The organism is Streptomyces anulatus, from assembly GCF_000721175.1.
GTDB lineage: Bacteria > Actinomycetota > Actinomycetes > Streptomycetales > Streptomycetaceae > Streptomyces > Streptomyces anulatus_C.
In genome coordinates this window covers 1-54142 of record NZ_JOEZ01000009.1, presented here as the reverse complement: position 1 = coordinate 54142, position 54142 = coordinate 1, and the positions used below count along the sequence as shown (strand labels likewise).

General features: G+C 71.0%; 60 protein-coding genes, 2 pseudogenes and 1 riboswitch (1 of these 63 cut by a window edge). Of the genes and pseudogenes, 20 read left to right on the top strand and 42 right to left on the bottom strand.

The genetic code is table 11. The features are described 5' to 3' along the window. Positions 1–486 carry the 5' portion of a Gfo/Idh/MocA family protein gene (locus IG90_RS0112320; protein ID WP_030582048.1) on the bottom strand. Its footprint begins 420 nt before the window's first position, so 486 of the gene's 906 nt are visible here — the first part of the coding sequence; the start codon lies at positions 484–486; its stop codon lies beyond the left edge, outside the window. A gap of 144 nt (positions 487–630) precedes the next feature. Here IG90_RS0112320 and IG90_RS0112315 point away from each other — a divergent pair, with 144 nt between their 5' ends. Further along, positions 631–1152, top strand: coding sequence for a DinB family protein (locus IG90_RS0112315; RefSeq protein WP_030582045.1), 522 nt, complete (start codon positions 631–633; stop codon positions 1150–1152). A 147-nt stretch (positions 1153–1299) separates the two neighbouring features. Then, positions 1300–1773, top strand: a complete 474-nt coding sequence (locus IG90_RS0112310; protein WP_030582042.1) for a hypothetical protein — start codon at positions 1300–1302, stop codon at positions 1771–1773. 23 nt (positions 1774–1796) lie between these two features. Here the strand turns inward: IG90_RS0112310 and IG90_RS0112305 are convergent, their stop codons facing one another. From IG90_RS0112305 to IG90_RS0112275, 7 genes are all read right to left on the bottom strand, one after another. Continuing rightward, positions 1797–2378: a hypothetical protein gene (locus IG90_RS0112305; protein ID WP_063739481.1), complete on the bottom strand. Its 582-nt coding sequence runs from the start codon at positions 2376–2378 to the stop codon at positions 1797–1799. A 114-nt stretch (positions 2379–2492) separates the two neighbouring features. After that, positions 2493–3176 (bottom strand): uracil-DNA glycosylase, encoded by a 684-nt coding sequence (locus tag IG90_RS0112300; protein ID WP_030582037.1) that lies wholly within the window; start codon positions 3174–3176, stop codon positions 2493–2495. 91 nt (positions 3177–3267) lie between these two features. After that, complete coding sequence (locus IG90_RS0112295) at positions 3268–4848, bottom strand: ABC transporter substrate-binding protein (protein ID WP_030582035.1); 1581 nt, start codon at positions 4846–4848, stop codon at positions 3268–3270. Between the two features lie 118 nt (positions 4849–4966). Beyond that, a complete protein-coding gene (locus IG90_RS0112290; protein ID WP_030582033.1) occupies positions 4967–5722 on the bottom strand; it encodes an SDR family oxidoreductase in 756 nt (251 codons plus the stop codon). 20 nt (positions 5723–5742) lie between these two features. Continuing rightward, positions 5743–6504, bottom strand: coding sequence for a 3-oxoacyl-ACP reductase FabG (fabG, locus tag IG90_RS0112285; RefSeq protein ID WP_030582031.1), 762 nt, complete (start codon positions 6502–6504; stop codon positions 5743–5745). A gap of 219 nt (positions 6505–6723) precedes the next feature. Further along, positions 6724–7107: a DUF3037 domain-containing protein gene (locus IG90_RS0112280; protein WP_030582029.1), complete on the bottom strand. Its 384-nt coding sequence runs from the start codon at positions 7105–7107 to the stop codon at positions 6724–6726. Then, on the bottom strand, positions 7104–7982 hold the full coding sequence (locus tag IG90_RS0112275) for a HipA family kinase (protein ID WP_030582027.1): 879 nt from the start codon (positions 7980–7982) through the stop codon (positions 7104–7106). Before IG90_RS0112275 ends, IG90_RS0112280 begins: the two co-directional genes overlap by 4 nt. 213 nt (positions 7983–8195) lie before the next feature. Here IG90_RS0112275 and IG90_RS41810 point away from each other — a divergent pair. Next, positions 8196–8508: pseudogene (locus IG90_RS41810) on the top strand (TSUP family transporter); the annotation flags it as partial. A gap of 25 nt (positions 8509–8533) precedes the next feature. Here IG90_RS41810 and IG90_RS0112270 read toward each other — a convergent pair. Both IG90_RS0112270 and IG90_RS0112260 read right to left on the bottom strand, forming a co-directional pair. Continuing rightward, positions 8534–8821 (bottom strand): metal-sensitive transcriptional regulator, encoded by a 288-nt coding sequence (locus IG90_RS0112270; RefSeq protein ID WP_030582025.1) that lies wholly within the window; start codon positions 8819–8821, stop codon positions 8534–8536. Between the two features lie 334 nt (positions 8822–9155). Next, complete coding sequence (locus IG90_RS0112260; RefSeq protein WP_030582022.1) at positions 9156–9767, bottom strand: TetR/AcrR family transcriptional regulator; 612 nt, start codon at positions 9765–9767, stop codon at positions 9156–9158. Positions 9768–9833: 66 nt separating this feature from the next. Between IG90_RS0112260 and IG90_RS0112255 the strand changes: the two genes are divergently transcribed. Together IG90_RS0112255 and IG90_RS0112250 are read left to right on the top strand one after the other, a co-directional pair. Next, positions 9834–11270 (top strand): DHA2 family efflux MFS transporter permease subunit, encoded by a 1437-nt coding sequence (locus IG90_RS0112255; RefSeq protein WP_078585268.1) that lies wholly within the window; start codon positions 9834–9836, stop codon positions 11268–11270. Next, a complete protein-coding gene (locus tag IG90_RS0112250; protein WP_051860095.1) occupies positions 11267–12007 on the top strand; it encodes an SGNH/GDSL hydrolase family protein in 741 nt (246 codons plus the stop codon). Before IG90_RS0112255 ends, IG90_RS0112250 begins: the two co-directional genes overlap by 4 nt. 400 nt (positions 12008–12407) lie before the next feature. On the opposite strand, the gene IG90_RS0112245 is transcribed toward IG90_RS0112250, so the two are convergent. The 11 genes from IG90_RS0112245 to IG90_RS39345 form a co-directional block, all read right to left on the bottom strand. Next, positions 12408–12866, bottom strand: coding sequence for a hypothetical protein (locus tag IG90_RS0112245; protein ID WP_030582013.1), 459 nt, complete (start codon positions 12864–12866; stop codon positions 12408–12410). Between the two features lie 48 nt (positions 12867–12914). Then, on the bottom strand, positions 12915–13325 hold the full coding sequence (locus IG90_RS0112240) for a gas vesicle protein K (RefSeq protein WP_033894106.1): 411 nt from the start codon (positions 13323–13325) through the stop codon (positions 12915–12917). 58 nt (positions 13326–13383) lie between these two features. After that, positions 13384–13596: a gas vesicle protein gene (locus IG90_RS0112235; protein ID WP_030582007.1), complete on the bottom strand. Its 213-nt coding sequence runs from the start codon at positions 13594–13596 to the stop codon at positions 13384–13386. Continuing rightward, a complete protein-coding gene (locus tag IG90_RS0112230) occupies positions 13593–14444 on the bottom strand; it encodes a GvpL/GvpF family gas vesicle protein (protein WP_051860094.1) in 852 nt (283 codons plus the stop codon). Before IG90_RS0112230 ends, IG90_RS0112235 begins: the two co-directional genes overlap by 4 nt. Then, positions 14441–14923: a gas vesicle protein gene (locus tag IG90_RS0112225; RefSeq protein ID WP_030582001.1), complete on the bottom strand. Its 483-nt coding sequence runs from the start codon at positions 14921–14923 to the stop codon at positions 14441–14443. Before IG90_RS0112225 ends, IG90_RS0112230 begins: the two co-directional genes overlap by 4 nt. 83 nt (positions 14924–15006) lie before the next feature. Beyond that, a complete protein-coding gene (locus IG90_RS0112220; RefSeq protein WP_030581998.1) occupies positions 15007–16182 on the bottom strand; it encodes an SRPBCC family protein in 1176 nt (391 codons plus the stop codon). Beyond that, a complete protein-coding gene (locus tag IG90_RS0112215) occupies positions 16175–16708 on the bottom strand; it encodes a hypothetical protein (protein ID WP_030581995.1) in 534 nt (177 codons plus the stop codon). The genes IG90_RS0112220 and IG90_RS0112215 overlap by 8 nt, the downstream gene beginning before the upstream one ends. A gap of 45 nt (positions 16709–16753) precedes the next feature. After that, on the bottom strand, positions 16754–17011 hold the full coding sequence (locus IG90_RS0112210; protein WP_030581992.1) for a gas vesicle protein GvpG: 258 nt from the start codon (positions 17009–17011) through the stop codon (positions 16754–16756). 55 nt (positions 17012–17066) lie between these two features. Continuing rightward, entirely contained in the window at positions 17067–17777 is a 711-nt protein-coding gene (locus tag IG90_RS0112205; RefSeq protein ID WP_030581989.1) for a GvpL/GvpF family gas vesicle protein, read from the bottom strand. 2 nt (positions 17778–17779) lie between these two features. Continuing rightward, entirely contained in the window at positions 17780–18217 is a 438-nt protein-coding gene (locus IG90_RS0112200) for a gas vesicle structural protein GvpA (RefSeq protein WP_030581986.1), read from the bottom strand. 45 nt (positions 18218–18262) lie between these two features. After that, positions 18263–18562, bottom strand: a complete 300-nt coding sequence (locus IG90_RS39345) for a gas vesicle protein GvpO (RefSeq protein WP_030581982.1) — start codon at positions 18560–18562, stop codon at positions 18263–18265. Positions 18563–18729: 167 nt separating this feature from the next. On the opposite strand from IG90_RS39345, the gene IG90_RS0112190 reads away from it, so the two are divergent. Further along, positions 18730–19017: a GlsB/YeaQ/YmgE family stress response membrane protein gene (locus tag IG90_RS0112190; protein WP_030581979.1), complete on the top strand. Its 288-nt coding sequence runs from the start codon at positions 18730–18732 to the stop codon at positions 19015–19017. Between the two features lie 38 nt (positions 19018–19055). Here IG90_RS0112190 and IG90_RS0112185 read toward each other — a convergent pair whose 3' ends face one another. Further along, positions 19056–20093, bottom strand: a complete 1038-nt coding sequence (locus IG90_RS0112185; protein WP_051860093.1) for a YihY/virulence factor BrkB family protein — start codon at positions 20091–20093, stop codon at positions 19056–19058. A gap of 259 nt (positions 20094–20352) precedes the next feature. Here IG90_RS0112185 and IG90_RS0112180 point away from each other — a divergent pair, with 259 nt between their 5' ends. Beyond that, complete coding sequence (locus IG90_RS0112180) at positions 20353–20814, top strand: Rieske (2Fe-2S) protein (RefSeq protein WP_030581971.1); 462 nt, start codon at positions 20353–20355, stop codon at positions 20812–20814. Here IG90_RS0112180 and IG90_RS0112175 read toward each other — a convergent pair. Next, entirely contained in the window at positions 20801–21493 is a 693-nt protein-coding gene (locus tag IG90_RS0112175; protein ID WP_030581968.1) for a cysteine hydrolase family protein, read from the bottom strand. The genes IG90_RS0112180 and IG90_RS0112175 overlap by 14 nt on opposite strands. 184 nt (positions 21494–21677) lie before the next feature. Here IG90_RS0112175 and IG90_RS0112170 point away from each other — a divergent pair, with 184 nt between their 5' ends. Continuing rightward, positions 21678–22148, top strand: coding sequence for a pyridoxamine 5'-phosphate oxidase family protein (locus tag IG90_RS0112170; protein ID WP_030581966.1), 471 nt, complete (start codon positions 21678–21680; stop codon positions 22146–22148). Positions 22149–22184: 36 nt separating this feature from the next. On the opposite strand, the gene IG90_RS0112165 is transcribed toward IG90_RS0112170, so the two are convergent. Further along, positions 22185–23099 (bottom strand): LysR family transcriptional regulator, encoded by a 915-nt coding sequence (locus IG90_RS0112165; protein WP_030581954.1) that lies wholly within the window; start codon positions 23097–23099, stop codon positions 22185–22187. A 74-nt stretch (positions 23100–23173) separates the two neighbouring features. Between IG90_RS0112165 and IG90_RS0112160 the strand changes: the two genes are divergently transcribed. Next, positions 23174–24202 (top strand): DMT family transporter, encoded by a 1029-nt coding sequence (locus IG90_RS0112160; RefSeq protein WP_030581951.1) that lies wholly within the window; start codon positions 23174–23176, stop codon positions 24200–24202. Here IG90_RS0112160 and IG90_RS0112155 read toward each other — a convergent pair. Next, positions 24189–25520, bottom strand: a complete 1332-nt coding sequence (locus IG90_RS0112155; RefSeq protein ID WP_078585267.1) for an aminotransferase class I/II-fold pyridoxal phosphate-dependent enzyme — start codon at positions 25518–25520, stop codon at positions 24189–24191. The genes IG90_RS0112160 and IG90_RS0112155 overlap by 14 nt on opposite strands. Positions 25521–25555: 35 nt before the next feature. Here IG90_RS0112155 and IG90_RS0112150 point away from each other — a divergent pair, with 35 nt between their 5' ends. Then, positions 25556–26251, top strand: a complete 696-nt coding sequence (locus tag IG90_RS0112150; RefSeq protein ID WP_030581932.1) for a pyridoxamine 5'-phosphate oxidase family protein — start codon at positions 25556–25558, stop codon at positions 26249–26251. A 64-nt stretch (positions 26252–26315) separates the two neighbouring features. Here IG90_RS0112150 and IG90_RS0112145 read toward each other — a convergent pair whose 3' ends face one another. The 3 genes from IG90_RS0112145 to IG90_RS0112135 form a co-directional block, all read right to left on the bottom strand. Further along, a complete protein-coding gene (locus tag IG90_RS0112145) occupies positions 26316–27275 on the bottom strand; it encodes a DMT family transporter (RefSeq protein ID WP_030581928.1) in 960 nt (319 codons plus the stop codon). 159 nt (positions 27276–27434) lie between these two features. Beyond that, a complete protein-coding gene (locus IG90_RS0112140) occupies positions 27435–28478 on the bottom strand; it encodes an EamA family transporter (RefSeq protein ID WP_030581925.1) in 1044 nt (347 codons plus the stop codon). A gap of 72 nt (positions 28479–28550) precedes the next feature. After that, positions 28551–29093 (bottom strand): Clp protease N-terminal domain-containing protein, encoded by a 543-nt coding sequence (locus IG90_RS0112135; protein WP_030581922.1) that lies wholly within the window; start codon positions 29091–29093, stop codon positions 28551–28553. Between the two features lie 244 nt (positions 29094–29337). Here IG90_RS0112135 and IG90_RS0112130 point away from each other — a divergent pair, with 244 nt between their 5' ends. Then, positions 29338–29532 (top strand): hypothetical protein, encoded by a 195-nt coding sequence (locus IG90_RS0112130; RefSeq protein WP_030581919.1) that lies wholly within the window; start codon positions 29338–29340, stop codon positions 29530–29532. Between the two features lie 79 nt (positions 29533–29611). Further along, on the top strand, positions 29612–30043 hold the full coding sequence (locus IG90_RS0112125) for a type II toxin-antitoxin system Rv0910 family toxin (RefSeq protein WP_030581915.1): 432 nt from the start codon (positions 29612–29614) through the stop codon (positions 30041–30043). Positions 30044–30137: 94 nt separating this feature from the next. Here the strand turns inward: IG90_RS0112125 and IG90_RS39340 are convergent, their stop codons facing one another. Then, positions 30138–30431 (bottom strand): Rossmann-fold NAD(P)-binding domain-containing protein, encoded by a 294-nt coding sequence (locus tag IG90_RS39340; RefSeq protein ID WP_209443555.1) that lies wholly within the window; start codon positions 30429–30431, stop codon positions 30138–30140. A gap of 612 nt (positions 30432–31043) precedes the next feature. Between IG90_RS39340 and IG90_RS0112115 the strand changes: the two genes are divergently transcribed. The 4 genes and pseudogenes from IG90_RS0112115 to IG90_RS0112100 all read left to right on the top strand — a co-directional run bounded on the left by IG90_RS0112115 (position 31044) and on the right by IG90_RS0112100 (position 34200). Continuing rightward, positions 31044–31259 (top strand): DUF6243 family protein, encoded by a 216-nt coding sequence (locus IG90_RS0112115; protein ID WP_030581911.1) that lies wholly within the window; start codon positions 31044–31046, stop codon positions 31257–31259. Between the two features lie 49 nt (positions 31260–31308). Next, positions 31309–31425, top strand: a pseudogene (locus IG90_RS45740) (RidA family protein); the annotation flags it as partial. 360 nt (positions 31426–31785) lie between these two features. After that, complete coding sequence (locus tag IG90_RS0112105; RefSeq protein ID WP_324604276.1) at positions 31786–33120, top strand: MFS transporter; 1335 nt, start codon at positions 31786–31788, stop codon at positions 33118–33120. 258 nt (positions 33121–33378) lie between these two features. Then, positions 33379–34200: a PhzF family phenazine biosynthesis protein gene (locus tag IG90_RS0112100; protein ID WP_030581904.1), complete on the top strand. Its 822-nt coding sequence runs from the start codon at positions 33379–33381 to the stop codon at positions 34198–34200. Between the two features lie 35 nt (positions 34201–34235). Here IG90_RS0112100 and IG90_RS0112095 read toward each other — a convergent pair whose 3' ends face one another. After that, positions 34236–35015: a CPBP family intramembrane glutamic endopeptidase gene (locus tag IG90_RS0112095; protein ID WP_030581902.1), complete on the bottom strand. Its 780-nt coding sequence runs from the start codon at positions 35013–35015 to the stop codon at positions 34236–34238. Between the two features lie 184 nt (positions 35016–35199). Between IG90_RS0112095 and IG90_RS0112090 the strand changes: the two genes are divergently transcribed. Next, a complete protein-coding gene (locus IG90_RS0112090; RefSeq protein ID WP_233435980.1) occupies positions 35200–36993 on the top strand; it encodes a substrate-binding and VWA domain-containing protein in 1794 nt (597 codons plus the stop codon). A 105-nt stretch (positions 36994–37098) separates the two neighbouring features. Here IG90_RS0112090 and IG90_RS0112085 read toward each other — a convergent pair whose 3' ends face one another. Further along, positions 37099–38604, bottom strand: coding sequence for a glutamate-cysteine ligase family protein (locus IG90_RS0112085; protein WP_030581896.1), 1506 nt, complete (start codon positions 38602–38604; stop codon positions 37099–37101). A 484-nt stretch (positions 38605–39088) separates the two neighbouring features. Between IG90_RS0112085 and IG90_RS0112080 the strand changes: the two genes are divergently transcribed. Beyond that, positions 39089–39673: a hypothetical protein gene (locus IG90_RS0112080; protein WP_030581894.1), complete on the top strand. Its 585-nt coding sequence runs from the start codon at positions 39089–39091 to the stop codon at positions 39671–39673. A 326-nt stretch (positions 39674–39999) separates the two neighbouring features. After that, positions 40000–40206, top strand: a complete 207-nt coding sequence (locus IG90_RS0112075; protein WP_007452228.1) for a DUF5999 family protein — start codon at positions 40000–40002, stop codon at positions 40204–40206. 103 nt (positions 40207–40309) lie between these two features. Here the strand turns inward: IG90_RS0112075 and gcvP are convergent, their stop codons facing one another. Then, a complete protein-coding gene (gene gcvP, locus IG90_RS0112070; protein ID WP_030581890.1) occupies positions 40310–43195 on the bottom strand; it encodes an aminomethyl-transferring glycine dehydrogenase in 2886 nt (961 codons plus the stop codon). 193 nt (positions 43196–43388) lie between these two features. Then, a riboswitch (glycine riboswitch) is annotated at positions 43389–43486 on the bottom strand. Positions 43487–43618: 132 nt separating this feature from the next. Between gcvP and IG90_RS0112065 the strand changes: the two genes are divergently transcribed. Beyond that, positions 43619–43990 carry a PRC-barrel domain-containing protein gene (locus IG90_RS0112065; protein ID WP_030581887.1) on the top strand — a complete coding sequence of 124 codons (372 nt, stop codon included), beginning with the start codon at positions 43619–43621 and terminating at the stop codon, positions 43988–43990. Here the strand turns inward: IG90_RS0112065 and IG90_RS0112060 are convergent. The 10 genes from IG90_RS0112060 to clsA form a co-directional block, all read right to left on the bottom strand. Further along, positions 43912–45366, bottom strand: coding sequence for a DNA polymerase IV (locus IG90_RS0112060; protein WP_030581885.1), 1455 nt, complete (start codon positions 45364–45366; stop codon positions 43912–43914). The genes IG90_RS0112065 and IG90_RS0112060 overlap by 79 nt on opposite strands. A 107-nt stretch (positions 45367–45473) precedes the next feature. Further along, positions 45474–46100 carry a MerR family transcriptional regulator gene (locus IG90_RS0112055; RefSeq protein WP_030581882.1) on the bottom strand — a complete coding sequence of 209 codons (627 nt, stop codon included), beginning with the start codon at positions 46098–46100 and terminating at the stop codon, positions 45474–45476. 168 nt (positions 46101–46268) lie between these two features. Then, complete coding sequence (locus IG90_RS0112050) at positions 46269–46742, bottom strand: bifunctional nuclease family protein (RefSeq protein ID WP_006123076.1); 474 nt, start codon at positions 46740–46742, stop codon at positions 46269–46271. Between the two features lie 53 nt (positions 46743–46795). Beyond that, positions 46796–47539 (bottom strand): transcriptional regulator FtsR, encoded by a 744-nt coding sequence (ftsR, locus tag IG90_RS0112045; protein WP_030581879.1) that lies wholly within the window; start codon positions 47537–47539, stop codon positions 46796–46798. Positions 47540–47581: 42 nt separating this feature from the next. Continuing rightward, positions 47582–48361 carry an FHA domain-containing protein gene (locus IG90_RS0112040; protein ID WP_078585266.1) on the bottom strand — a complete coding sequence of 260 codons (780 nt, stop codon included), beginning with the start codon at positions 48359–48361 and terminating at the stop codon, positions 47582–47584. Positions 48362–48551: 190 nt separating this feature from the next. Beyond that, complete coding sequence (locus IG90_RS0112035; RefSeq protein ID WP_030581873.1) at positions 48552–49364, bottom strand: DUF881 domain-containing protein; 813 nt, start codon at positions 49362–49364, stop codon at positions 48552–48554. A 5-nt stretch (positions 49365–49369) separates the two neighbouring features. Beyond that, positions 49370–49702: a small basic family protein gene (locus IG90_RS0112030; protein WP_003970459.1), complete on the bottom strand. Its 333-nt coding sequence runs from the start codon at positions 49700–49702 to the stop codon at positions 49370–49372. Further along, positions 49699–50613, bottom strand: a complete 915-nt coding sequence (locus IG90_RS0112025; RefSeq protein WP_078585265.1) for a DUF881 domain-containing protein — start codon at positions 50611–50613, stop codon at positions 49699–49701. Before IG90_RS0112025 ends, IG90_RS0112030 begins: the two co-directional genes overlap by 4 nt. 96 nt (positions 50614–50709) lie before the next feature. Next, positions 50710–53205 (bottom strand): mannose-1-phosphate guanyltransferase, encoded by a 2496-nt coding sequence (locus IG90_RS0112020; protein ID WP_030581867.1) that lies wholly within the window; start codon positions 53203–53205, stop codon positions 50710–50712. 112 nt (positions 53206–53317) lie between these two features. Then, the gene (gene clsA, locus IG90_RS0112015; protein WP_030581864.1) at positions 53318–53926 is read right to left on the bottom strand and encodes a cardiolipin synthase ClsA; all 609 of its coding nucleotides are present in this window, start codon (positions 53924–53926) and stop codon (positions 53318–53320) included. Between the last annotated feature and the right edge of the window lie 216 nt (positions 53927–54142).

Here is a 54142-nt window from a genome sequence, read left to right as displayed (position 1 = left end):
GATGAAGTCGTCGAGGATCATGGACCGGGGGTCCTCGGGCAGCCCGACCCGGTTCTTCTGCATGAGGATCAGCTCGCGCGGATGCTCCGCGCACTGCGAGTAGCACGGGGCGAAACGGCGGTTGAAGCCGACGGCGAGGCTGACGCCGCGTTCCTCGGCGAGGTTCACCAGCCGTTCGGACTCGGCGAACTCGTAGGCGATCGGCTTGTCGACATAGGTGGCGACGCCGGCATCCAGGAGGCGTTCCACGATCTTCGGGTGCACGGCCGTCGGGGCGTGCACGAAGGCCGCGTCCAGTCCTTGCGCGAGGAGCGAGTCGAGGGTCGTGTGACGGCCGCCGGCCGGGATGCGGTGGGCGTCGCCGACCGCGTGGAGCGTGGCGGGGGTGCGGGTCTGCAGATGCGGTTCGACCCCCGGTACGGCGGTGAGCACCGGCAGGTACGCCTTCTGCGCGATGTCGCCGAGCCCGATGCAACCGATCTTCACGAGGTCTCCCTGTCGCCGTGCCGCGCCGCTGTGCGCGGCTGTTCGCGCCCCGGCAGCATACGTCTCCGCCGATGTCGGCCCGCTGTCCGGTTGCGCCCGCAGAACTCCTGGCCAGGGACATGATCATGGATGAAGATGGCCGCCATGACTTCTTCCGAAAGCTCCGAGCGCTCCGAGCCCGCCTTCGACGCCGCCGAACGCCCCATGCTGGAGGGCTGGCTCGACTACCACCGCGAGACGCTCGCCATGAAGTGCGCCGGTCTCACGGACGCGCAGCTGCGCGAGGCGTCCGTCCCGCCCTCCTCGCTGACCCTGCTCGGCCTCGTACAGCACCTGGCCGAGGTGGAGCGCTTCTGGTTCCGCGAGATCCTGGCGGGAGCGGAGCTGCCGGACCTCTACTCCACCGAGGAGGACCCGGACGGGGACTTCACGGTGACCGAGTCCACCACCTGGGCCGGGACGGAGTCCGTCTGGCGGGCGGAGACAGCGGCGGCCCGCGAGAGCGCCGCCGCGTTCGGCCTGGACGACTTCTCCAAGGGCGTCAGCTCGTCGGGCAAGCCGTTCAGCCTCCGCTGGATCTACATGCACATGATCGAGGAGTACGCCCAGCACAACGGCCACGCCGACCTGGTGCGCGAGCGCGTGGACGGCGCCACCGGCAAGTGAACGCACCGGCGTACGGCCGGACCGTGCCGAAGGGCCGGTGCCTGGACCGGCGCATGGTTCGGTGCGCGCCGCTGACCGGGTCACTCGTGCGGGCCATTCCCAGCCCACCGGGCCCCCCGGAGCCGGGGCGCACCGCAGAGTTACCGGGTGCAGAGAACCAGAATCACCGCGAAACTCCTGGTCGGGTTAGCGGTCACGGCCGCCTCCGGCTGTGTCTCGGTGGAGCCCGGAGCCGTTCCTTCCCCGCGTCCCGGGAGCACCGGGCCGGTCCAGGACGTGGCTCCGCAGATCGTGCAGCCGCCCGCCCGTGAGGCGCTGGAGGTCGTGCCGGAGCCGAGCCCGCCGGCCGCCCGCCCGTCCTCTCCCGCGCCCCCGGCCGCCGGCTCCCCCGCGGAGGCCCGGCGCTCCGGACCGGCGGGGGCCGCCCGTCCCCGGGAGCGCGCGGGCCCGCCACGGCCCCGGACGCCTCACCGGATCCCGGACCTGCCGTCCGCCACCGTGCCCGACGTGCCGCGCGTCCCCGGCGGTGGCGCGGACGTCTGCGCGCTCGGCAGTGGGTACGGCGGCTGGCCCGCGGGCAGCCCGGAGGCCCGCATCTGCGAGAAGTCGTACGGCCGCTGACGCGGAACCTCGCAGGAGCCCGGTCACTGCTCCCGCATACGGCGCTCCAGCCGGTCGATCGCGGCCCGCACCCCACCTCCGTACCCGTCGTCCGCGAGCGATTCGGCCGCGGCCCTGGCCCGCTGGAGGTGGATGCGGGCCGAGTCGGGACGCTGGAGCTTGAGGTAGTCCGCCGCGAGGTTGAGGTGCAGCGAGGGGTAGAACGCCCGGACGGCCGGGGTGTCACGGTGTTCCACCCCCCGCACACCGCCCAGCCCCTCGGCGGCACCGCCCTCCTCGCCGTCGCCCGGCCCCGCGGCTTCATCCGGTCCTGCGGCTTCATCCGGTCCTGCGGCTTCGTGCGGTCCCCCGGCGGCTCTCAACCCCTCGGCGGCCGTCAGGGCCCGCAGGTCCCAGGCCAGCTCGTCGCCGGGGTCGTCCTGGGTGTCGGCCATGTAGTGCGCCAGGGTGCAGCGGTGCAGGGCGTCGCCGTCCGCTCCGAGCTCCGACCAGAGCGCACCGAAGCGCTTGCGGGCCTCCTCCCGGTCACCACCGTGGAGCAGCATGATCGCCTGGCCGATCCTGGTCATGACGGCGTCGTCGGACGCCTCCTGCTGCTCCACCACTGCGGTCTCCTCGTCGCCCGTCCAGCCGGTTGCCCGTCCGTCCGACGCTAGCGCCGGACTTCCGCTCAACCGGTCAGACACGGGGTCGGGGGGTGTCCCGCCGATCGGGCCGGGTCAGACGAGGCTGGGGATCCGCCAGTCGATCGGCTGGTGCCCCTGGGCGGCCACGGCCTCGTTGATCCGGGTGAAGGGGCGGGAGCCGAAGAACTTCTTCGCGGACAGCGGCGAGGGGTGGGCGCCCTTCACCACCACGTGGCGCTCCTCGTCGATCAGGGGCAGCTTCTTCTGCGCGTAGTTGCCCCAGAGCACGAAGACCGCCGGGTCGGGCCGGTCGGCGACGGCGCGGATCACGGCGTCGGTGATCTTCTCCCAGCCCTTGTTCTTGTGGGAGTTGGCCTCGCCGCCCCGCACGGTGAGCACGGCGTTGAGCAGGAGGACGCCCTGCTCGGCCCAGGGCATCAGATAGCCGTTGTCCGGGATGGGCAGGCCGAGCTCCTGCTGCATCTCCTTGTAGATGTTGCGCAGCGACGGCGGCGTCCTGACGCCGGGCCGCACGGAGAAGCAGAGCCCGTGTCCCTGGCCCTCGCCGTGATACGGGTCCTGGCCGAGGACGAGGACCTTCACCTTGTCGTAGGGCGTGGCGTCCAGGGCGGCGAAGACCTGCTCGCGCGGCGGATACACCGGGCCCCTGGCCCGCTCCTCCTCGACGAAGTCCGCCAGTTCCTTGACGTACGGCTTCTGGAGTTCTTCGCCGAGGACGGCGCGCCAGGACTCGGGCAGCAGGTCGATATCGGTCACGTCCACAACCTCCGGTGAGCAACAGGTTCTTGATCACAGAACCTACCGGGCGCCACTGACAACGGGCCCTCGGTGCCCACCCGTACAGCGTCTACCAGCTGGCCTTGCGGTACAGCTCCCACAACTGCATGACGGTCTGCGGGTCGAGCGCGCGCTCGCCGCCGCCGATGTCCTCTCCCGCGGCGACGTACAGCTTGCCCTGCCACAGCGGCAGCAGCCGGACGTCGTCGACGAGGATCTCCTGGGCCCGCTCGAACTGCTTGCTGACCGCGCCCCGGTCGCTCTCCTGCCGCGAGGCGGGGATCAGCTCCTGGGTGATCTCCTTGTTGATGTACGGGGTGCCGGTGACGCTCTCCTTGCCCACGAAGGGGGCGATGAAGTTGTCGGGGTCCGGGAAGTCCGGGAACCAGCCGCGGCCGAAGACCGGGTACTCGCCCTTGTTGAAGCCTTCCTGGAACTTCTGCCAGGGCTCGCCCTGCAGCTTGATCTTGAACAGCCCGGAGGCTTCCAGCTGCCGCTTGAGCTCCTCGAACTCGGGCTCCGTGGAGGATCCGTAGCGGTCGGTGGTGAACCAGAAGCTCATCTTCACCGGCTCGGTGATACCGGCGCCGGTGAGGATCTCCTTGGCCTTCTTCACGTCCGGGTCGCCGAAGGTGTCGAAGAAGCTCGTGGTGTGCCCGGCGATGCCTTTGGGGACCATGGAGTAGAGGGGCTCGGCGGTGCCCCGGTAGACCTTGGCGACCAGCGCGTCACGGTCCACCACGTGGGCGATGGCCTTGCGGACGGCGGGGTTCGCGGCGGCCGGGTCCTTCGGGTTGAAGACCAGGAAGCGGATGTCCGCGCCGGTGCTCTCGACGATCTGGAGGCCGGCGTTGTCGGCCTTGTTGTCCTCCAGACTGACGACCTCCTCGGCGGTCAGACCCCGGTAGGTGGCGTCGATCTCCTTCGCCTTGAGCGCGCTCACCATGTCGCCGGACTTCTCGAAGTAGCGGATGGTGACCGCGTCGTTCCTGCGGTTGGCGAAGCCCTTGTAGTCCGGGTTCTTCTTCAGCTCGGCGGTCACCCGGTTCTCGTAGGACTCCAGGAGGTACGGGCCGGAGCCGGTGACCTTGCCGTCGTCGCGGATCTTGTCCTTGCGGTAGTCGCCGGGGGCGACGAGCGACATGGCGGGCGTGGCCAGGATGAACGGGAACGTGGCGTCGGACTTGTTCAGGTGGAAGACGACCGTGTCGTCGCCCTTGGTCTCGATCCGGTCCAGGGAGTCGAGCATCCCGGCCGGGCCACCCTTGAAGTGGATGTCCACGATGCGGTCGATGGAGTACTTCACGGCCTCGGCGTCGAGCTTCTCGCCGTTGGAGAACTTGAGGTTCTTCTTGAGCGTGCACCGGTACGCCATGCTCGTGGCGTCGGTGAACTTGCAGGACTCCGCCGCGTCCGGTTCCGGGCTGGTGCTGCCGGTGGGGAAGCTCACCAGGGTCTGGTAGACGTTCCGCATCAGCTCCCAGGAGCCGTCCCAGGCAGCCGCAGGATCGAGTGTGGACGGGGAGCTGGTCGTCCCGACGGTTATCTTCTGCTCCGTTTCCGATCCGCTGTCGGAAAGGAGACCGCATCCGGCCAGCAGAGAAAGGGAAGCTAGGGCTGCAGCAGCCTGCAGACTGGCCCGGTAGAACACGTGCACGCTCCTCGATCAGCCATGGGTCGGCAGACCATACCGCAGCGCCCCACCGGGTCAATCCGCTGACCCGGCGGGGCACTTGACTCAATAGGGCCCAAAACGGTCCAGGCCGCTCTCAGCCCACGCCCGCGTTGAGGAAAATTCCTCCGTCGACCACGAGGGTCTGTCCGGTGATCCAGTCGGACTGCTCCGAGGTCAGGAAGGCCGCCGCACCCCCGATGTCCTCGGGCACGCCGAGCCGCCCCAGCGGATAGGCGGCGGCAGCCTCCGCTTCACGGCCCTCGTAAAGGGCCTCGGCGAACTTCGTCTTGACCACGGCCGGGGCGATGGCGTTGACCCGGACGGCCGGGGCGAACTCGTGCGCCAGCTGGAGGGTCAGGTTGACCATCGCCGCCTTGCTCATGCCGTACGCGCCGATGAACGGCGAGGCGGAGACGCCGGCGACCGAGGCGATGTTCACGATCGCCCCGCCGTTCTCCTTCTGCCAGGCCTTCCAGGTCTGCTGGGCGAAGCCCAGCGCCGAGATCACATTGGTCTCGTAGACCTTGCGGGCGACGTTCAGGTCGAGCTCCGCGATGGCGCCGAAGACCGGATTCGTCCCGGCGTTGTTCACCAGGTAGTCGACCCGGCCGAACGCCTCCATCGTGCGCTCGACCGCCGCGGCCTGGTGCGCCTCGTCGTGCGCCTTGCCCGCGATGCCGATCACCCGGTCGGAGCCGAGCCGCTCGACGGCTTCCTTCAGGGCGTCCTCGCCCCGGCCGGTGATGACCACCCGGTCGCCGCGGGCGACGAACGCCTCGGCGATCCCGTAGCCGATGCCCCGGCTCGCGCCCGTGACGAGGGCGACTTTCCCGCTGTCCTGCACCGTCATGATGTCCGCTGCCCTTCGGATCAGTTGAGGGGTCCGCCGGCCACGTACATGACCTGGCCGGAGACGAAGCCCGCGTCGTCGCCCGCGAAGAAGGCGATGGCGTTCGCGACGTCCTCGGGACGGCCGACGCGCTGGACGGGGATCTGGGTGGCGGCCGCCGCCTGGAACTCCTCGAAGCCCATGCCGACGCGTGCCGCCGTCTGCGCGGTCATCTCGGTGACGATGAAGCCGGGCGCGACGGCGTTGGCCGTGACGCCGAACTTGCCGAGCTCCTTGGCGAGCGTCTTGGTGAGGCCCTGGAGCCCCGCCTTGACCGCGGAGTAGTTGGCCTGGCCCCGGTTGCCGAGGGCCGAGGAGGAGGACAGCGAGACGATCCGGCCGAACTTCGCCTCGACCATGTGGGCCTGGACGGCCTTCGCCATCAGGAACGCACCCTTGAGGTGCACGTTCATCACGAGGTCCCAGTCGGACTCGCTCATCTTGAACAGCAGGTTGTCGCGGAGCACGCCCGCGTTGTTCACGAGGATCGTCGGCGCGCCCAGCTCGGCGGCGACCCGCGCGACGGCGGCTTCCACCTGGCCGGCGTCCGACACGTCGCAGCCGACGGCGAGCGCGGTGCCCCCGGCGGCGGTGATCTTCTCGACCGTGTCCTTGCAGGCCGCCTCGTCGAGATCGAGTACGGCGACGGAACGGCCCTCGGCCGCGAGACGTACGGCGGTGGCGGCGCCGATGCCCCGTGCCGCTCCCGTCACGATGGCGACGCGCTGCTCGGTGGTGGACATGCTTGGTTCTCCTCGCCCTTGGATCGCGGCTCAGCGGACGTCGGGGCGTTTCCCTGACAGACAGGCTCCCGATCGCTGAGCAACCGCTTAGTACCTTCAGCAGACGAGACGCTAGAAGCCCTGGCACCCGGTGTCAACGGCGCACGCCCCGCCGGGCCGCACGTCACACCGGGCGGGAGCGCCCGCCGCTGTGCCGTCTCGGCCCGGCCGGGGCATGGATCAGCGCACGAGGAGGCCGAGCAGCCGTTCCACCTCGGCGGCCGGGTCGGTGGTTAGGCCGCTGTGCACGGCGCCGGGCTGGACGACCGTGGAGCGCGGGGCGATCAGCCAGCGGAACCGCCGCCCGGCGTCGTCCCCCGCCGCCTGGCCGGCCCCCTCGCCGCCGCCGCAGACCCCCTCGACGGCGCGCAGGGCGGCCCGCACGCCGACGACGTCGGCCCCCGGGTCCAGCGCCTTCAGCTTCGCCTCGTCCAGGTGCGTGCGGGCGGCGACGAACGAGTGGGCCCGGCAGTAGACGAGCACCCCGGCGTTGAAGCACTCCCCGCGCTCGACCCGGGGCACGACGCGCAGGATCGCGTACTCGAAGACATCGCGCCGCGTCATCGGCCGCCCTCCGCACCGGTACGGACGGCTGCCGCGGCGCGGCCGTCGCCGGCCTGCTTCGGCCGGGGTGGCAGCCTCTCGGTGAGCCAGCCCGGGGCCCGGGAGGGCCGGGTCGCGGCCGGCGCGTCCAGCGTGATCCGCTCGTGGATGTCGGCGGCACGGGCGAGCAGTGGTGCGATGTAGGCCCGGCGCACCTCCTCGGCGGATCCGAAGCCGGGCTCGTCGGCCAGCCAGACGTCCGGCACGTCGGCGGCCACCTCGGCGAGCAGTTCCTCGGTGACCAGCGGGGCGAGCTCGGCCGCGGCGGCCGCGATGTCCGGGCCGAAGGGGGCCAGGACATGGTCCGAGGCGTTGTACGGCTTGGCGGCGGACGCCGGGGCGCCCGGCCAGTTGTGGTGCCAGATCATGGTCGCGCCGTGGTCGATGAGCCAGAGGTCGCCGTGCCAGACGAGCAGGTTGGGGTTGCGCCAGGACCGGTCCACGTTGTTGATCAGCGCGTCGAACCAGACGATCCGCCCGGCCTCGGCGGCCCCGACCTCGTAGGCCAGCGGGTCGAATCCGAGCGAGCCCGGCAGATAGTCCATCCCGAGGTTGAGTCCGCCGCTCGCGCGGAGCAGCTCCTGCACCTCCTCGTCGGGCTCGGCGAGTCCGATGACCGGGTCGAGCTCGATGGTCACCAGCTCGGGCACCCGCAGCCCGAGCCGACGGCCGAGTTCCCCGCAGATGATCTCGGCGACGAGTGTCTTGCGCCCCTGCCCCGCACCGGTGAACTTCATGACGTACGTACCGAGATCGTCGGCCTCGACGATGCCCGGGAGCGAGCCGCCCTCGCGCAGGGGGGTGACATAGCGGGTCGCTACGACCTCTTCCAACACTTTCCCAGGCCACCCATCTCTTCAGGCTTGCGATCCACGGAGGACTCCTTCGCGGCATAGGGGCGGGAACCGCCGGTCGACGGCGCTGGGGAGAATCTGGGGAGTTTCGGCCGGCGAGCCGGTCTCCCCGCTCCCCGAGCAGTCCGTCGATGGTGCCGCGCCCCTTGCCGGCGGCCTCCGGCAAGAAGTGAGCATAGTAACCAAGGGTGATCGTCGGCGACCGGATTCCTCGGTGCCGACGGCGGCATCCTCGCCGCCCCGCCCTGGTGAGCGCCCTCGGCCTGCGCATGGACAGGCCGTGGGCACCAGCCTGCTCGTCATCGCCGTCAACTCGCTCGCCGCGCTCAGCGCGCGGACCGGGACCGGTGGCGACCTGCGCCGGGAGGTGATCGCGCCGTTCACCGGAGCCGCCATGGGCGCCTGGGACGGCAAGCGTCTCGCGGCGAAGATCACCAGTACGACTCTGCAGAGAATCTTCGCCGGCGCCCTGCTGGCGGTCGCGGCCTTCATGTTCGCTGATGTGATCTTCCGATGGAGGCCGTCGAGGTGTGTCAGGCCAGCGAGAGAAACAGCTTCTCCAGCCGGCCGCGCACCTCCGCCCCGTCCTGGCCCGAGCGGCGACCGTCCTCCATCTCGGTCAGACACTGCTGCAACCCGGTGGCGACGATCGCGAACCCGGCCCGGTCCAGCGCCCGCGACGCGGCCGCAAGCTGTGTGATGACCTCTTCGCAGTCCCGGCCTTCCTCGATCATCCGGATCACTCCGGAGATCTGCCCCTGCGCCCGGCGCAGCCGGTTCAGGACCGCCTTCAGCTCGGCTCCTGTCAGATCAAGCTCCATCATCACTCCTCACAAATACCCCTGGGGGTATTGTACTCCCCTCCCGGGGCTGCGGCATGGCCGCCGTACCCGCCAAGCCTCCCCACAACCGGCCGAAGGCCGCCGACCTCGAGAACGCCCTCGCAGCACTGCGCAACCACTGAGCCGACGGGGACGCGCACAGGACGTGGCCCACACGCACGTGACGCGGGAGCAGGGGCACCCCGGCCAAGGGCCCATTGATGCAGGCCGCGTACTCGCCGACCGGGATGGCCACGGCGACGCCGCCATGATGAGCAGTGCCGCCAGTGGCACGATCCGGATGCTCCGGACGAGGGCCCCTCCCGCACATGGGTCAGTCCGTCGAGGGGACGCCCAGGATGGCGTGCATACCGCGCAGCGCCCAGGCCTCCGTCTGGCTGTCGCCGTGAAGGAGTCTCGCCGGGGTGATGCCGGCGGTCAGGGACTCCAGCCCGTAGATGACCTGGGACACGTCCGTCACGGGCGGGAGGTCCCCGGCGGCGACGGCGATGTCGATGTCCCGGCGGAGAGTGTCCCGCCAGCGGGCGCGCCCCTCGGCGATCCGATCGTGCACAGCGCCGGTGCGACCGTCGTAGTCGTACGTGACCTGGGTGAGCAGGCAGCCCCCGGAGTAGCCGGGGTCTGCGGCGTAGCGCACCCAGGACGCGCAGACGGCCAACAGCCGCGGCAGCCCCGCATCGAGGTGGCGCACCGGCTGCCAGACTCGGGAGCGGACGTCCTCCAGGACCAGGTCAACCGTCTCCAGCTGCAGCTTCTCCTTACTGCGGAACTGGCCGATCACACCCGCCTTGCTCATCCCCAGCCGGTCCGCCAGCCGGCCGATGGTGACGCTGTCCAGCCCTTCCATGGAAGCGAGTTCGGAGGCGGCGCGCAGTACTGACCGCCGGGTCTCGAGCGCGGCCTGAGCCGATGCACGTCCTGCCATGCCCGCAGTTTAGCAAACGACCGTACGCCGTTGACATACGAACGATCGTATTCTTAAATCCTCGCCATGACGCCTTCCACCTCCACCCGTAGAGCCTCCGGCGCCCTGTTACTCGCCTGCGCGGGTACCTTTCTCAGCTTTCTCGACGCCACCGTGACCAACCTGGCGGTCCCGGCGATCGCCGACGACTTCGACGTCTCGCTGACCACCGTCTCGTGGGTCGCCACCGCCTATGTGATTCCCTTCGCCGCCCTGCTCGCCCCGGCCGGGCCGCTGGCCGACGCGGTCGGCCGCGCCCGCCTGTTCCTGATCGGCGTCGCCGTCTTCACGGCGTCGTCGCTGCTGATCGCCGTAGCCCCGACCCTGCCCGTGCTGCTCGGCGCCCGCGCCGTCCAGGGCCTGGCGGCTGCTCTGCTGGTACCGGCCTCGCTGGCTCTGGTCCTCGCGGAGATCCCCGCCGAACGCAGGCGCGCCGCGATCGGCATGTGGAGCGCAGCGGGCGCGCTGGCCGCCGCCGCGGGACCGGCACTCGGCGGCGTCATGGTCGAGGTGCTCGACTGGCGAGCGCTGTTCTGCCTCAACCTGCCGGTGGGGGTCTGGGTACTGGTCACCGGACGGAAGCTGCTGGCCGGCGAGTCCCGCACCGGCCGAAGGCCCGACCTCGCAGGCGGCCTGCTGCTCGCACTCTGCGTCGGCTCGGCGGTGTACGGCCTGACCCATGGCCCCGACCACGGCTGGTCCTCGGTGTACGTGCTCGCCGCCTCCGGCGTCACCGCGCTCTCCGGCGTGGCGACCGTGACACGGGCGCTTCGGCATCGACGACCGGCGCTGCGACTGGACCTCTTCCACAGCCGGTCCTTCGCCGTCGCAAGCGGTGTCTCCCTCATGTACGGCACCGCACTGTTCACCTCGATGCTGCTCGGAGTGCTCTTCATGACCGACGCCTGGGACTACTCCGCCCTGGAGGCCGGCCTCGCGATGAGCCCGGCGGCGCTCGTCACCGCCGTGGTCGGCATCGGCGTCGGACGGCTCCCCATCGCCCTCACCCCGCGCACGATGGTGGCGGCGGGCTCGGCCCTCATCGCCGCCTCAACGGCCGCCCTGGCCCTGCTGATCGACACCGAACCGCACTTCTGGACGCTCTGGTTCCCGGCCGGAACGGTGATGGGAGTCGGCGTCGGCATGGCCACCGTCGGCATCTCCAGCGCCGCCACCCTCTCCATCGCGCCCCAGCACTTCGCCGCCGCGACCGGCATGGTCATGGCGGCCCGCCAGGTCGGCGGCGGCCTCGGCATCGCCGCCACGGCCGTGATCATCGCGGAGGTCTCGGGGACAGGCGCGGAACCGTACGCCGCCGTGTACTGGTTCGCCACCGCCGTCAACCTGGTTGCCGCCGCCGGCGGTCTCGCCCTGCGCATCGCGGCCCCACCCCTGCCGCAACCCGCAACCTCGGCCGACCATGCACCGGCCGCCGCCCGAATCCTCGAAGGAGACCAACGATGACCTCCCAGCCGGACCGGACCCCCGTCCAGCATCTGCCTGCCGACGCCGCCGCCGAGCTGTCCGACACGTACTGCCTGGCCCCGGACGCCGCCGCCGAACTGCTCCGCGATCTCCCGTGGAACCGACTGGCCGTGGCGGGCGACAGTGTCACCGCCGGCGTGATGGAGCCCCTCCCGGGCTACCACGACCGGTCCTTCGCCGACCGCTTCGCCGACGCCCTCGCCGCCACGCGCCCCGGCTTCGCCGCGGTCAACCTGGCCAAGCCCTACTTGCTTCTCGACGAGATCCGGGACCAGCAGCTCGGCCCTGTCCTGGAGTTCGAGCCGGACGTGGTGATGGTGAGCGCGGGCGGCAACAACGCCTTCCGCGGCTTCGACCCGGAAACATTGCGGGCCGAACTGACCTCGCTCCTGGCACCCCTCGCCGAGAGCGGCGCCCTCGTCATCACCATCGGCCTGTTCGACGTCGCCCGGGCGGGCCTCTTCCCGCCGGAACACGCCGACGGCATGGCCCGCCGATTCGACGAGCTCGACCGCATCACCGCCGGCCTGACACGTGCACTCGGCGGCATCCACGTCGACACCCACCACCACGCGCTCGCCGCCGACCCAGGCATCTACTCCACCGACCGCATCCACGCCAACGCCCGGGGCCACGCCGTCGCCTTCGCCGCCATCGCGACCACCGTGGCTCAGCGCGCCCGGAATGAGGCTCCCCCGACCTGCGGGAGGTGCTGATCGACTGGTCAGTGCGGGTTGACGGGGCCTCAGGTCCGTTCGCCAGGTCGCTGCCTGTCCGGCGTGGCACGGACTGCGATGGCGATGGCCCACCGCAGGAGATCCTCGTCGTCGGCAGGAATGATCACGATGGTGTCCTCCGGGCCGTCCTGTCGAGCATGAGCGTGTGCCGAGGCCGCCCACACCCCGCCCCGACGACGTTCCCAGGCCACCCCTCTCTTCAGCCTCGCTGGAGAGCACAGTGACCGAGGGTGATCGCGGGCGAGGAGTGCCGACCGTCCTTCGTGGCCGCCGCCCAGTGCCAGGGGTTCACTTCCTCGCCGGGGTCCGAAAGGTGGGCGGGGGCCGGAGAGTACTCTCCGGCCCCCGCCCACCTTTCGGGCCCTCGCTCGTCCCGCGCTCAGATCCGCCCACGCGCCAGCCGAGTCAGCGGACCCGTCGGAGGCTTGGCGGTCGAACGGCCGATGGCGAACGCCGCTCCGGCGACGCCGGCCACCCCCGCGGCAGCTCCGGCGGCGACCGCCTTCCGGTGCTTGACGACGGTCCAGGCCGTGGTGGCCGCACTCGCGGCCTTCGCCGCGTTGGCGGTCACGGCCTGCTGCCCGCTCTGGAGACCGGCGGCCGCGGCACGGCCGACACGGCGGGTGGTCTCACCGGCCGCCCGCGCACTGTCCGAGGCCGAATCCTTGGCGCCCTCGGCCGCGGACAGCGCTTCGCCCGCCGCCGCGTCGGCCTGCTTGCCGGCCCTCTCGGCGGTGGTGCCGGCCCTCTTGCCGGCCGAGGCGGCTGTCTTGCGGGCGGTGGTGGTCCTGCCCTTGTCCGGGGTGGAGTTCTTCGCGTTCTTGTCGTCAGTGGTCATGGCCTCCTCCTTGCCTTGGGTGATGTGATGAAACCTCGGTAGGCGCACTCAGGCGCCGTTGTGCGGCAGCAGTGAGCCGAGTGGCCCGAGGTCGAGATTGAGATCGTCCATCGTCAGGTCGTAGCGATCGCACAGCTCCGTCATGCGTTCGTGCAGGATCATCAGCGTCATGCCGATCCGCTCCTCCTGGGACTCACTCAGGTCGCCCTGGTCGACGCGGTGGATCGCGGTGCGCTCCATGAGCTGGCGGAGCAGTTCGACGATGGTGAGCACCAGTTTGATGAGATCCCGCTCCACGGTGTCCGGGTCGGTGTGCAGTCGCTGGGCCGCCGCCGAGGGGCCGCTGTCGTCCGGTCGCGCGGGGCTGAGCCCGAACGCCTGGGCAGCGGCGCGTGCCACCTCTTCGGCCGCCGCGGCGGACGTGCCCCCCGCGCCTGGTGCGCGGTCGCCTCCGGTCATGGTGTCCACCTCCTCCTCGTCGGGGTGCCCCGCTCGCGTACGGAACGGTAGGCCGGCCTCACCACGGCGCCGGCTCCTCACCGGTGATCGACCGGATCACCGCCCGGAGGTTGATGTGGACGAGATCCACGTCGGCGATGGACAGGACGAGGTCCCCGGTGAGCACGGCCCCGCCGTTCAACAGGCGGTCCAAGATGTCGATCAGGGCGATGGGCGGGCCTCCACGGGGCTCGGTCTCGCCGAGAACGCCGCCGATGATGTCCGTGCTCACCGTGGCCCACCGCCGCCCGCGCTCTCCGCCGTCACCGCGGTGGCGAACGAGTAGGGCGCCCACGGCCCGGTCACCTCGACGAAGACCCCGGGCACGTCCTCGGCCAGTGCGGAGAGCTCCCGACGGAGCTGCTCCGTGTGCTCCCGGGGAACGAGATAGGCCTCGTTGGCCACGTTCACCCCGGGCCGGGAGGCGGCGAGCCGGCCCTGCTGCGGGCGGTGCACCGCCCGGGAGGCGGCCACCCCGTCCGCCAACCGCGCTGCCCGGGCGGCCAGGTCGGACGCCGACCGGTAGGCGTCCTGGCTGTCACGCTGCTGCGCCTGACGCTGCCGGAGATAGGCGCGGCCCGCTCCGGCCCCCGCCGAAGCCGGGGTGGCCGGAGCCGACGCGGCGGCCGGGCGGGGATCGGCATAGACCTTCATCCCCAGCTCGACATGGCCCTCCAGGCGGCCCAGCAGCTCCCGGAACTCGCTGCACTGCCGGACCAGCATGTCGGCCACCCGGGCGTCGTCGAGGTAGACCGTGGCCAGCCGCATCGGCAGGACCGAGGTCTCCGCGAACGCGGCGTCCACCACGGCATGGTGGGCCCGGGCGACCGCTTCGAGCCGGTCCAGGTCCTCCATCTGCGCGGTGAGGCCCCGCTCGCTGAACGTGTCCGCCGGTACGGCGGAGACGAGTGCGCACAGCCCACCCCCGCCGACGGGTCGCAGGGGCCGGCCGTCCACGCCCGGCAGCCGGGCGGCGAGCCCGTCCAGAGCGGGGCCCTCATGGCCGACGGCGTAGACGTAGGTCATCTCCCCGACGCCCGCGCCCGGGAAGCCGGCGGGTGCGTTCGGTCCGGTGCTCATCGTTCCTCCTCCTGTTCGGCCGGGGCCGCCTGGGCGCCGACCGCCGCGGAGCCCGGAATCCCGGCCGCGGCCGACCGCATACGGGCCAGTTCGGCACGCAGCCGCTCGTTCTCGTCGGCCAAGGCGTCACGCCCGGGGCCTGCCTCGGTCTCACGCACGGGGCGGGCCTCGGTCTCACGCACGGGGCCTGCCTCGGTCTCACGCACGGGGCGGGCCTGGGAGGAGAGCGAGGGGTCGTGCTCCCACCAGTCGATGCCCATCTCCTTGGCCTTGTCGACGGAGGCGACGAGCAGGCGGAGTTTGATGGTGAGCAGCTCGATGTCGAGCAGGTTGATCTGGATGTCACCGGCGATGACGATGCCCTTGTCCAGCACCCTTTCCAGGATGTCGGCGAGGTTGGCCGACGAGCCCTGCTGCCCGTACGCCGGGCCTGCCCCCCGGGGCGGAGCCGGCAGCCGGCCGGCGAGTGAATCGGACACGGTGTCTCACGCCTTTCCGTGGGGTGTCGGTCGGTGCGGCCCGCAGCGCGAGCCCGGTGGCACCTGATCCGTGTGCCGGCCGGTCACCGGTCGGCGGTGGCCGCACGGCGTCGGGAGCGACGGGCCGGCCGCGGCTCCTCCTCCGTATCGTCGGCTGCCACCTCGTCGTCGTCCTGCTCCTCGGCGTCCTCCTCAGCCAGTTCCTCCGACTCGTCGTCCTCGTCGTCCTCGTCGTCCTCGGCGTCCTCGGCGTCCTCGGCGTCCTCGGCGTCCTCGGCGACGAACTCCTCGTCCTGGGGCTCTTCGTCCTCGTACGCGGCCTCGTCGTCCTCGGGTTCGGACTCGGGCCCGGACGCCTCGTCCTCGTACGCATCGCCGGGCGCGCCGTCATCGGGCTCGGCGCCCGCGTCGTTCCGCGCCTCCTCCTCGTCGAGCGCTTCGTCGTGACCGACGACGACTTCTCCGTCACGGATCTCGCCGCGCCAGCTGTCCGTGGCCTCACCGCGCATCATGATGAACTTGCGGTAGAGCTTGAGGTCGAGCCGGGCGCGGCGGCCCTGGGCGCGCCAGATGTTGCCGGTCTTCTCGAACAGGCCCTTGGGGAAGTACTCGAGGACGAGCAGGACCCGGGTGAGGTCGTCGGTGATGGCGTGGAAGGTGACCACTCCCTTGACGGTGCCCTTGGCGCCCTCGGTGGTCCAGGTGATGCGTTCGTCGGGCACCTGCTCGGTGACGTTCGCCTTCCAGCTGCGGGTCGACTTGGCGACCTTCACCTTCCAGTTGCTGGTGGTGTCGTCCGCCTTCTCCACGCTGACGACACCCTTGGCGAACGAACTGAACTCCTGGAACTGGGTCCACTGGTCGTACGCCTCGCGGACCGGGACGCCGACGTCGATGTCCTCGACGATGGCGACGCTCTTGGACTTGCCCCCACCGGACTTGCGCCCCTTGCCGAACAATCCCTTGACCTTGTCCTTGACGGTGTCCTTGAGATGGGAGGCGCCCGCGCTCAGGGCGGCCTGACCGGGTGACTTGCCTTCGCCGAGGGCTTGGCCGCCCTTGGCAAGGCTCTTGAGGGCGCCGCCCCCACCGCCCGGCTCCGCCAGCTTGGACACCGAGTCACCGAGGCGGTGCCCCAGCTGGGTCACCGCGTGTTCGGCACGGGCCCTGAGGTAGTTCTGCAGCTCGTCCTTGAGGCGGTCGGTGGCCGGGTTCTTGACCACGTCGTCCTTGATACCGCCGAGTGCGGAGTCAGGCATGGTCGCCTCCCCGGGCCTTGCGGGCGCCGGAGGACGCGGTCTTGCGCGCGCCCGAAGCCGCGGTCTTGCGGGCGCCTCCGGTGCGCTTGCGCGCAGGGGCGGCGGACTTTCGAGGAGTGCGCTTGCGCTTCTCGCCCCCGCCCGTGTCCTCGTCCCGGTCCGCCTCGGTCTCGTCGTCGGTGACCGTCCTGGGCTCGTCGTCCCTGTCCCGCTCGTCGTCGGCCACGTCGCCGGCCTCCAGCGCCTGGGTGCGCTGCTGGAGGGAGTCGGCCAGGCTCCCGGCCCGCTGCGTGACGGCCTTGGTCGCCGCCGTCCTGGTCGCGTCGACCAGCTCCTTGCGCACCTGGTCGTTGAGCGAGCCCAGGGCCGGTGAGTCGGCCAGCATCCTGCCGATCCGGCGCGGGTCGAGATCGATCTTCTTGCCGACGAGGAACATTCCGAACCCCAGGGCGAGTTTGGCCTTCTTGGTACGCCCCAGCAGGTATCCCCCCACCAGAGCCGCGCCTATCTTGGCGTTCTTCGTCATCTGCGATGCACCTCTGCTCTCCCCCCGGTCACGTGTGGTCGATGGTCACGGCGCGCGGCGTGTGCTGTTCCGGTACTCCTCGATCTCGTCGAGCCGGTCGAGCAGCTCGTCCTCGCGCCGGTCGAACTCCTCGGCGTCGATGAGGCCGTTGTTCAGGTCCTGTTCCAACTGGGCGAGTCGGGCGCGAACCGGCTCGGGGTCGTAGTACTCCTCCTCGGCGGCATGGACGACCTGGTCGAGTACCCAGACCGTCCCCCGTACGGGGGCCAGCGGCAGGGTCAGGATGCTGCTGATGAGGCCCATGGCGGGCGGATCACCTCCGCTCCCGGGAATCGGACCGGCCCCGGGGACCCGGCGGTCAGACGAAGCTGTACGGCGGCAGCGGGCCGGTCAGGGTGAAGGAGTACGCGTCGCCGCGCTCCTCCGCCTCGCGTCGGACCGCGGCCACGAAGGCATCGGTCTCCGCCCGGGGCACGAGGAAGGACAGGTTGAGGAACTGCTGCGGGGCCGGCTCCGCGTGCGAGGTGCGGTCCGCGGCGTCCGCGAGGCGGGCGGCGACACTCTCCGCCTCCTTCAGACCGCGGTCGGTCACCTCGCGGGCCACCAGCTCTCCCAGGGCGACCCGGTCGTCGTGGCTGCCCTCGGTGCGCGTCCGTTCGTTGAGCTGCCGGATCTCGTCGGACTCGGTCATGATCTCCCGGAGGAGGTCGTCCTCGTCGCGGCCGGCCTTGAGGTTGTACTCCACCCGGCCGTCCAGTTCCTTCAGCCGCTCCTGGTACGCGTCGGCCTCCCGGTCCAGGGCCGCGGTGACCTCGTCGTCGCCGGGGCCCACCAGCCCGAACCGCATGGGCAGGGTCGCGCCCTGCGCCATCAGCGTTTCGAGCACGCTCTGATGGGCCATGACATCGCGTCGCTTGGCGCGGAGTCCGGGAGGTGCGTCGCTGACCACGGCGGCCAGCCGTCCGGAGCGCAGGGTGCGCAGTTCCGAGGGCGGGTCGCCCACGCCGTGCAGGCCGTTCAGGGGCAACGGGTGGCCGGCGTCGGTGATGGCGTAGATGTAGGTGGGCACCGTTACTCCTCGCGTCGCTGGGTCTGACGGCTGGACGTCGCCTTACGGGCCGGACGCTTACGAGGCTCCTCCTCGGGCTCCTCACCGCTCTTGCCCTGCAACGACTCGCTGAACGCCTCGACGGCGCCGGTGAGCGCGCCCTTGGACTTACCCTTGGCGCCGTTCTCCGTCATGTCGCCGACCAGGTCGGTGAGCTGACTCGGCGCCTTGCGGCCGGACTCAAGATCGAGCCGGTTGCAGGCTTCGGCGAACCGCAGATAGGTGTCGACACTCGCGACCACCACGCGGACGTCGATTTTGAGAATTTCGATACCGACCAGGGAGACGCGGACAAATGCGTCGATGACCAGCCCGCGGTCGAGTATGAGTTCAAGAACGTCGTAGAGATTTCCCGATCCGCTCCCACCGGACGTCGCATTGCTCTGCTGAACGAGTGTCATGGGGAACTCCTTTCGGTGGTCTTCGTTAGGTCCGACGACGGAATTTCAGCGACGATCGATCTGGCCCCTGGCATAGCGGCGCAATCGTTCGTAGGACAAAAGCGTTCCCTGCGGGTCGAGTTGAACCCGGTAGGAGGCCATCACACTCATGGTGTCCGGCACTCTCTCCAGCTCGACCACTTCCACGTCTGCCGACCAACCGTCGCCGGTGGCCTTCACCGAGGAAACAGAACCCGGCTCGCACTGGAGCAATTCCGTGAGCTGCGCGGAAGCCTGCCGCATGGCGGTAGGCACATCGACGCGCTTTCCGTCGTGCTCTTCATCGGTCTTCTTCTCGGTGCTCATCCTTCACCTGTCGCCGGGGATGACCGCTCAACTGATCGGTCTCCGTCGTCCATGGCTGACATTCGCCTGCCCCTGCAATCCGGACGTATGCACGACCCGCGCGTACCGAGGGTCCTCATGGCCCCTCGGGGGTACGCGAAGCGGACACGACCACGAAGGAGCCACCCATGCACATCTCCGGACTCATCAGCGCTCTGGTCATCGGTACGTCGGTCGGTCTGCTGGGACGTCTCGTCCTGCCCGGCAGCCAGCACATCGGGGTCCTGTGGACGCTCGTCGTCGGCATGGCCGCAGCGCTCCTCGGTTCGCTGCTGGCGTCCGTGCTGGGTGTGGGCGACACGCGGGGCGTCGACTGGTCCGAGTGGCTCATCCAGATCGTCCTGGCCGGCCTGGGCGTGGCAGCCCTCGACCGCGCCCTCGCCGGAACCGAACGACGGCCGTGGAGGCGGGGGTGACGCCCGCCGTTCGGGGCGACGCCGGATCGCGTCGCCGTTCAGTCGGTCCGCAGGTCGCTGGAGGGGCCGGTGTCGCCCATCGCCCGGCGGTCCTCATCGGACCACGAACGCGTGTCGCGAGGCTCGACGTAGGGCTCCTCGAACGGAGGATGACCGCCCAGGATGGCGCGCTCGCGGGCCATCTCGGCGTCGAACTCCAGGCCCAGCAGTATCGCCAGATTGGTGATCCACAGCCAGACCAGGAAGACGATGACGCCGGCCAGGGTCCCGTAGGTCTTGTTGTACGAGCCGAAGTTGGCGACGTAGAAGGCGAACCCGGCGGAGGCCGCCATCCAGATCAGCAGCGCCAGCACACTGCCCAGGGAGCCGAAGGCGAAGCCCCGCCCCTTGGCGTTCGGGGCCGCCCAGTACAGGATCGCCAGCATGACGGCCACGCAGACGACGAGGGCGGGCCACTTGGCGATCGACCAGATCAGGAGCGCGGTGTCGCCGATGCCCAGCAGTGCGCCGAGCTCATGTGCGATTCCCCCGGTCAGCACCACCATCAGGGCGCAGGCGCAGGCCAGGATCATGAGCACCAGGGTGAGCCCGACCCTTATCGGCAGCACCTTCCACAGCGGACGGCCCTCCGGCAGGTCGTAGACCGAGTTCGCCGCTCGCATGAAGGCCGCCACATATCCGGAGGCGACCCAGAGCGCGCCCAGCAGGCCGGCGACCGCCAGCACCGAGCCGGTGCCGCCGCTGCCCTCCAGCTGAGTGATCGCGCTGGTGATCACGTCCTTGGCGGCCCCCGGCGCCAGCTTCTCGACGTTGTCCAGCGCCTTCCGCGTGGTGGACTCACCCGCGACCCCGAGGAGCGAGACCAGCACCAGGAGGGCCGGGAAGAGCGACAGGATTCCGTAGTACGTGAGCCCGGCGGCCCGATCGGTCAGTTCGTCCTGCTGAGATTCCTTCGCCGTCCGTTTGAGGACCGCCCACCACGACGCCCTGCCGATCGCGGTCGGCGCGTCCGGTGCGTCGCGCTCCACCCGCGCCTCGGGCCCGGCCGGCTGCCGCTTGCGTTCTTCGTCTGCCATGAAGAGCGGCTACCCCGGACAGCGACGTTATGCAGGCTCGGCCCGTCGCGCGGGCCAGAACTCCGAGTACGGCGGAGCCGCTGCGGGTCCGGGAGGTTTCCGGGCCCGTGGCGGCTCGCCGCGTTCGGTGCGTAAAGGCGTCCAGGTGCGTCCCGGCGTCCCCGCGTGAACGGCGCCCCGGCGTGAACATCGCGGCCCCGGGGCACGTACCCCTGTCCGAAGGCATCAGGACAGGGACACCGACGAAGGGAATGCCGCGATGAGCGCAACGCAGGGGCGCCGGAGCCTCCTCGGACGCCGCACGGTCGTCGTGGCGGTGGGAGCGGCCGGAGCGGCTGCCGCCCTCACCGCGTGCGGCGGCGGATCGGACAGCTCGGAAGGCTCGGACACGGTCGAGCAGCCCGGCAGCGGGGGCGAGAACAAGGGCGCGGGCGGTGCGGTGCTCGCCGCGGCCTCCGACATTCCGGAGGGCGGCGGGGTGGTCTTCGCCGCGCAGAAGGTCGTGGTGACCCAGCCGCGGCCCGGCGAGTTCAAGGCGTTCTCGTCCACGTGCACCCATCAGGGCTGTGCGGTCAAGGACGTCTCGAACGGCACGATCACCTGCCCCTGCCACAACTCCACCTTCGACGCCGCCACGGGCAGCCCGACCGGCGGGCCCGCCACCCAGCCGCTGCCCGCCCGTGAGATCACCGTCGAGGGCGATTCGATCAGGCTGGCGTAGGGCCCGTCGTCAAACCGCCGTCGCCCCCTTCCTGTCTGCGCGGCCGCTTCCAGCCGCCGAGGACCGCGTCCGTGGTGGTGACGGTGGCGACCAGGGCGAGCGTGTTGCGGACCATGGCGGGGGTGTATTCGGCGGGCACCCCCGCGATGGCGTCGGCGGGGACGACGGCCGTGTAGCCGAGGTTGACGGCGTCGAAGACGGCGTTGGGAATGGCGATGTTGGCCGATACGCCGGTGACGACGAGCGTGCGGCAGCCCAGGTTGCGCAGCAGCGGGTCGACGTCGGTGCCGGCCAGGGGCGAGAGGCCGTGCAGCCGGCGGACGACGAGGTCCTCGTCGGCCACCTCGACGGGGGGCGCGACCCGGACGGCGGTGCTGCCGGTGTGCTGCTGGACGGGCAGCCGGGCGGCCGCGCGGAAGAGCCGGGCGTTGCGGTTGCCGCCGCGCCCGTCGGGCCGGCTCTCGGCGACCGCGTGCATCACCTGGATGCCGCTCTCGTGGGCGGCGGCGACGAGCCGGGCGATATTGGCCAGGGCACCCGACGAGCGCGCGACGGCGGCGAGTTCGGGCAGGGCGCTGTCCGGCCCCACGACACCCCGCTGGCACTCGACGGTCAGCAGGACGGTGGTGGCGGGGTCGAGCAGCGCGGTGAGCCACTCCTGTGATTCCCTCGACTGCACGGGCGCTCCTCCCTCTCCTGGTCTCCACCGACCGGGGCGGACTTCTGCGGACGGGCCTCCGTGGGCGGACTTCTGCGGACGGACCGGGCGCGCGAGAGTAGCGGCCGTTGCGTCACGATGGAAGAGCGTCCATGATTTCTGACACCTGATCAGGTTCCAGGTGCGATTCCAGGAGAGGGCGACCATGACCGATACCCAGCGACGAGGCCGCCGGATCATGATGACCCCCGAGGAGCGGGACGCCTACCTCGGCGAACAGCGCACCTGCCGGGTGGCCACGCTCGGCTCCGACGGCGCTCCGCACATCGGTGCGCTGTGGTTCGTCTGGGACGGCGGCTCTCTCTGGCTGTACTCCATCACGCGCAGCCTGCGCTGGTCCCAGCTGCGCGAGGACACCAGGATCGCCGTGGTCGTGGACGACGGCGAGGGGTACGAGGAGCTGCGCGGCGTGGAGCTCACGGGCCGGGCGGAGTTCGTCGGCGAGGCGCCCCGCACGGGCGAGCCCTGCCCCGAACTCGACGAGCCGGAGAGGCTGTTCCCCATGAAGTACTTCGGCATGACGGAGATGCCGCACGACGGACGGCACGCCTGGCTGCGACTCACCCCGGAGAAGGTCACCTCCTGGGACTTCCGCAAGCTCACCGGTCTCACCTGATCCCGGCACACGGGACGACGGCGGCCGGCACGAAGCTCATCCCCCGGCGGCAGCAACGCCCGCACCCGCCGCCCGGAGCGCCTCCACCGCGGCGCGGACCGACGGGCGGCGGTCGGCGTCGGTGCGCCAGACCGCGTGGACGTGCCGCCGCATGGTCTGCCGCACGGGCACCAGGCGCACCCCTTCGGGGACCGGGCCGCGCCCCAGCCGGGGAGCCACGCAGACGCCGAACCCGGCGGCGATCAGGGCGAGTTGCGTATGGTGCTCACCGGCCAGGTGGGCGATGCGCGGCTCGATGCCCCGGGAGCGGAGGGTGAACATCAGCCACTCGTAACAGAATTCGCCCTCGGGCCAGGACACCCACGGGTCGTCCGCGAAGTCCTCCAGCTCCACCTCGTCGCGGTCCGCCAGTGGATGTCCGGCCGGCATGGCGATGTCCGGTGCGTCGTCGAGGAGTTCGGCCTTGGTCAGCCCGCCGGGCACGGGCAGCCGCTTGTTGCTCCAGTCGAGTACGACGGCCAGGTCGACGTCTCCGCGGAGCACCGCGCGCAGCCCCTGCTCGGGCTCCAGCTCCCGGGTGCGGACGGTGAGGTCGGGGTGGTCCGCGCGCAGGGAGGTGAGCGTCGCGGGGAACAGTCCGCGGGCCGCGGTCGGGAAGGCGCAGATCCTCACCTCGCCGACGACCTCGCCCCGCTGCGCCTCGATGTCGGACTGCGCGAGCTCCACCTGCGACAGGATCCGCGCGGCGTGGCCCGCGAGCAGCCGGCCGGCGTCGGTGAGGCGGACGCCGCGGCCGTGCTTGGCGAGCAGCCGCTGCCCCACCTCGCGCTCCAGCTTGGCCATCTGCTGCGATACCGCCGATGTCGTGACGTGCAGCCCGTCGGCCGCACCGCTCACCGAGCCGTGCCGGGCGAGGGCGTCGAGGGTTCGCAGCCTCTCCAAGTTCAACATGTAAGCGATGCTACGCGAACACACACAGAAACATTCGCTTGTCCTACGAGGTCTTCTTCGTCAGGCTGAACCTCATGAGCGCTCCCTGCGAGCCGAGGGCCACGGCCCCGGCATCGGCACCTCCCCCTCCCGTTCCGTCCGCGCCGTCCGCCCGGCGCCCTGCTCTCGACTGGCGGATCCGGTTCGCGGCGCTCTCGCTCATCTGGGGGTTCAGCTTTCTGCTGATCAAGGTCGGGACCGAGGGCTTCGCCCCGTTCCAGGTCACCTTCGGCCGCCTGCTGGCCGGTACGGCGGTGCTGGTCGCCGCGATGGCGATGCGCCGGGAACGGCTGCCGCGTTCGGCCCGGACCTGGGGTCACCTCACGGTCGCGGCGTTCCTCCTCAACGCGCTGCCGTTCTCGCTCTTCTCCTACGCCGAGCTGACGATCCCCTCGACGCTGGCCGGGATCTGCAACGCGACCTCGCCGCTGTGGGGCATGGCACTCTCGGTAGTGGCCCTGTCGGAGGACCGCCCGACCCGCCGCCGGGTGGCCGGTCTCGGTGTCGGCTTCCTCGGCGTCCTCACGGTGCTGGGCGCCTGGCAGGGCTTCTCCGGCCTGGACCTGCCGGGTACGGGCATGGCGCTGCTCGCCTCGTTCTGCTATCCGGTCGGCTGGATCTACGTCCGCCGGACTCTGGCCGGGACGGGCTCGTCGACGCTGGCGCTGACGGGCAGCCAGCTCTTCCTCGGTACGTTGCAACTGGCCGTGGTGACACCGCTGTTCACCTCGGCGCCCACCTCCTTCCCACTGCTCCCGATGCTCAGCGTCCTCGCCCTGGGCGCGCTGGGCACGGGCCTCGCGGTGCTGCTCCAGTACGGCCTGGTCCAGGAGGTCGGTCCGACGACGGCCCAGATGGTCACGTACTTCATCCCGGTGATCGCGACGGCGGCGGGCGTCGCGCTGCTCGGCGAACAGCTGAGCTGGAACACCCCGGTCGGGGCCCTGATCGTCCTCGTCGGCGCGGCCCTCACCCAGAGCCGCGCCCGCCCGGCGCCCGCGCCCGCCCCGCCGGGCACGCCCGCCTCGCCGGACGCGGACGGCGCCCGCCTCAGCCGTAGCTGACCGGCCGTGCCGGGCCCGCGGCAGCGGCCACCGCGTCCGCCAGGGGCCCGATGTCCGCCGCGGTCAGCGGGGAGACGGTGAGCCGCACGCCCTGGGGGGTGTCCAGCCGGAAGCGGGCCCCCGGGGCCGCCGCCCAGCCCGCGTGGAGCAGCCGGGCGACGGCCCCGGTCTCATCGCTCACGGGCACCCACACGTTCATCCCACTGCGGCCCCGGGCGCTCACGCCGCGCTCCGCCAGCGCACGGATGAGCGCGTCCCTGCGATCGCCGTAGGACCGGGACACCGTACGGGTGTCGACGGCGCCCGAGGTCCACAGTTGGAGGACGGCTCGCTGGAGCAGCCGGCTGACCCAGCCGGGCCCGAGCCGCTGCCGCCCCGCCACCCGGTCGACCGTGACGGCGTCCCCGGTGAGCGTGGCGACCCGCAGGTCCGGGCCGTACGCCTTGGCCGCCGAGCGGATGAACGCCCAGTGGGCCGTCGCCCCGGCCAGCGGGTGCAGCGGCAGGTCGACGATGGCGTGCCCGTGGTCGTCCTCGATCAGCAGCACGTCCGGGTGCCGGGCGAGGACCGCGCGCAGTTCCCGGGCGCGCGGCGCGTCCAACGACGCACCGGTCGGGTTCTGCGCCCGGCAGGTGACGACGAGGGCCCGCGCCCCGGCCCGCAGCGCCCGCTCCACATCGGCGGGCAGCGGACCGGAGTCGTCCACGCCGACCGGTACGGCGCGCAGCCCGAGCGCCGGTACGAGGTCGAGCACGCTGCCCCAGCCGGGGTCCTCCACCGCCACCGCGTCGCCCGGCCTGAGGTGCGCAGCGAGGACCCGCTCGATCGCGTCCAGGGCGCCGGACGTCACGGCGACCGGCCCGGCGGGGACTCCGTCCGCGTCCAGCGCGGCGCGGGCGTACGCGGCGAACTCCGCGACCACCGGGGGCTGCCCGTACAGGCCGTGGCTCTCCGCATCGGCGGCCGCGGCCGCGGCGAGCGCCGGCCCGAGGTCGGGCAGCAGCTCCGGATCGGGATTGCCCTCGCCGAGGTCCCGGACGCCCGGAGGCGCTTCGATCCGCAGCGATCCGCGCGACGTGCTGGCCGGGGCGGGACGCACCCGGCTCCCCCGACGGCCCGCCGTCTCGATCACCCCGCGCTCGCGCAGTGTCCGGTAGGCGGCCGCCACCGTATTGGGATTGACCTCCAGGCGCGCCGCCAACTCCCGCATGGGGGGCAGCACATGGCCCGGCGGGAGGTCTCCGGAGCCGACCCCGCGCTCGACACTGGCGGCAATCTCCGATGCACGCCGCCCACTGATCCGATACTCTCCTAGCACAAACATCATTATGCACTAGTGCAACGGAGTGAGCAATGCAGCCCACCGCAACGCCCGACGGCACGGGCTCCGGCGTCGCCGCCCCCTACCTTCCCACCGATCGCACGGTGCCCACCCGGTCCAAGCAGCGCGCCTCCTACGACCGCGAGCTGGTCCACTCGATCCTCGACGAGGCGTATCTCTGCCACCTGGGCTTCGTGCGCGACGGCGCCCCGGTCGTCCTGCCGACCCTCTTCGGCCGGAGAGGAGAGCGGCTGTACGTCCACGGTTCGACGGGCTCGCGACCGCTGCGGTCGGCGACGGGCGCGGATCCGGGACTGCCGGTCTGTCTGACGGTCACCCATGTCGACGCCCTCGTGCTGGCCAGGTCCGCCTTCCATCACTCGATGAACTACCGCTCGGTGGTGGTGCACGGCACGGCCGTGGCGGTGACCGACCCCGAGGAGCGGCGGCTCGCCCTGGACGCGATCGTGGACCAGGTCGTGCCGGGCCGCTCCCGGGACTCCCGGCCGGCCGACGCCAAGGAACTCGCCGCGACGGCGGTGATCCGGCTGGACCTGAACGAGGTGTCCGCGAAGGTCCGCACCGGCGGGCCCAACGACGAGCCCGAGGACAGCGCCCTCCCCCACTGGACCGGCATCGTGCCGCTCACCCGGGGCTACGCGGCGCCGGTCCCCGCGGACGACCTGGATCCCGCCATCGGCGTACCGGACTACCTGTCCGCGCGCTGAAGGAGGTCGCGGCAGCCACGGCTGCCGCGACCGGCACTCCCCCGCCCCCGTCGGGCAGGTCACGTCACGCCGCCAGGGCCTCCTTCCGGCGGGCGACCGCCGCACCGCGCGCCTCGGCGAAGGCCAGTCCGGCGACGGCGGTCAGCAGAAGCAGCGTGCCGAGGACCGTGGCCGCCGTCAGCCGCTCCCCCAGGACGGTCACCGCGATGACGGCCGCGCTCACCGGCTCCAGGAGCATGATCACGGAGACGGTGGCCGCCCGGACGGCGGCCGCTCCGGCGAAGTACAGCGCGTAGGCGAGCGCCGTGGGTACCGCCGCCACATAGACCAGCAGCCACAGCACCTGCCCGGTCTCGGCGGTGTGCGGCACCAGTCCCTCGGCCAGGGCCATGGGCAGCAGGCCCACCGCCCCGATGCCGAACGCCCAGGCGCTGGTGGTCAGCGCGTCACCGCCGCCACCGTCCCGCCCGAGCCACCGGGTGAGCAGCGTGATCGCCGCGTACCCGGAGGCGGACAACAGCGCCAGCAGCACCCCGGCCGGCACGACGTCGCCGCCCTCGCCGCCCAGGACCAGCACGGCGAGTCCGGTCAGCGCGCCGGTCACGGCGGCCAGGCCGCCCCTGCCGAGGCGTTCGCCCAGCAGCAGGCGCGCCCCGAGGGCGATCAGGACGGGCCCGGCGCCGAGCGTGACGACGGTGCCGACGGCGAGTCCGGTGGCCTCGACGGCCGCGAAGTACGCGCTCTGGAACACGGTGAGACCGACGCCGGTGCCGAGGATCCGGAGCAGCCGGCGACGCCGGGGTTCGGGCTCCCGGGGGGCCCGGCGGGGCCGCAGGGCGAGCGCCCCGGCGAGCAGGACGAGGCCACCGGCGCAGCGCCAGAAGGACAGGGCGAGGGGGCCGAGATCGCTGACCCGGAAGATCAGGGACGCGGCCGCGCCGGCGGTGCCCCAGGCGACTCCGGCGACGACGAGATACAACAGGCTCCGCCCGACGGGCAGCGCGGAAGCAACGGGGATGGACATGTGACTTCTCCAGAGGAGGACAGGGTGGTGGGTCGCTCGGCTCCGCACGCGGGCAGCGACGAACCGCTCGGGGACTGCCCGAGCCCGGTCTTCGTCAGGAGTGGCCGCCCGCGCTAGGCGGCAGGCGGCGGCAGCACAGTCAGATGCATGGTCGGCACATTAGTGCGGGGTACGGCCGCCGGACAACTCGCCCTCGACGGACCGGGCCACCGGGCCGGTGGCGGCCCCGGTCCCGGCCCCGGCGGCCACCGGGCCCGACGGGGGCTTCGGCGCGGCGGACTGGGCGATGAACGCACCGGTCAGGACGACGAATCCGCCGATGAGCTGCGGCGCGGAGAGGTGCTCGCCGAGGAGCACCCAGGCCAGCCCGGTCGCGATGACCGCTTCGAGGCAGGCGACGACCCCGGCCACCTGGGGCGAGAGCAGCCGGACCGAGACGACCCCGGTGACGTACGCGAGCACGGTGGCGAGCAGGACGATCCAGCCGAGCAGCAGCCAGGCGGGGACCTCGTTGCCGTCCATGCCCGCGCTACCGCCGAGCAGTGACCAGTCCATGCCCCAGGGCCGGGCGACGACGGTGAGGACGCCCGCGCCGACGATCAGTCCGTACGCGATGACGCCGACGGGGTGCGGAGGCTCGGCGTGCCTGCCCTCGCCGTCCCGGCCGTCCTGCCCGCCGTGGTCGGAGAGGACGAAGTAGCCGACCTGGCAGCAGGCCGCGCCGAGGGCCAGCAGCAGCCCGAGGAGATCGAAGCCGAGCCCGGCCCACACCTCGACGACGCAGGCGAGGCCGCCGACCGCCAGCACCACGCCGAGCGCGGCGGCCCGGGTGACCGGCCTGCCCTGCACGAAGCGGACCCAGCCGAGGACCAGCGCGGGCGCCAGGTACTCCACCAGGAGCGCCACGCCCACCGGGATACGGGAGATCGAGGCGAAGTAGAAGGCCTGGACCCCGGCCACAGCGAACAGGCCGAACCCGGCGAGCAGGGCGGGACGTTCCCGTACGAGGTTCCGGTGGCGCCAGGCGACCGGGAGCATGATGACGGCGGCGCCCGCGACACGCAGCCAGACCACGTGCAGCGGGTCGAGCCCCGCCTCGATCAGCGGCTTTGCCGCCACTCCCGAACCGCCGAACGCGCAGGCCGAGAGCAGGGCGAGGCCCAGCCCGGCACTTCTGCCCTGAAACCCCGATGACGCGTGCATCGGCACATCATGGCAGCAGTCGACAGCACCGTCATCCCCGTGACACCTGTCGAGACGGCACCCCTCACGTGCTCACCCCTGTCGTGCCGCGTCGGCCGTAAGCACGGCCGCCCGGTCCGCCAGCCACCGCGCGTCCACGCCCCCGCGGGAGAGCACCTCCACCGCACGCGACTCGGCGTCGGCAGCCAGCGCGGCGAGCAGATCGAGACCGGCGGCGCGCGACGCGCCGCGCGACGCCGCACGGTGCAGCGCGCCCTCCATCGCGGCGAGCGCCAAGGGCGACCAGCCGTCGACGGCCGGGGCGCGCACCACCGGAACGGCACCGGAGTCCTCGACGGAGCCCTGCCAGCGGAGCCCGTAGCCGATGCTGCGCTGGACGAGATAGCCGAGCACCCTGGCCGGCTGCGGGCCTCCGTCGAAGGCCTCGCGGACTTCGGGGTCCGTCTCGATCAGCGAGTGCAGGAGGTGAGCGGTGTCGATCTGCCGGTCCCCGTCACGCAGCGCACGCCTGCGCGCACCCGTCAGCACCGATGCCAGTTCCACGGTGAAGCGGGCATCGAGTTCGGCGTGGTTCGGTGCGGGCGGTTCAGGCATGCGAGGCGTCCGGTTTTGCACACCTCTACCCCATCAGTCCGGCGGCCGGAGGACATCCCCGGAGCGACCCATCGGGCATCCCACCGAAGTTGGGGACTCCGGAGCGACCCCTCATCCTTGCGGATGAGATCGCGCCGAGAGGCACAACCATGTCGTCTCGGGGCGCGCGCCGCCTTGCATCGCACGCCCCCGCGGCAACCGCGGCCCCCCGCGCGTACGTCCCTCACGCCACAGCACAGAGGGCGGGGACGGGAGGGAGGAACGGGTGTTCTGGATGGTCGCTCTGCTCGCCCAGGACGGGCTGCAGTACGTCTACCGCGTGCACGCACCCGATGACGCCCTGCCCGCCGATCTCTTCTGGACGGCCTTCCACTGCCACGACGAGGGCCCTCACCCCCGGGCGTCGGACCGCTTCGACGCCGCCGTGATCTGGCGGAACCGGCAGCCCCAAGAGATCTGACAGTTCGTCAGTATTGAATGTTGGCGCGACCGCCGCTACGTTCCGCGACACCGAAACCGGACGAACCAGGGGTGGTCGCATGGCTGAAGTCAGCGCCGAGGCACGCATCGAGGCACCCGCCGAGAAGGTCTGGGTCCGCCTGACGGACTTCTCGTCGTACGGGGAGTGGAACGCCACCCACACCAGCTTCCCCCGGGGCGGCCCGGCGGAACTGGAGCTCGCGGCCACCTACGAGGAGAACATGAAGCTCATGGGCTTCCCGGCCGAGGTGACCTGGACGGTCGACGAACTGGAGAAGGGCCGCCTGCTGGCGACCCGGGGCAAGGGCCCGATGGGGGTCAACCTGGCCATGCGGTACTCCCTGACCCCGGAGGGCGACGCCACGACGATGCGCATCGACGGGGAGTTCACCGGCGCGGCGGTCTCCCTGATGGGCGGCAAGCTCAAGGACTCCGCGACGGCGGCGCTCCAGGAGTCGCTGCGCAAGCTCGGCGGGCTCGTCACCCCTTGATCGCGCCCGGCCGCACGATACGCGAAAGGCCCCGCGGAATCGTCCCGCGGGCCCCTCCCCCAAGCCCTTCATCACGCACGACTCGCTTCGCGGCTCAGTGCTCGTCGGCGAGGATCAGGTAGGGCTTCTCCGCCCCCTCGGCGATGGCACGGTCCATGCCGGCCGGCATCGAGGCGAACTCCAGCGGCACGTGCGCCGTGAAGCGGTCGCGCATCTGCTCGTAGAACAGGCGGTGGTGGTCCACGGGTCGGCCCGTGACCTGGGTGACGGTGGTGGCGATGTCGTCGTAGCTGAGCGCCTCCGGCCCGGCGAGGACGAGATCGGCGTTGGGGGCGTTTACGTCGGTCAGGGCATGGACAGCGACGGCCGCGATGTCCCCAACGTCCACGAAGCCGACCCGGCCGCGGTCCAGATGGCGCCTTCCTCACCGGATGCTCACGGCGTGCGCGTGCGTGCCGGTGAAGTTCCGCACGAACCACAAGGGCCGCAGCACCGAGCCGATCTTGTCGAACATCTGGCCGGACATCAGGGTGTCCCGCGCGAGAAGATGCGGGCGCGATCGGCGAACTTCACTGCCGGAGTCCTGGACTCCGGCCCGGTACGGGGCCCGGCGAACGAGGGCTGACCGAGGACCCGGGAACCGACGACCGATGGGTGTTCGCTCGCCGCCGACAGGCTTCGACAGACCTTCGGTTCCTGAGGATCCATCCGGCAACACCTGCTGCCCGAGGACCCGGGTAGCCGCCGTCGCCGCAGGTGAGGGCCCTGCCCGCCCACCTGCGCGCCGAACGATCAACCTGGGACGGCACGGGGCAGCCGACGGCGGGGCCTCGGAGAGGTTGGTGTGCGGGACCGGCGAAACCGGGTAACGTCTTCGTCATTCCAGACGCCGATCCACGAGTGAGAGCGTGACGGGCCGCAGCTGACGTCCCTCGACGTCGCCGCCCGTCCCCCACCGATGAATCCGTAGATCACTTCACATCATTGACCGGGAGAACCCGTGACCGTGAGCAAGAACATCAACAACCCCGTGGGCCAGGGAGGCGGCCAGCGCAAGAGGCTGTCGCGCGCCGAACGGCAGAACAACGGCCCGCACCGCAACCTCGACCGCCAGGACGCGGCCGACCAGAAGGCGGAACTGGTGCGCAAGATGCGCGAGAAGGCCGGCGCGACCGAGAGCACCGGACAGACGGGCGACGACACCGCACAGAGCTGACGCACCGCCGCCGCAGGGCGGCACCGCACGACATCAGGGCCCGGACCGCGCCGCGCGGTCCGGGCCCTGCGCGGCCGGGGTGGCACCGGCCAGCACCATGCTCGGGGTGACGCGACTGGCGGTCCCCGGCCTGATGGTCGAGCTCGAGGGCACCGCCGTCGCGTGACGCGGCCTCACCGCCTGTACCGCCCGGGCCGGCCGAACAGGCGCGAGCGGTGCGGGCGGAGGGGCGATCAATCGCCTTTCGCCCCCGCCCGCCGAGCGCTAGCATTCCGGGCGACGCATGACCCATCAGGAGCGGAGAGACATGCCCGGTCGTCCGAGCGCGCGCTGACGTCGTAGGCCGAGTCCGGCCCGTCATCGCGTGCTGCCCCTGAGGTCGCAGCACAGCGAGCCCTTACCCGCCCGATGCCCGGGTGCGCTTTCGCGCGCCGGGCGGCGGATCTCGTTCCCGGCGACCCCAGAGGTTCCTGTGCAGTCCCCTTCCTTTCCTTCTTCCTCCGGCTGTCCGGGTTCCGGTCGGGCCGTGCCCTCGCGTCTGTGGCGGGACGCCGACTTCCGCAGGCTCTGGGCGGGCCAGACCGCCTCCCAGCTCGGCGAACACACGATGCTCGTGGTTCTGCCGCTCTTCGCCGTCCTGGCGCTCGACGCGGGCGCGGGCCAGTTGGGCGCCCTCCGCGCCGTGGGACAGGCGCCGATCCTGCTGCTGTCGCTCCTCGCCGGTGCGTTGGTGGACCGGTGGCGTGCCCGCACGGTGATGGTGCTCACCGACGCCGCCCGTGCCGTGGCACTGGGCTCGGCAGCCGTGGCCGGTCTCCTCGGGCTGCTCGGTCTGCCCGCGCTGTTCGTGGTCGCGTTCACCGTGGGTGCCCTGTCCGTGCTCTTCGACGTGGCGTATCAGGCGTCCCTCGTACGGATGGTGCGGCGCGATCAGCTCGTGCAGGGCAACAGTGCGCTGGAAGGCAGCCGGTCCGCGGCGCAGATCGGCGGCCCCGCGCTCGGTGGTGCGCTGGTGTCACTGCTGTCGGCGCCGGTCGCCATCGCCTCCGGCGCGCTGTTCTTCGCGGTGTCGTTCGTGTCACTGCGGCGGATCCGCCGGGCCGAAGCCGTACCGGAGCGCAAGGCACCGGTTCCGGAGCACCCGAAGCGCTCGGACCGGCCGGACCTCTCTGCCCGCCCGGAGCACCCGCAGCGCACCTCTCGGGTACGGCACCGGATCCACGAGGGCCTGCGCTTCGTCGCCGGGAACGCCTGGCTGCGGGCCGTGTGCCTCGCCTCGGCCGCCTTCCAGTTCTCCTTCGCGGCCACGATGACCGTCTACCTGCTCTTCCTCCCGCGCGAACTGCACCTGGCGGGCGCCACCGTCGGCCTCGCACTCGCGGCGACCGGGCCGGGCGCGCTCCTGGGATCGGTCCTGGCAGCGCGGCTGCCGGGGCGGTTCGGCCACGGCGTGGTTCTCGTGTCGGCGGCGCTGCTCGGCAACGGGGCCCTGCTGTGCGTACCGGCGCTGCACGGATCCTCGGCCGCGACGGTCCTCGCGCTCCTTGCCGCCAACTTCGTGTTCGGCACCTTCAGCCAGCTGGTGAACGTCACGGTCATGTCGGTGCGCCAGGCGGTCACACCGGCCGGAATGCAGGGGCGTGCGGCCGCGACGATCACCTTCGTCGGCATGGGCTTCACCCCGCTCGGATCACTCCTCGGTGGCTTCCTCGCGCAGGAGTGGGGTCTGCGCTCCGGCCTCCTGGTGACGGCCGCGGGCATGATGCTGTCCCCGCTCCTGATGGCCGCGTCCCCGCTCGCCCGCCTGGGGCGTGTGCTTCCGGGCCCCGCAGGAGGGACAGCGGCCGACGGAACGACGTGAGCCGGGACGACCCACGCCGGGCCGGGACAGGCCGGGGCGTACCGCTGCGGCGTGATCCGGCTGCGGAACACCCTCGACTCAAGGAGCCGCAGCCGGGGAACCTCGTGACCGTCGTGGAAGAGACGCCGACCGCGGCCCTGGACGGCCGGGGGGACGAAGAGCCGGCAGACGGAGAGGCGGGCAGACGGAGACGGACAGGGGCCAGACACCCGGAATTGGCCTTGGTCCGTCTCCCCGCCGACGCTCTACGGTCGCCCCATGAGGATTCGCATCGTCGACGCGTTCACCGACCGCCCCTTCGCCGGAAACCCCGCCGGTGTGCTCCTGCTGGAGGGCGGCGCGTTCCCGGCCGCCGAACGCCTTCAGGAAATCGCCGCCGAGGTCAACCTCTCCGAGACGGCCTTCGCCCACCCGCTGCCGCCCGGCGGCACGGCCGACTGGGCGCTGCGCTGGTTCACCCCGGCCACCGAGGTCGACATGTGCGGGCACGCGACGCTCGCCACCGGCCACGTCCTGCACACCGCGGGCCTGGCCACGGGCCCGGTGCGGTTCGCGGCGCGCTGCGGGATCCTGAGCTCGACCGCCCACCCGGACGGCTCCCTCACCCTCGACTTCCCGACCTCCCCGCTGACCGAGGAGCCGGTGCCGCGCGGGCTCGCCGACGCCCTCGGGGCCGACCCCGTATCGGTGCACGACACCGGCGAACACATCGGTGACCTGCTCGTCGAGTTGCGCGACGAGGCGACCGTACGGGCGCTCGCCCCGGACTTCGCCGCGCTGGCGGCCCACTCCCGGCGCGGCGTCATCGCCACCGCGGCGGCCGAGGACCCCGCCCGGGGCTACGACTACGTCTCGCGCGGCTTCTTCCCGGGTGTCGGTATCGACGAGGACCCGGTCACCGGCAGCGCCCACACCGCGCTGGCCCCCTTCTGGTCGGCCCGCCTCGGCCGCGACGACCTCACCGGCCTCCAGGCGTCCGCCCGCTCGGGACTGGTCCGCACCGCGCTGCGCGGCGAACGCACGCTGCTGACCGGCACAGCGGTCACGGTGATCGACGGGGAGCTGCTCACCACGCTCTGACCGCCCGGGGGCGTCCACCTCCAAGGGCACCGCACTCAGGGCGTCGGCAACCAGTCGACCCGGCCCGCGAGCAGCGCGTATCCGACGAACGCCCCGATGTCCAGGAGCGCGTGCGCGACGACCAGCGGACCCACCCGGCCCCAGCGCCGGTAGAGCAGCACGAAGACGATGCCCATCACCACGTTGCCGATGAAGCCGCCGATCCCCTGATACAGGTGGTACGACCCGCGCAGCACGGAGCTGGCCACCAGGGCGGCCATCGGCGTCCAGCCCAACTGTCCGAGCCTGCGCAGCAGATATCCGACGACGATGACCTCCTCCACCACGGAGTTCTGGATCGCCGAGAGGATCAGTACGGGGAATTTCCACCAGACCTCGGGCAGCGACTCGGGTACGACCGTGAGGCTGAATCCGGTGGCATGGGCCACGAGGTAGAAGGCCAGGCCCGTGCTGCCGATGCCGGCCGCGACCAGGGTTCCCCGGCCGAGGTCGAACCAGGGCCTGGCCCGGTCGAAGCCGATGGCCCGCAGACCCGTTCCCTCCCGGATCAGCAGGTGTGCGACCAGCGCGACCGGCACCAGAGCCGTTGCGATTCCGAACATTTGCCATGACAGATCAAGCCATGGACGGTCCGGAGCGTACGAGCCGTTGAGCTTCGCCGCCTGATCCTTCAGACCTCCCGGTTTCGTCAGTGATCCGACAAAACTGATGAGGGAGGACACCGCACTGGCACCCAGCGAGAGCGCCAGGACCAGCACCGTCTCGGACCGCAGGTTCCTTCGTGACACGGCCTCTTGAGGAAAAGAATCAGCCATGCGCCCGGTCTCCACCTGTACACCTGCCTTTAGTTCTGCAATCGCGTCTCATCCCACTCACCGTCCCGCTAGGGTCTCGAATGCAGGTACGAAGATCATGCGTGACAGGCCGGGGGACGACCGCCATCGCTGATGGTGTGGTCCCCCTTTTCCTTGTTTCACCTCAAGGAGGGGCACCACCGACATGGGACGTCATAGCTTGCCCGACGGCTACGGGGCGGAAGGAGGCCGGGACCGCCCGAACTCCCGGCGCCGGCGTCGTACGGTCGTCATCGCCACCCTGCTCGTCCTCGCCGTGGCGACGGGAACGGCTGTAGCGGCCAAGGGCGGCCTGTTGTCGTTCTCCGAATCCTGCGAGGACTCCGCCGTGCGTCTGTCCGTGGTCGCGTCCCCGGACATCGCCCCCGCCGTACGCTCCATAGCCGAGCAGGCCCGCGCGGACGAGGTCAGGGCCGACGGTCACTGCCTCGTGGTGGAGGTGCTGGCCCGCGATTCGCACAAGGTCGCCGAAGCCCTCGCCGCCGGGGGCGCGGATCCCGACTTCCAGGTCTGGCTGCCCGACTCCGACCTGTGGCTGGAGCGGGCCAAGGGGCTGGGCGAGGGCATTCCCGTCTCCCCGTCCGATTCGGTGGCCTCCTCACCGGTGGCCCTGGCCATGGTGCCGTCCGCCTCGCGGGCGCTGGGCTGGCCCGGGAAGACGTACACCTGGGCCGAGCTGGTCGCCGGGGCACTCGGGTCGGACCGGGTACGTCTCGGCGCCGCGGACCCGGCGCGCAGCGCCACCGGGCTGCTGGCGCTCGCCGGCATCGGCGCCTCGTCCGCGCGGCAGGGCGGGGACAGCGACACCCGGGTCGCCCAGACCGCGAAGGTGCTCGCCGAGCGGATGTCGGACGGCGACGCGCAGGTGCTGGAGACCCTGGCGCGGAGCACGTCCGGGGCCGAGGAGGGCAACCCGAAGCGCAACCAGGCGGTCCTGGTCTCCGAACAGTCGGCGTTCACGCACAACGCGGAGGCGACCGGCGGGGGCAAGCTGGACCTGTTCTACCCGGAAGACGGCACTACGCTGCTGGACTACCCGTACACGCTGGTCAACGAGGTACGCCTGAGCACCGCGGAGTCCCGCGCGGCCCTGCGCTTCATGAACCTGCTGGGCGACCGGGAAGCTCAGGACACCTTCGCCGAGCACGGGTTCCGGGCCGGCGACGGGACCGCGGAGGACTCCCTCGTCGTGGCGGCCGGTGGCAGGAAGCCCCAGCCGTACGCCGAACCGGCCGCCGAGGCGCCCTCGGCGAAGGAGCTCCAGGAAACGCTCGGGATGTGGACCATCACCGTGCAGAGCGCCCGGCTGACCACGGTGGTCGACGCCTCCGGCTCCATGGCGACGCTCGTACCGGGCCGGGGCCAGTCCCGGATGGACGTCACCAAGGAGTCGCTGATCCAGGCGCTGGGCCAGTTCACCCCGAACGACGAGATCGGGCTGTGGGAGTTCGCCACCACGCTGGACGGCGAGAAGGACTACCGGCGGCTCATGCCGACGAAGCGGCTCGGCGACCCGGCCACGGGCGGCGGGACCCACCGGGAGAAGCTCACGGCCGCGTTCACGGGCCTGCAGCCGGTGCAGGGCGGTGCGACCGGGCTGTACGACACCACGCTGGCCGCGTACCAGGAGGCCCGGTCGACCTACGTGAAGGGCAAGTTCAACGCCCTGGTGATCCTCACCGACGGTTCCGACCAGGACGGACACGGCATCTCGCGGAGCGGGCTCATCGCGGAACTGAAGGAGCTCCGCGACCCGGAGCGCCCCGTCCCGGTCATCGCCATCGCGGTGGGCCCGGACGCGGACCGCGACGAGGTCGCCGAGATCGCGCGGGTCACCGGCGGCGACGGCTACGCGGTGAGCGACCCGGCGGAGATCCAGGCGGTGATCCTGCAGGCCATCATGGCAGCGGGCCAGAACGGACGCGCCGCACAGGAGTGAGCGGGCGGAAGCCGCGCGCACCGCATGGCAGTGACCGGCCCAGGACCGGACCCGTCACTGCCATGCGGCACCGCCGTGCGGTCACCGGCGCCCGGTGCGGCGCCCTCACGGCGCCGGGAAGCCCACCGGCCAGGTGTGCACCGGCTCCCCCGCGTGCATCAGCTCGGCGTAGCGGCGCGTGGTCGCCGCGAGTGCCGCGTCCCGCCCGAGTCCGGCGTCCAGGGCCCGGCGGTACGTGGCCACCTGCCAGGAGGCCCCGTTGACGCGCCGCTTGCAGCGCTCCTCGATCACCCCCAGATAGCGGTCGCGGTCCGCGGGCTCGATGTGCCAGGCGTCCAGGCCCGCGGCGGCCAGCGGCAGCAGTTCCTCCAGCACCAGCTGTACGGCGGGGATCCTGGCCAGTTGGCCGGAGCGGCCCGGCCGCGGCCAGAGCAGCTCGGCCTCGATGCCGTGCCGGCAGGCCTCGGTGAAATTCTCCTCGGCGGCCTCGAACGGCAGCCTGCTCCACACCGGCCGGGACTCCTCGGCGAGCGCCCTCACGAGCCCGTAGTAGAACGCGGCGTTGGCGATCACGTCGGTGACCGTCGGCCCGGCGGGCAGCACCCGGTTCTCCACCCGCAGATGGGGAACGCCGTCGGCGATCCCGTACACCGGGCGGTTCCAGCGGTAGACGGTGCCGTTGTGCAGCACCAGCTCGGCCAGCTCGGGCACCCTGCCCTCGTCCAGCGCCGTCAGGGGGTCCTCGTCGTCGCAGATCGGCAGCAGCGGCGGGAAGTAGCGCAGGTTCTCCTCGAACAGCTCGTACGCGGATCGGATCCAGCGCTCCCCGAACCAGGTCCTGGGGCGCACGCCCTGGTTCGCCAGCTCGGGCGGCCGTACGTCGGTGGCCTGCTGGAACAGCGGTGGCCGCGACTCCCGCCACAGCTCCTTGCCGAAGAGGAAAGGGGCATTGGCGCCCAGCGCGACCTGGACGCCGGTGATCGCCTGGGCGGCGTTCCACACGTCGGCGAACCGGGCCGGCGTCACCTGGAGGTGCAGCTGGACCGAGGTGCAGGCCGATTCCGGGGCGATCGAGGGCGAGGTACAGACCAGTCGCTCGACGCCTTCGATATCGAGGGCGAAATCCTCCCCCCGGGCGGCCGCCATTTGATCGTTGAGCAGGGTGTAACGATCCACGTCCGAGAGATTCGCGGACACCACGTCGTGCTCCCCCAGGGTGGGCAGGATTCCGATCATCACGATCCCCGCGTCCACCTCCCCCGCCTTGCGGTGCGCATAGGCGAGGCCGGTCCGCAACTCCTCCGAGAGCTGATCGAATACCCGGCCGCCGAGGCGGTGCGGAACGATATTCACTTCGAGATTGAACATCCCCAGTTCGGTCTGGAAATCCCGGCTCGCGATGCGCTGGAGAACTTCCTGATTCATCATCCGGGGCATCCCGTCGGAACCCGCGAGATTCAGCTCTATCTCCAGCCCCATCAGGTTCCGCGGACGGTCGAACCTCCGCTCTTCCAGGAGTCTGCCCAGAGCCTCCAGGCACTGGTTGAGCTTGGTGCGGTACTCCTGTCGATCGGACAGGTCAACGGCTACCGCCACGACCTTCTCCCCCATCTAGGGGTCCTTCCTCCAGTGGGCGGCCCGCGGCCCAGGCCGCTCGCATCACGATCGATAATGCCCAGCGGGAGTGATCCGTAACGCCCCCATGGACCTCCGATACCCGATAGTCTGGTTGAAGGAGACCGGGGCACATTCCCGCGGCATGCGGCTGCCCGAATTTTCAGCTGGACCATGCGTGGCGGAAACACCGACGAGTTTCGGCCGACCGCACAGCCGGAAGGGTCCCAGGCCGAGGTCGGCAACACGAGATCAAATCACCAGGAAATACCGTGATTCGAAGGCCGGATGACGCCTTGTGCGACATATCCCCGGCTGCTAGCGGAAACACTGTGTGAGCATGCGTCATATAAACTCCGCTCAACGAGGCAGAGAGTTGATACGACTCGCCCGTCACCGGCCGTCTCCGGCCCCGCATGCCGACAGCGCCGTCTGCACCCGCCCAAGCTCCACCGTGTCTCCAAGTGAGAGGCGACCCACTATGCCGCTGCATGTCCCCTCGGCCCCCGCGCCCGCCCTGCGCAGCGTTCTCGCGGCCCTCGGTTCTCCCACCGCCGTCCGGGAAGCCAGAACGTCCGCTCTCCGGTCCGTCCAGGGACCGCTGAGCCCCGAACTACCGCTTCCCGTCCATGTGCTGGACCGGATCACTCCCACCCGGACAGCACCCCTGACACGCCTCGCGGCCTGGCGTTTCCTGATTCGGAGCGAGGGCCGCGCGGTCGCCGCGGCGGACACGGTGCTCACCCCCGACGGCTGGACGTTCTCGCACTTCTTCGAGGGGCCCTACCTCGCCTCGACCGAGCTGGCCGTCCGGCAGGCGGAGGCGTCGGCCAGCACCTGCCAAGCACGGCTGCTGTCCATCCCGGAGCTGTACATGCTCACCCTCTGGCTGCACGGCGACACCGAGGCCGATCCGGCCGACGGGGTGCTCGCGCCGACGGACGTCCTGGTGCCCCTGGCCCCTGCCCCGCCGGGCATCGCCGCCCACCGCCCGCACCGGGTCGCCGATCTGCTGCCCGTCATCTCGCTGCGCGTGGCCCCCGGGCCGCTCCTCAGCTCGGCCTGACCGGCGCCACCCCGGCACATCGCCCCCGCAGCACCCCTGATCCGCCCGCAGACCGGACGGCGGAAGGGGGCACTGCGGGGGCGATGTGCTGCCCACACGGACTAGCCCCATCCGGCCACCCCGAACCACCCAAAGGGACAGTGCAGTTGCGGTGAACCCTCCGCGCGGGTGACGCGTCATGGGAGGAGTACGGGTGCTGCAGCGAAATCCCTGCGGAATCTTCCCCGTAAGGCAACACTGGGACCGGACCGACTGATACGGGGGCGGCCATGAAGACCTCATCCAGCCGCAGGCCACTCGACTCGACGCAGCGAAAGAACCCATCCATGTGCCAGCACCAGCCACCCTGCCCCACCGCCGATTCACCCGACCGGGAGGCCGCCCGCCTGACGGCCCACCATCCCGAGCAGGGTTGGAGCCTCCTGTGCAACGGCGTCCTGCTCTTCGAGGACACCGGCGAACTGCTGCCCGACGGGCAGATCATCGCCCCGCACCGGCCGCTGGCAGCCGGCCGCGTGGTGAAGGCCGCCTGAGGACGGTCGTACGAACAGGGGCCGGCCCGGAGAGATCTCCGCACCGGCCCCGACGCATGTCCGGCGTACGCCGCTCACGGCGCACGCCCTACGACAGGCGGCTTCAGTCGTCGTACGCGTCCAGCGGGGGGCAGGAGCAGACCAGGTTCCGGTCGCCGAAGGCCCCGTCGATGCGGCGCACCGGCGGCCAGTACTTGTCCGCGGCGGACACACCGGCCGGGAAGACGGCTTCCTCACGGCTGTAGCCGTGCTCCCAGTCGCCGCCGAGCGCGGCCGCGGTGTGCGGGGCGTTGGACAGCGGGTTGTCGTCCTCGCTCCACTCCCCCGTGGCGACCTTCTCGATCTCGGCCCGGATCGCGATCATGGTGTCGCAGAACCGGTCGAGTTCCGCGAGGTCCTCGCTCTCCGTCGGCTCGATCATCAGCGTGCCGGCCACCGGGAACGACATGGTCGGCGAGTGGAAGCCGTAGTCGATCAGACGCTTGGCCACATCGTCGATGGAGACGCCGGTCGCCTTGGAGATCGGACGCAGGTCCACGATGCACTCGTGCGCGACCAGACCGGCCGGGCCGTTGTACAGGATCGGGAAGTGCGGCTCCAGGCGCTTGGCTATGTAGTTCGCGGCCAGCACGGCCACCTGCGTGGCCCGCTTGAGACCCTCGCCGCCCATCAGGCGGACGTACGCCCACGAGATCGGCAGAATGCCCGCCGAGCCCCACGGGGCGGCCGAGATCGGGCCCACACCGGTCTCCGGGCCCGCGGCGGGCTGGAGCGGGTGGTTGGGGAGGTACGGGGCGAGGTGGGCGCGGACGCCGACCGGGCCGACGCCGGGGCCGCCGCCGCCGTGCGGGATGCAGAAGGTCTTGTGCAGGTTCAGGTGCGAGACGTCGCCGCCGAACTTGCCGGGCTTGGCGAGCCCGACCAGCGCGTTGAGGTTGGCGCCGTCGACGTAGACCTGGCCGCCCGCGTCGTGCACCTCGCCGCAGATGTCGGCGACGTGCTCCTCGAACACCCCGTGCGTGGACGGGTAGGTGATCATGAGCACGGCCAGCTCGTCGCGGTGCTGCTCGATCTTGGCGCGCAGGTCCGCGATGTCGACCTCGCCGTCGTCGGCGGTCTTCACCACGACGACCTTCATGCCGGCCATCACGGCGCTGGCGGCGTTGGTGCCGTGCGCGGAGGACGGGATGAGACAGACGGTGCGCTGGTCGTCGCCGTTGGCCCGGTGGTACGCCCGGACGGCAAGCAGACCCGCGAACTCGCCCTGGGAGCCGGCGTTGGGCTGGATGGACACCGCGTCGTAGCCGGTGACCTCCGCCAGGCGCTCCTCCAGCTCACGGATGAGGGTGAGGAAGCCCTGTGCCTGCTCGGCCGGGGCGAAGGGGTGCAGCGCGCCGAACTCGGGCCAGGTGATCGACTCCATCTCGGCGGTCGCGTTCAGCTTCATGGTGCAGGAGCCGAGCGGGATCATGCCGCGGTCCAGCGCGTAGTCGCGGTCGGCGAGCTTGCGCAGGTAGCGCAGCATCGCGGTCTCGGAGCGGTGCTGGTGGAAGACCGGGTGGGTGAGGATGTCGTCGGTGCGCAGCAGTGCCTCGGGCAGCGTGTCGGCGACCGTGGCGTCCAGCGCCTCGATGTCGCCCTTGGCGCCGAAGGCGGCCCAGACGGCGGAGATCTGCCCCCGAGTGGTGGTCTCGTCACAGGCGATGGAGACGTGGTCGGCGTCGACGAGGCGGAGGTTGACCCCGCGCTCCCTGGCGTCCGCGACGATGCCCGCGGCCTTGCCGGGGACGCGCACGGTCAGGGTGTCGAAGAACGCGCCGTGCACGACGTCGACGCCGGCGCTCCGCAGACCGTCGGCCAGGATCGCGGCAAGGCGGTGGGTGCGCCGGGCGATCGTCCGCAGGCCCTCGGGGCCGTGGTAGACCGCGTACATCCCCGCCATGACGGCGAGCAGCACCTGAGCCGTACAGATGTTGCTGGTGGCCTTCTCGCGGCGGATGTGCTGCTCGCGGGTCTGGAGGGCCAGGCGGTAGGCCTTGTTGCCGTCGGCGTCGACGGAGACACCGACGAGGCGGCCGGGCAGGGAGCGGGCGAACTTGTCGCGGACCGCCATGAAGCCGGCGTGCGGGCCGCCGAAGCCCATCGGGACGCCGAAGCGCTGGGTGGTGCCGACCGCGATGTCGGCGCCGAGCGCCCCGGGCGAGGTGAGGAGCGTGAGTGCCAGCAGGTCGGCGGCGACGGTGACGATCGCGCCGAGCTCGTGGGCCTGCTCGATGACGGGCTCGATGGCGCGCACGGCACCGGAGGCGCCCGGGTACTGGAGCAGGACGCCGAAAACGCCGCGCTCGGCGATCTCGGCGGGGATGCCGTCACTCAGGTCGGCGACGACGACCTCGACGCCGGTGGGCTCGGCGCGGGTCTCGATGACCGCGACGGTCTGCGGCAGGGTGTCGGCGTCGACCAGGAAGACGCCCTTCTTGACCTTGCCGACGCGCCGTGCGAGCGCCATCGCCTCGGCGGCCGCGGTGCCCTCGTCGAGCAGGGATGCGCCGGAGGTGGGCAGCCCGGTCAGCTCGGCGACCATCGTCTGGAAGTTCAGGAGGGCCTCCAGGCGGCCCTGGGAGATCTCCGGCTGGTACGGCGTGTAGGCCGTGTACCACGCGGGGTTCTCCATGACGTTGCGCAGGATGACCGGCGGCGTGAAGGTGCCGTAATAGCCGAGGCCGATCATCGGGGCGAGCACCTTGTTGCGGTCGGCCAGCGACCGCAGCTCGGCCAGGACCTCCGCCTCGGTGCGCGCCGAGGGAAGGTTAAGGGCCTCCGCGCTCTTGATCACATCGGGCACCGCGGCGGCGGTCAGCTCGTCGAGGGAGCCGTAACCGACCTGGGCAAGCATCTTCGCCTGGGCTCCGGCGTCGGGGCCTATGTGGCGCTGCTCGAACGGAATTCCCTGCTCCAGCTGGGAGAGCGAAGTGCGACGGGGGGTCATGGTGGAGGCCTCCTGGTCTGTCACGACCTGCGAGGGGCACCACGGCGCGGGTGCCCGAACGGCCTCCCCCTCTGTCATCTCAACCTGAGAGCTTCACCGGCCCGCCCGCAGGCGTGCCGACTTTCACCGTCGGTGAGGGTCGAGTCCGTCAGAGCCTGCGCCCGCACGGAACCGCCCTGCTTTCCAGAGTGACCTCAACCGTGCGGTACGGGGGCCTGAGAGATTCCGGGGAGGAGTTGCTCCTTCGGCGCCTCCGGATTCTGCACCGGAGGACTCTCCCGCACGGGGTCAGCAGCCACTGCCAGCCTACCAGCGGCCACTGCGCCGGAGCTCTCGAGTGGCCGACACCACGGATCTGCACTTGTGTGGTGCTGGTGGAGCGACAGGGAACACCCTGAGCAGTTGCGACCAGTGGGAGGCACCGTGCAGACCGATATCGATCCGCGCCGCCTGATCGGCCGCAAGGCATTCGATCGCAAGGGCGCCAAGATCGGAACGGTGGATGAGGTCTATCTCGACGACGCGACGGGCGTGCCCGAGTGGGCGGCCGTCCGCACCGGCCTGTTCAGCAGGGACGCCTTCGTCCCCCTGGAACCCAGCGAATTCGTCGAGGACGTGCTCCGTGTCCCCTTCGACCGCGCGTTGATCAAGGGCGCGCCCGACTTCGGCGTCGGCCGGCACCTCTCGCCCGAGCAGGAACTGCAGCTCTACCGCCATTACGGGCTGGACTCCCCGCCCCCGGAGGATCCGGCGTCCGACCGGGACTTCGGCAAGCTGGCGGGCCAGGAGGAGTAGTCGGCCGCTTCGCGGACGAGCGGCAGCGGATCGGCGGGCCGCAGGCGCGGATCGTCGATGCGGAACGTCAGAACCCGGCCGGGCGCGCTCCACGGTTCCTCGAACCGGACGGTGACCCGGCCGACGCCGCTGCCCTGCACCCAGCCGTGCCCGTGCTCCTCGTGGTGCACATCGTGTCCGGCGGGCCAGCGCCGGGCGGTGAGCAGCTCCGGGCCGTCCGTCTCGGGCTCCGGCCCGGTCTCCTCGCCGCCCTCCACGGCCGGCGCCCGGTGCTCCTGGGCCCGCTGTGCGAGCTCCCGGGCGTCGGCGGCCTGGGCGAACAGGTCCTCCTGCGTGAAGTCGGCGAGACCCGTGACGCCGACCCCCAGGAGCCGTACGCCTCCCGTGGTGTCGACGGACTCCAGCAGCCGCGCCGCCGCCTCACGGACCACCGTGGGGTCGTCGGTGGGGCCTCTGAGGGTCTCGGAGCGGGTCAGCGTGGAGAAGTCGTAGCGGCGCACCTTCAGCACCACCGTGCGGCCCGACCGGTCGGCGGCACGCAGCCGTTCCACGCACCGGACGGCCAGCCGCTCCACCTCGGCGCGCACCCGCACCCGGTCGTGCAGGTCCACGTCGAAGGTGTCCTCCACCGATACGGACTTGGTGTCCCGTTCGGCGACCACCGGCCGGTCGTCGAGCCCCAGCGCCATCCGGTACAGCCCGTGGCCGTGGGCCTTGCCGACCAGCCGCACGAGCTCCGCCTCGCCCGCCTCGGCCAGGTCGTGGACGGTGGTCATTCCCGCGCGTCTGAGGTGGTCCCCGGTGGCCGGGCCGACCCCCGGAAGGATGCGGACGGACCTGGGGGCGAGCAGCTCGCGCTCGGTGCCCGGCTCGATGACGAGCAGCCCGTCGGGCTTGGCCCCCTCGGACGCGATCTTGGCGAGCATCTTGGAACCGGCGAGTCCGACGGATCCGCTGAGGCCGGTCACCGCCCGGATGGCCGCCCGCAGCTTCTCCCCCGTAGCCCGGGCCGACGCCGAGTCGTCCGCCGTCCCGCCGGCCTCCAGGTCCACGAAGGCCTCGTCCAGGCTGAGCGGCTCCACCAGGGGCGACAGCCGCCCCAGGAGCTCCATCACCTGGTCGCTCACCGACCGGTACAGGGAGAAGCGGGGCACCAGGTAGGCCGCGTTCGGTGCGAGGCGCCGGGCCTGCGCGGTGGGCATCGCCGAGTGCACGCCCAGGCGCCGGGCCTCGTACGAGGCGGTGGCGACCACTCCGCGCGGGCCGAGGCCGCCCACCACGACGGCCTTGCCGCGCAGGCTCGGCTTGGCCGCCTGCTCCGCCGACGCGTAGAAGGCGTCCATGTCCAGGTGAAGGATGGTGGGCGCGGGTCTCACACCGTCGATGCTGCCCTACGGCACTGACAGCGGGACGGTCCGGCGCTCCAAGGAGAGCCGGACCGTCCCGCTGTCATGCTGTTCGTCGTCCCGTTCGTCGAGCGAGCTCAGCCGGCCCGGTTGCGGCGCCGCGCCAGCTCGTCCGCGGGGTTGTGGCCGACGAGCGTCTCGCCGGTGTCGACCCGCTCGCCGTGCAGTTGCGAGAGCGCCGCGTCCACATCCCGCCAGACGACGCCGACGGCGATCCCGAAGACCCCCTGCCCGCCCTGGAGCAGGCTGACGACCTCGTCGGGCGAGGAGCACTCGTAGACCGTGGCCCCGTCGCTCATCAGCGTCATCCGCTCAAGATCCTGGAAACCGCGGGCCCGCAGATGCTGGACCGTGGTGCGGATGTTCTGCAGAGCGACCCCGGTGTCCAGGAACCGCTTGACGATCTTGAGGAGCACCACGTCCCGGAAACTGTACAGACGCTGGGTCCCCGACCCGTAGGCCGGGCGCACACTGGGCTCGACCAGCCCCGTACGCGCCCAGTAGTCCAGCTGGCGGTAGGTGATCCCCGCCGCCGCGCACGCCGTCGGTCCGCGATAGCCGATGTCACCGGAATCACTCGCCGCTGCCACGCCGCCCGCTGCCACCGCTGCCGGTTGAACCGGCTGCCTGATGGCGGGGTCGGCTCCACTGCCGTGCTGCGGATACGGCCCACCCTCCGCCGTACCGTCGCCGCTGCTTCTCACGCCGACCTCCGTCCTTGACCTGCCCACTCGAAGGTAGGCAGTCACTCGGGGTGCGTCAACGATCGCCACACTCGGCACGCCGAGTGATAATCACCCTCAGGGTGGTTTCCCGTGTCTCGTTTCCGGGAAAGGCTTCTCGGATGCGCTGACGGCACCCTTGCGGGACGGTCACTGGCTGTTCGTACCGAAGTCCTCCGGAGAGATCTGGTCGAGGAATTCGCGGAACTTCTCCACCTCGTCCTCCTGCTCGTCGGGGATCGCGATGCCCGCATCGTCCAGCACGCCGTCACTGCCGTAGATCGGCGTGCCGGTCCGCAGGGCGAGCGCTATGGCGTCGGAAGGCCGTGCGCTCACCTCGACTCCGCTGGCGAAGACGAGCTCCGCATAGAAGACCCCTTCGCGGAGGTCCGTGATGCGGACCTCGGTGAGCTCCTGGCCCACGGCCTCGAGCACATCCTTGAACAGGTCATGGGTCAGCGGCCTGGCGGGAGCCATGCCCTGCTGGGCGAAGGCGATCGCGGTCGCCTCTCCAGGACCGATCCAAATGGGGAGGTACCGGTCGCCTCCCACTTCACGCAGGAGAACGATCGGTTGGTTGGAGGGCATTTCCACCCGGACACCGACAACGTCGAGCTCGTTCACACAGCAACCCTAGGACGTGCTCGCCATGTTTGGGTAGTCGGGCTCCGCCGAGGTCAGTGCAGACGGCTGCGCAGAGCGCTCTGCACGAGGGCCGCGTGCAGCCGTACGGACAGCTCTGCGAGCTCGTTCGCGGTGGCCTCGGCATGGGCTCTGGTCTGCGGATTACGGTGTCGGCGCAGGGGCGCGACCAGCTGCTCCACCAACCCCGCCTCCCGGTCGGCGGAGGCTCGCATGGCACGAAGATGACGCGGTTCCAGACCGAAACGCCCCAGATCCGCCACCAGCTTGGCGACGGTCACCATCGCGGCGTCGTAGCCGCCCTCGGGGGCCGGGACGATGAGCCCGTAGGACTCCCATTCGGCCAGCCGGTCCTCGTCGACCTCGGCCGCCGCGAGCAGCTCGGCCCGCCCGATCCGGGCGGCGGTCGCCGCGCCGGCATCGGCCTCCCACACTCCTTCGGCGAGGTCCCGCCGGTCGCCGGGCGAGGGCAGCACGGGCTGCTCCCCCCGGGCCAGCGCGTCCAAGTGCTCCCGGATGACCTTCAGCGGCAGGTAGTGGTCCCGCTGCATGCGGAGCACCTGCGCCAGGCGCTCCACATCACGCGGAGCGAACTTCCGGTATCCGGAAGGAGTGCGCTGCGGCTCGATGAGCCCCTCGGCCTCCAGGAACCGGATCTTGGAGATGGTGACTTCGGGAAACTCCTCGCGCAGCTGGATGAGCACCGTTCCGATGCTCATCGGGCGCGCTTCCGCGGTGGCGGTGCCGTGGCCGGCACCGCCTGTCGGTGTTCGCAGCATGGGCCTTCCTGGGGGTCCCCCCGGACGGAGTCCGGGGGCTGGTCACACGCCCCGCGGGCTCGCATAGAAGACCAGGCGGTACTTTCCGATCTGGACTTCGTCGCCGTTGGACAGCTGGACCGAATCGATGCGCTCACGGTTGACGTAGGTGCCGTTGAGGCTGCCGACATCACCCACGGTGAAGCTACCGTCCGGGCTCCTGCGGAACTCCACATGACGCCGCGACACGGTCACATCATCGAGAAAGATGTCGCTCTGAGGGTGGCGGCCGGCCGTCGTCAGGTCGCTGTCGAGCAGGAAGCGGCTCCCGGAATTCGGGCCGCGCCGCACGACCAGCAGCGCCGAACCGCTGGGCAGCGCGTCGACCGCGGCCTGGGCCTCCGGGGAGAGCGAAGGCAGAGCGGTCTGGCCCGTCGCCTCCGCCTCGTACGCCTCGAGACCGGAGATGGAGATCGTGGACGTCGTCTCCGAGGGACGCTCGGGAACGCCGCCCCGCAGCGGCGCGCCGCAGTTGGAACAGAACCTGCTGGCCTCCGCGTTGCGGTGACCGCACCTCGTACAGACCGGCATCGACGAGCCCTCCGGGGTGAACCCTCCACCCGTACTCGAGGCTGATGGTTCGCCGAAACCTATGCGTCCGGCACCGGCAGGGTCAACAGACGACACGCCGTCACCACCCGGGGCGCCGGACACCTCGTCACGGAAGAGCGGACGCTCCGCCTCCTGCTCCTCGCCCTGACCGTGGCGCGGCGCGCGGTGGCGGGCAGCACTGTTGCTGTCCTCGCGTGCACTCTTCCTGAACAACTTCGCAAAAAACTTCACGGGCGATTCCCCTTGACCGACATAGACCCGCCCGTGGGGCAGGACGAACCCTGATTGAACACACCTGCCGACCCGGACATCTTCACAACGTCCGTATCCACCCGACAGTTTCCACCACGCACCACCAATCCGGTGCGCCGACCCCCCGCAACCGTCCGACCCGGTCCGCCGGCCGTCTCGCTCGCCCGGCTCACAGGGATGACGACCGAGCGTAGTCAGGCCGCTGCGCCGGTCGCAAGGCGTCCACGACGATGTCGTCGGACCGCTCCACGAGCACCGTGGCCTGCTCCTTCTCCAGCGTCTGCACCACACCGCCGGGGATGTTGAGAGCAGGCTCCAGATCCTGCGGCTTGCCGATCACCGTGAACTCGTACGGCGCTTCGATCTTCTTTCCGTCCACCCGGACGTCCCCGGCGTCGCCGGAGAAGTAGGTGTTGGCCACCACCCGCACACCGTTGACCTGGATCGCCTCGGCACCCGCCGCCCGCAGTTCCTGAATGGCGTCGAGCAGCATGTCGGGCGCGACCGCCCCCGAGGGGTCGGTGATCGTCAGCGTGATTCCGGGGCCCTCGGCCGCCACGGTGCCCGCGAGGATGCCGAGCTGGCGTTCTTTCTCCAGCGTCTGCTTCCGGGCCTCCTCGGCCTGGTCGGAGCTGTTCTCCAGCTCGGCGCGCTGATCGTCCAGGCGCTGCTTCTCGTCCTCCAGGCGCTGGGTCCGGTCGTCGACTTCGTCGAGGATGCGGACCAGGTCCTCCTGCCGGGCGCCACGCAGCGCGCTGTCGTCGCTGGTGGACCGCACCTGGATGGCGAGCCCCAGACCGAGCCCGAACAGCAGCACGGCGACGATGAGTTGGGCCCGGCTCAGCCGAGGCGGCCACAGCCCCGCCTTGAGCCGCTGCCGACCGGACACCTCCTCGGCCGCGGGCGGCGGCGCGGGAGCGTCCGGGACGGCGGACGCGCCGCCCTCCGGCTGTTCGCTGCGGGGATTCTCGTCGTTGTTCATCGGCCTCAAGCCCGGAAGACGTGCCGGCGGATCGCGGCGGCGTTGGAGAAGATCCGGATGCCGAGCACGACCACCACACCCGTGGAGAGCTGAGCTCCGACACCGAGTTTGTCGCCGAGGAAGACGATCAGCGCGGCCACCACGACGTTGGAGAGGAAGGAGACCACGAAGACCTTGTCGACGAAGATGCCGTCGAGCATGGCCCGCAGACCGCCGAACACGGCGTCGAGCGCGGCGACCACCGCGATCGGCAGGTAGGGCTCGACCACCGCCGGTACCTCGGGCCGGACCAACAGTCCGACCACGACTCCCACGACGAGGCCCAGTACGGCGATCACGATGTGCCCTTCCCTGTGTCTGCCGCACCACTGCCGGCGGCCTTCGGCTCTGCTGTACGAACGATCAGGCTCGGCGCGGCCGGAAGCCTCACCTTCGACTGATCGGAGATGCTGGTGCGGATGTCGAAGCTCTCCTTGAGCGCCTGCAGGTACTGGCCGTCCGCGCTGTCCTGGAAGGCGGTCGCGAGCTTCTTCCCGTCCCCCACCGCGAGCACCGTGTACGGCGGTACGAGCGGCCTGTTGTCGACCAGTATGGCGTCGCCGGCGGCCCGGATGGCCGACAGGGCCGTCAGCCTTTGCCCATTGATGGCGATGGCCTCGGCACCGGATTCCCACAGGCCGTTGACGACTCGCTGCATGTCCCGGTCGCGCACCCGTCCGGTGTCGGAGAAGCCCGACGACTCACGGGGGCCGCCCCCGCCCTGGTCGGTGTTCTTCGCGTCGTCGACGATCAGCTTCACGCCGGGCCCCTCGACCGGAGTCGCTCCGGCAAGCAGCGCCACGAGCTCGCCCTGGTCTCCGCCGTGCCGCTCCAGGGCCTTGCGCTGACGTTCACTCACATCGGAGCGGAGCGCCTCGACATCCGACTCGAGCGTGTCCGCGGCCTGCGTCTCCGCGTCGATGCGGTCGATCAGCTCTTCGCGCTCCTTGGCGACGACCGGCGCCGAGATCCGCGCCTCGGCGGCGCCGAGAGTGACCACCAGGGCGGCCACCACCAGTCCGGCGGCCAGGCCGAGCTTCGACTTGAGCGTACGGGGCAGCCCCGCGCTCCCGTCGGCCTTGCGTCGCGCCGAGGCCTCCGCGTACCCGTCGTCGAGGCTGTGGTCCATCACGTTGTTCAGCAGCGACATGGAGGCGTCGGGGCGTGCGGGCGGCGAGGCGGTGCTCCGATCGGGGGACTGCTGCGACATGCCGCACATCGTCGCACGTCATCACGGCTGCCGCCGAATGGCCCCACCGGTGCGCCGCGACCCCCTGCCCGGGGGGCGCGGCGCACCGTCGTCGCATCACTCGCCCGCGCTGTCCACCACCGCGGCCCACTCGTCGAGCAGTGCCTGGGCAGAGGCGTCGTCCGGGCCTTCCGCCCACAGATGGGTGACGGCCTCCGCCCGGTCGGGCAGCACCATGATCCACCGCCCGTCCGCCTCGACCACGCGGACCCCGTCCGTGGTGTCCACGCTGCGGTCACCGGCCGCTTCGACGACCCGCCGCATGACGAGCCCCTTGACGGCCCAGGGCGTCGCCAGGTCACGCCGCAGGACGTGCGCCCGGGGAATGCGGGCGTCGATCTGGCTCAGCGTGAGCTGGGTGCGCGCGACGAGACCGATGAGCCGGACGAAGGCGGCGGTCCCGTCGAAGACACTGCTGAATTCGGGAACGATGAACCCTCCGCGCCCGTCTCCTCCGAAGATGGTGTCCTCTTGACGGCCCACCCGGGTCAGGTCGTCGGGCGAGGTGGTCGTCCACTCCACCTGGGTGCCGTGGTAGGCCGCCACCTGCTCGGCGACGCGCGTGGTCGTCACGGGCAGGGCGACACGACCGCTGCGCCGCTCGGCGGCGACGAGATCGAGGAGGACCAGCAGGGCCCGGTCGTCCTCGATGATCCGGCCCAGTTCGTCGACGAGGGAGAGTCGCTCGCCCACCGGGTCGAACCGCACCCCGAAGGCCGCCCGCGCGGAGGACACGATCTCCCCGAGCCGCACCAGACCGGCCCGCCGGGTCTCGGCGGACTCGGTGGGCCGCGACTCGTCGAGCCCGGGGTTGATCGTCAGCGCGTCCACGCCGAGCCGCCCCAGGAGGCTGGGCAGAACAAGCCCGGCGCTGCCGTTGGAGGCGTCGACGACGACCTTGAGCCCGGACTCAGCGATGCCCTCGACGTCCACGTTCCGCAGGAGGGAGCCGGTGTACGAGTCGAACACGCTGGACGGGAAGTGCAGGTCCCCGATCTCGCCGGGGAAGGCCCTGCGGTACTCCTGGCGGGCGTAGACCCGGTCGAGCTTGCGCTGCTGCGCCTGCGAGAGGTCCGCCCCCCGCTCGTCGATGAACATGATGTCCACCGAGTCGGGCACCCCGGGTGACGTGCGGATCATGATGCCGCCGGCGCTGCCCCGGGCGGTCTGCTGACGTGCCACGGGCAGCGGTACGTTCTCCAGGTCCCGGACGTCGATGGCGCTGGCCTGGAGGGCCGAGATGACGGCCCGCTTGAGAGCACGGGCGCCTCGGGAGTGGTCACGCGCGGTCGTGACCGTCGAGCCCTTCTTGAGGGTCGTGGCGTAGGCGCCGGCCAGCCGCACGGCCAGTTCGGGGGTGATCTCGACGTTCAGGATCCCGGAGACCCCGCGCGCTCCGAAGAGGTGCGCCTGTCCTCGGGACTCCCAGATCACCGAGGTGTTGACGAACGCGCCGGCCTCGATGGTCTTGAACGGGTACACCCGGACGTTGCCCTGGATGATCGACTCCTCGCCGACCAGGCATTCGTCTCCGATGACGGCACCGTCCTCGATCCGGGCCGCGCGCATGATGTCGGTGTTCTTGCCGACCACGCAGCCCCGGAGGTTGCTGTGCTGTCCGATGTACACGTTGTCGTGCACCACGGCCTTGTGGAGAAAGGCGCCGGTCTTCACGACGACGTTCGACCCGACGACCGTATGCTCCCGGATCTCGACGTCCGCTTCGACCTTGGCGTAGTCGCCGATGTACAGCGGCCCGCGCAGCACGGCGTCGGGGTGGACCTCCGCGCCTTCGGCGACCCACACACCGGGCGAGATCTCGAAGCCGTCGAGCTCCACGTCGACCTTGCGCTCCAGGACGTCCGCCTGGGCCTTGACGTAGCTCTCGTGTGTGCCGACGTCCTCCCAGTAGCCCTCGGCGATATAGCCGTAGATGGGCTTGCCTTCCTTCATCAGCTGAGGGAAGACGTCTCCGGACCAGTCGACCGAGGTGTCGGCCTGGACGTAGTCGAAGACTTCGGGCTCCATGACGTAGATGCCGGTGTTCACGGTGTCCGAGAAGACCTGCCCCCAGGTCGGCTTCTCCAGGAACCGCTCGACCTGACCGTTCTCGTCCACGATGGTGATCCCGAATTCCAGCGGATTGGGAACCCTGGTCAGGCAGACCGTGACAAGGCCGCCCTTTTCCTTGTGGAACGCGATGAGGTCGGTGAGGTCGAAGTCGGTGAGCGCGTCACCGGAGATGACGAGGAACGTGTCGTCCTTCAAGGCCTCCTCGGCGTTCTTCACGCTGCCCGCGGTGCCGAGTGGCTTCTCCTCGTTGGCATAGGTGAGTTCCATCCCGAGTTCCTCGCCATCCCCGAAATAATTCTTGACGAGGGAGGCCAGGAACTGGACGGTCACTACTGTTTCGCTGAGCCCATGCCGCTTGAGCAGCCGCAGCACGTGCTCCATGATCGGCCTGTTGGCCACGGGCAGGAGCGGCTTGGGCATGCTCGAGGTCATGGGGCGAAGACGTGTGCCTTCGCCGCCAGCCATCACGACGGCCTTCATGTCGGAAACGTCCTCCTAGAAGAGACGACGGTTAGCCGAGTTCGCCCGTCGGGGCATCATTCGAAACTTCTGCCGCGGGCCGGCCACATTGCGCGGCACCGCTTCAACGAGCTCAATCGGCTACTGCGTCCGCCTGCACGAGACGGCGGACCTGAACCACGTAGAGGATTCCTGCCCACCAGTAGAGCGTTGTACCCCATCCTGCGAACGCCCATCCGAAAACGGCAGCCAGTGTGGCCAGCCAACCACTCCCGTCGCTGAGCAGCAACAAGGGGAACGCGTACATCAGGTTGAACGTTGCAGCTTTCCCGAGGAAGTTGACCTGGGGGGGCGGATAGCCGTGGCGGCGCAGGATGGCCACCATCACGAGAAGCATCAGTTCCCGGGCGAGAAGGGCCGCGGTGACCCAGACGGGCAAGATCTCACGCCAGGTGAGGCCAAGCAGGGTGGAAAGGATGTAGAGGCGGTCCGCCGCCGGGTCCAGCAGCCGGCCGAGGCTGCTGATCTGGTTCCACTTGCGGGCGAGCTTCCCGTCGAGGTAGTCGCTGATACCACTGAGCATCAGCACCAACAACGCCCAGTTGTCGCTGTTGGGCCCTCCGAACACGGGGCGGAGAATCAGCCACAGGAAGAGCGGTACCCCGACAAGGCGAGCCATGCTGAGGATGTTGGGGATGGTGAGGACCCGGTCTGTCTGAACCCGAGTCTCCTGGACCTCCACCCGGGAGCCTCCTGTGAAGAACGTGCCAATGATGCCCCCTGACCCTACCCTCAGCTTCCCCCGCCCGGTGCACTGGGGTGGAGCGAAGCCACTGCGGAAAGTGCCCGGGAACGCAGGAAAGCCCCGCACCAAAAGGTGCGGGGCTTTCCCGGAAAAATTGTTCGGCGGCGTCCTACTCTCCCACAGGGTCCCCCCTGCAGTACCATCGGCGCTGAA

What these genes read in the sequence shown, in the direction of transcription:
- IG90_RS0112315 (WP_030582045.1), top strand. Translation starts at nt 631, where the DNA reads ATGACTTCTTCCGAAAGCTCCGAGCGCTCCGAGCCCGCCTTCGACGCC.
- IG90_RS0112290 (WP_030582033.1), bottom strand. Translation starts at nt 5,722, where the DNA reads ATGACGGTGCAGGACAGCGGGAAAGTCGCCCTCGTCACGGGCGCGAGC.
- fabG (WP_030582031.1), bottom strand. Translation starts at nt 6,504, where the DNA reads ATGTCCACCACCGAGCAGCGCGTCGCCATCGTGACGGGAGCGGCACGG.
- IG90_RS0112280 (WP_030582029.1), bottom strand. Translation starts at nt 7,107, where the DNA reads ATGACGCGGCGCGATGTCTTCGAGTACGCGATCCTGCGCGTCGTGCCC.
- IG90_RS0112270 (WP_030582025.1), bottom strand. Translation starts at nt 8,821, where the DNA reads ATGGAGCTTGATCTGACAGGAGCCGAGCTGAAGGCGGTCCTGAACCGG.
- IG90_RS0112260 (WP_030582022.1), bottom strand. Translation starts at nt 9,767, where the DNA reads ATGGCAGGACGTGCATCGGCTCAGGCCGCGCTCGAGACCCGGCGGTCA.
- IG90_RS0112255 (WP_078585268.1), top strand. Translation starts at nt 9,834, where the DNA reads ATGACGCCTTCCACCTCCACCCGTAGAGCCTCCGGCGCCCTGTTACTC.
- IG90_RS0112250 (WP_051860095.1), top strand. Translation starts at nt 11,267, where the DNA reads ATGACCTCCCAGCCGGACCGGACCCCCGTCCAGCATCTGCCTGCCGAC.
- IG90_RS0112245 (WP_030582013.1), bottom strand. Translation starts at nt 12,866, where the DNA reads ATGACCACTGACGACAAGAACGCGAAGAACTCCACCCCGGACAAGGGC.
- IG90_RS0112240 (WP_033894106.1), bottom strand. Translation starts at nt 13,325, where the DNA reads ATGACCGGAGGCGACCGCGCACCAGGCGCGGGGGGCACGTCCGCCGCG.
- IG90_RS0112230 (WP_051860094.1), bottom strand. Translation starts at nt 14,444, where the DNA reads ATGAGCACCGGACCGAACGCACCCGCCGGCTTCCCGGGCGCGGGCGTC.
- IG90_RS0112220 (WP_030581998.1), bottom strand. Translation starts at nt 16,182, where the DNA reads ATGCCTGACTCCGCACTCGGCGGTATCAAGGACGACGTGGTCAAGAAC.
- IG90_RS0112215 (WP_030581995.1), bottom strand. Translation starts at nt 16,708, where the DNA reads ATGACGAAGAACGCCAAGATAGGCGCGGCTCTGGTGGGGGGATACCTG.
- IG90_RS0112210 (WP_030581992.1), bottom strand. Translation starts at nt 17,011, where the DNA reads ATGGGCCTCATCAGCAGCATCCTGACCCTGCCGCTGGCCCCCGTACGG.
- IG90_RS0112200 (WP_030581986.1), bottom strand. Translation starts at nt 18,217, where the DNA reads ATGACACTCGTTCAGCAGAGCAATGCGACGTCCGGTGGGAGCGGATCG.
- IG90_RS39345 (WP_030581982.1), bottom strand. Translation starts at nt 18,562, where the DNA reads ATGAGCACCGAGAAGAAGACCGATGAAGAGCACGACGGAAAGCGCGTC.
- IG90_RS0112190 (WP_030581979.1), top strand. Translation starts at nt 18,730, where the DNA reads ATGCACATCTCCGGACTCATCAGCGCTCTGGTCATCGGTACGTCGGTC.
- IG90_RS0112185 (WP_051860093.1), bottom strand. Translation starts at nt 20,093, where the DNA reads ATGGCAGACGAAGAACGCAAGCGGCAGCCGGCCGGGCCCGAGGCGCGG.
- IG90_RS0112180 (WP_030581971.1), top strand. Translation starts at nt 20,353, where the DNA reads ATGAGCGCAACGCAGGGGCGCCGGAGCCTCCTCGGACGCCGCACGGTC.
- IG90_RS0112170 (WP_030581966.1), top strand. Translation starts at nt 21,678, where the DNA reads ATGACCGATACCCAGCGACGAGGCCGCCGGATCATGATGACCCCCGAG.
- IG90_RS0112165 (WP_030581954.1), bottom strand. Translation starts at nt 23,099, where the DNA reads ATGTTGAACTTGGAGAGGCTGCGAACCCTCGACGCCCTCGCCCGGCAC.
- IG90_RS0112160 (WP_030581951.1), top strand. Translation starts at nt 23,174, where the DNA reads ATGAGCGCTCCCTGCGAGCCGAGGGCCACGGCCCCGGCATCGGCACCT.
- IG90_RS0112150 (WP_030581932.1), top strand. Translation starts at nt 25,556, where the DNA reads ATGCAGCCCACCGCAACGCCCGACGGCACGGGCTCCGGCGTCGCCGCC.
- IG90_RS0112145 (WP_030581928.1), bottom strand. Translation starts at nt 27,275, where the DNA reads ATGTCCATCCCCGTTGCTTCCGCGCTGCCCGTCGGGCGGAGCCTGTTG.
- IG90_RS0112140 (WP_030581925.1), bottom strand. Translation starts at nt 28,478, where the DNA reads ATGCACGCGTCATCGGGGTTTCAGGGCAGAAGTGCCGGGCTGGGCCTC.
- IG90_RS0112125 (WP_030581915.1), top strand. Translation starts at nt 29,612, where the DNA reads ATGGCTGAAGTCAGCGCCGAGGCACGCATCGAGGCACCCGCCGAGAAG.
- IG90_RS0112100 (WP_030581904.1), top strand. Translation starts at nt 33,379, where the DNA reads ATGAGGATTCGCATCGTCGACGCGTTCACCGACCGCCCCTTCGCCGGA.
- IG90_RS0112095 (WP_030581902.1), bottom strand. Translation starts at nt 35,015, where the DNA reads ATGGCTGATTCTTTTCCTCAAGAGGCCGTGTCACGAAGGAACCTGCGG.
- IG90_RS0112090 (WP_233435980.1), top strand. Translation starts at nt 35,200, where the DNA reads ATGGGACGTCATAGCTTGCCCGACGGCTACGGGGCGGAAGGAGGCCGG.
- IG90_RS0112085 (WP_030581896.1), bottom strand. Translation starts at nt 38,604, where the DNA reads ATGGGGGAGAAGGTCGTGGCGGTAGCCGTTGACCTGTCCGATCGACAG.
- IG90_RS0112080 (WP_030581894.1), top strand. Translation starts at nt 39,089, where the DNA reads ATGCCGCTGCATGTCCCCTCGGCCCCCGCGCCCGCCCTGCGCAGCGTT.
- IG90_RS0112075 (WP_007452228.1), top strand. Translation starts at nt 40,000, where the DNA reads ATGTGCCAGCACCAGCCACCCTGCCCCACCGCCGATTCACCCGACCGG.
- gcvP (WP_030581890.1), bottom strand. Translation starts at nt 43,195, where the DNA reads ATGACCCCCCGTCGCACTTCGCTCTCCCAGCTGGAGCAGGGAATTCCG.
- ftsR (WP_030581879.1), bottom strand. Translation starts at nt 47,539, where the DNA reads ATGCTGCGAACACCGACAGGCGGTGCCGGCCACGGCACCGCCACCGCG.
- IG90_RS0112035 (WP_030581873.1), bottom strand. Translation starts at nt 49,364, where the DNA reads ATGAACAACGACGAGAATCCCCGCAGCGAACAGCCGGAGGGCGGCGCG.
- IG90_RS0112025 (WP_078585265.1), bottom strand. Translation starts at nt 50,613, where the DNA reads ATGTCGCAGCAGTCCCCCGATCGGAGCACCGCCTCGCCGCCCGCACGC.
- IG90_RS0112020 (WP_030581867.1), bottom strand. Translation starts at nt 53,205, where the DNA reads ATGAAGGCCGTCGTGATGGCTGGCGGCGAAGGCACACGTCTTCGCCCC.